The following is a 57,671-nucleotide window of genomic DNA, read 5'->3' as shown; positions in this document are numbered from 1 at the left end:
TCGGATCCGCTTGCGTGAAGGGCCTTGAGCAGCCGCCCGTGGAGTTCGTCTGCATCGATCGACCGCGACTCATAGGCCGCGAGTATCGCTGCGACACGCTTCAGGACGGATAGCGAAGTCACGCGAGGAGAATACGTCCGACGCTCTGCACCCCGCCACAAGATTCGAACGTCCGCACATCGGCAGATCAGTGCATTCCAGATGTCGCACATCAGCTGGCGGATACGTGTCGCGCATCAGCCGACAGAGCACACTCGAGAAGCGTGAAGAGCGACGGGGGCTCTGACCACCGTTGCGCTCAACACTTCGGACAGCGCGGGGTCGACCTCCAACCGCCGCCGAGATCAGTCCGGGTCCTGGTCGGTGAGGTTGGCGAGCATCGCCTGGAGAAGAGCGGCGGCCTCGGCCGGGTCGACGCCCCGGGTCAGGTCCGCGGCGACGGCCTCGAAGACCGGCGGAAGCTTGGGGATCAGCGAACGTCCGGCTCTGGTGAGCTCGACCACGACGGCACGACGGTCGGCCGGGTCGGGTACGCGCCGGACGAGCTTCTTGGCTTCCAGCCGGTCGACGAGCCGGGTGATGCCGGCGGTGTCCGTGCCGAGCAGGTCAGCTAGCGCGCGCGGACTCGACTGCCCGGTGAAGACGTGGACGAGGAGGCCGGCCTGCTGCGACGTCAGGCCGAAGGCGGCGAAGCGCTGGTCCAGGGCGGTCCGTAGTTCGCGGGCGAGCCGGACGATGAGGCCCGTTGCCTGGACTCCGGGGCTGGGCATGACGCTCGCTCCTATAGTGATTGTCGTGACAGTTACTGTCGCGGCTGTTATCGTACGGCAGTCGGCGGCGACCGTCGCACACGCACTCGTTCACGCGGAGGACCAGTGACCACGCCTGCCCTGCACAAGGAACTTCGGGAGTTCTTCGAGCGGTTCGACATCGGCGGCGCCGACCTCTTTCACGAACAGTTCCTCAGCCTCGATCCGGCCAGGGCCACCGTCGTGACCCGCGACCAGCTGAGGGCCGTCCTTCCCAAGCGGGCCGAGATGTTCGGCTCCGTCGGCGCGTCCGGCAACCGGCTTCGTGATCTCGACATCCGTACGCTCGACGACCAGCACGTCCTCGTGGAGACGCACTGGGACGTGGAGTTCGGCGACCCGAACGCCGAGCCACTCACTCTGCACGCCACCTACCTGCTCCGCCGCGCCGGCGACGGGTGGAGCGTCGTCGTCTACCTGAACCACCAGGACATCGCCGGCATCCTCGCCAACCGCAGCCAACCAGCCGACGCCTGAGGCCGCCACGATTCTTCCGCGGAAGAATCGTTCGGCTCAGCCGGATTCTTCCGCGGAAGAATCCGGGCGGGTCAGCTCGAGGTGCCGAGGCCGCGTTCGATGGCCTCGATCAGCCGGGGCCGCAGCTCGGTCGCGCCGATCACCGCGTCGACCGAGCCGACCTCGACGGCCCGCTGGATGCTGTGCACCCGGTCGAACCCGGCCGCGACCTCGCCCAGCTTCTCGGCCCGGACGGCGGTGCGTACCTCCGCCAGTTCCGTCGCCAGCGCGGCGCGTTCGGCGCCGACCGCCGCGGACACCCGCGCGGCCAGGCCCGACACCCGGGAGTCGGCCGCCGTACGAGCGTCGACCTCCGCCGCGAACACCACCGCGGCGGCGGGCGCACCACCGAGCACCGACGCGAACGAGCCCTCCACCGCCAGCACGGTGAGGTTCGGGTTCAGCGCCTTGGAGAACACCACGAACGCCCCGCCGTGGTAGCGCGAGATCACCGCGAACACGATCGGACCGTCGAAGTTGACGACCGCCCGGCCGATCTCCGCGCCGTACTCCAACTGCAGGTTGCGCATCGAGTCCGGTGACCCGTCGAAGCCGGACAGGTTCGCCAGCACCACCAGCGGACGGTTCCCGCTGGCCGCGTTGATCGCCCTGGCCACCTTCTTCGACGACCGCGGGAACAGCGTGCCCGAGGTGTAGGTGTCCGGTCCGTCGGTGGGCGGGAATCCCCTGCGGGGCACGGACTTCGACTCGATCCCGAGCAGACAGACGGGGTACCCGCCGAGCCGGGCGTCCTGCACCACGGCGGTGTCGGCGTCGGCCATCCCGGCCCAGCGTTCGAGCACCGGGTGGTCCAGGTCGGCCACCGCGCGCATCACCGTACGAATGTCGAACGGCTTCTTGCGGCCGGGGTTGGTTTCCGAGGAGAAGATGTCGCCGACCGTACGGAAGTCGCTGCCCGGCGCGTCGTGCGGATACGTCGTGACGTCCCGGTCCACCGGGTCGGACGTGTGCGACCGCCTCGGCCCGGACTCGCCCGGGACGACGTAGGTGTGGTCGTAGTGCGACATCAGCACGTCGCGGGCGCTCTTCAGGTCCGGCGCCCAGTACTGCGCCTGGCCGTTCGGGCCCATCACCCGGTCGTAGCCGCCGATGCCGTAGTTGTCCTCCGCGGACACCCCGCCGGAGAAGTCCAGCGACTGCTTGCCGGTGAGCACCATCGCGCTGTCCGGCGTCATCACCAGGATGCCCTTGGTGTGCATCAGCATCGTCGCCTCGGCGTTCCAGTACGGCTGGGCACCGACGTTGATGCCGGCCACGACGACGTTGATCTCACCGCCCGCCTGGGTGAACTCGACGATCCGCTTCAGCGCCGCCGCGATCCAGTCCATGTTCTCGGTGCCGGAGTCCATCGAGATGCGCGCACCGGCCGACAGCGCGTACCACTCGATCGGCACCCCCATCCGCTCGGCCAGGTCGAGCGCGGCGATGATCCGCATGCACTCGGCCTCGGCCAGGGCACCGAGCGCCTTGGTCGGGTCGCCGCTGAGCACCACCCGGGTGACGCCCTCGGGGCAGCGCGCCGTCGGCGTGCTGATCACCCCGACGATGATCGCCGCCTTGTTCAGGCCGCGCGGCCGGTCGACCGGCATGAGGACGCCTGCGTCGTCCAGGTCGTACTCCACCCCCGAGCCGCCGGGGCCGGCCACCATGTCGGTCAGCTCGTACGGGTAGACGGTGTTGCGGCGGCGGGAACGCAGGACCTTCTGGGCGTAGTCGTCGAGCGGTTCGAGCCGCTCGGTGGTCCGCTCCTCCACGGAGGTGACCACCCCGGAGCCCGGCTGGTAGAAGAACCGTGCCGTCACCGGCGCGACTGTGCCGTCCGGGCGCTCGACCCGTCCCTGCGCCAGCACCTCCTCGATGCCCGCGCCGACCGTGAGCGGCGCGATGTTGCGCTGCAGCGCGGTCAGCTCCTCGACCTGCACGTCGACGACCGGCCAGATGTGCACCCAGACGTGGTTCATGTCCAGGCGGGCGCCGGCCGTACCCCGTGCGCTGCGGTCCCGGCGGATCGCCTCCAGGCAGTTCGAGATCGCCCGCTCCACGTGCGGCAGCGACGTCACCTGGCCGTTCTCGTCGCGTACGACGGCGAACTGGCGCACCTGGGCCATCGCGACCAGCCGCTGGTCGGCGTCGTTGTTCCGCGCCACGCAGTGGTAGAGCAGCACGCCCTCGGGCGCTTCCAGGCGGTTTATCCGGAAGTCACGCAGCCGCCAGAGGTTCAGCCGCCGGCCCACCATGGGGTGCACACCGCGCACGTTGTCGTCCTCGACGACGGAGGCGCCGGCCGGACGGTACGTGAAGTACTCCACCGCCTTCTCGCCACCACGGGCGACAGCGAGGGTGATCCGGCGTACGCCACGACCCAGCGGCAGCGCGGCGACCAGCTCGCGCAACGCGTCCGCCGCCTCCTGCTGCACCTCCGGGGTCTCCGGCCCGAACAGGTAGAGGTCGACCACCGCCTCGTGCCCGGCGGGCCGGGCGACGACCTGGGCGGTGAGGGCCCGGACCAGAGCGCCATCGGGGTCGGCGAGTTCGGCGACCGTGCCGACCGTGCTGACCAGGTGGGTGGGCCGGTCGTCCAGCGAGTAGTCGGCCGACGCGAACGGTCGCCCCTCCACGGCCAGCTCGCTCAGCCCGTGCAGCTCGTACTCGCGGTAGTGCCGGCGGATCAGCACCTCGAGCATCGGCTCCCACTCGGCCCAGCCGCGCTCCAGCCGCTGGACGAGGAACCCGACGATCTGCTCGGGGATGGCCGCCAGCGCCTCGATCCGCTGCTGCCGGTCGGGCGCGTCCGGGTCGGCCGCGAGCGAGTCGACCTCGGCGCCCACCCCGGCCACCACCTCGGCCCGCTCCTCGTCCACCAGCGGCTGGTCGAACCAGCGGAACCGCACGCTCCGGGCCAGGTCGCCGACGACCGGGAAACGCAGCTGGGTGGCGAGCACGAGGCGTTCCAGTACGTCGTGCACGCGGGCGTCCAGCGGGGCCGCCGGAAGCGGCTCGGTGCTCCACGCCTGCAGCAGTGCCGTGACCAGCAGCACGTCCAGCCTCGACCGCTGCTGGGCGAGGAAGACGCGGAACACCGCCTCGTCCAGCTCGGGGCTGCGCTCCAGGTCGGTCACGCCGTAGTGCCCGAGCACCCGGGCCAGCCGGGCGCGGAACTCCTCCGGCAGGCCGCCGCGCTCGGGGTCGAGACTCTGGAGGTACGTGTGGAAGTGCTCGCGGGGGCTGTGCACCCGGTGCTCGGTGCTGACCTCCTCGCCCACCGGCCGGTTGCGGCTCAGCTCGGCGAAGTCGGCGAACACCTGCAGCAGCTCGATCTCCGCCGACATCGGCGCCTGCCCGGCCGCCGCGAGCTCTGCCCTGGCGGTCAGGTAGCCGGCCAGCATCTGGCCCTCGTCCCGGGCGTCCACGTCGTAGCCGAGCAGCATGCTGCGCAGGTCGGCCAAGCCGCGTTCGGCGCGTTCCCCGGCGGACTTTCGTACGGTCTCCTCGGGCAGGTCCAGGTCGACGGCCGGCACCGCGGCGCCCGGCAGGCCCGCCGGTGCACCCTCCGCCCCCGCCGACGCGCCGTCGGCGACCGGCTCCAGCCGGATCAGCGGGGCACTGGTCTCGACCTGGCTTCCGGCGGAGACCAGGAGCTCCCGCACGGTGGCCCGGAACGGCGCGTACAGCACCGTCTCCATCTTCATGCTCTCCAGCACCAGCACCGGTGCGCCCGCCTCCACCTCGGCGCCCGGCGCCACCGGCGTCGCGACGACCAGGGCCGGCGCCGGTGAGCGCAGCACCCCGCCCTCGCCCCGGCTGACCCGGTGGGTGACGCCGTTCACCTCGACCAGGTGCACCGGGCCGTGGGTGGCGATGACCAGCCGGAACGTCCGCCCGTCCACGGTCAGCCGGGCGCCGTAGGTGCCGGACCGCTCCAGCTCGCCGTAGACGACGTGCTGCTCGTCGCCGTTGCCGACGCCGACCCGGAACCGGTGCGGGCCGATCTGCGCGACGGTGACGCGGTAGGCGACGCCGCGCAGCTCCAGGTCGATCGCCCGGCCGACCTCGTGCTGCACCTGCGGACGGCCGCCGTGCGCGGTCTCCAGCAGCCGCCGGAGCTCGACCTGCTTGGCCTCCTCGTACCCCTCGATCGCCGCCGCGACCAACCCGACGCCGGAGTGGCGGTGCGAGACCAGCCGGCCCTGCCCGCGTACGCGGTCGATCCAGGCGGTGTCCGCGCTGCCGTCGATCACCTCCGGCTGGTCCAGCAGCGCGAGGATGAAGCCCTTGTTGCTGACGCCGCCCTCGATGACCACCGTGGTGGCGCCCACCGCCCGGCGCAGCCGCGCCAGCGCCTCCTCGCGAGTCCGTCCGTAGGCGATGATCTTGGCGATCATCGAGTCGAACTCGGCCGGGATGGTGTCGCCGGCGCTGAAACCGGTGTCCACGCGTACGCCGGGACCGGCCGGCAGGTCGAGCAGCGCGATCCGGCCCGGCGACGGCGCGAAGTCACGGTCGGGGTCCTCGGCGTTCAGCCGCGCCTCGATCGCGTGCCCCGTCTCGGCCGGCCGCTCGCCCTCGAGCCTGCCGCCGGCGGCGATCCGGATCTGGGCCTTCACCAGGTCCAGGTCGGTGGTCAGCTCGGTGACCGGGTGCTCCACCTGCAGCCGGGTGTTGACCTCCAGGAACGACAGCAGCTCGTCCTGCGGGCGGTAGAGGAACTCGACCGTCCCGGCGCCGCGGTAGCCGACCGCCAGCGCGAGCCGCTCCGCCGCGCCCTTGATCTGGTCGGCCCGCTCCGCGGACAGCACCGGCGAGGCGGACTCCTCGATCACCTTCTGGTTGCGGCGCTGCACCGAACAGTCGCGCACCCCGAGCGCCCAGGCGGTGCCCTGACCGTCGGCGATCACCTGCACCTCGACGTGCCGCGCGCCGGTCACCAACTGCTCGAGGTAGACCACACCACTGCCGAACGAGCGCTCGGCCTCGTCGCGGGTCCGGTCGTACGCCTGCTTGAGGTCCTCGCCGGACATGATCACCCGGATGCCCCGGCCACCACCGCCGGCGGCCGCCTTGAGCATCAGCGGGTAGCCGATCCGGTCCGCCGCCTCGAGGGCGGCGTCCAGCGTCTCGACCGGGCCGCCGCTCCACCGGGAGACCGGAACGCCGACCTCCTCGGCCACCAGCTTGGAGGCGATCTTGTCGCCGAGCCGGCGCATCGCCTCCGGCGTCGGCCCGATGAAGGTGACGCCGAGGCGTTCGCAGAGCTCGGCGAACGCCGGGTGCTCCGCGACGAAGCCCCAGCCCACCCACGCGGCGTCGGCCCCGGTGTCACGGAGGGCGCGTTCGAGGACCGCGTGGTCGACGTAGGGCCGTGCGGACGCCGGACCCAGCGAGTAGGCGAGGTCTGCCTGGCGTACGAACGTCGCGGTCCGCTCGACGTCGGTGTAGAGCGCCACCGTCTCGATCGGCTCGCCACCCTCGGCGTTGAGCTCGCGTACGGCGTTGATCAGCCGCATCGCGGCCTCGCCGCGGTTCACGATTGCGATCCGCCTGAACACCGACCGGCCTCCCACACTCCGCCTGCGCTTCACGGCGCCGAACCCCGACAGGCCCCCGCCATCACGGCACAGGGTTTCAGACCCGGCGAGTTACCGTCGAGTCAACCTGACCCGCGCGGCATTGTCACCGCAACGTCGGCTGGCCGCCACGCACCGTGTCCGCGAAGGAAGGCCCTCCGCCGGCCGGGGCGGCGCGCCCACGGATGCAGACCCTACGGTCCACGGTCGGCGGGCGCCTCGGTGCCCACCGCGGCCGCTTCCGGGCCGGTGGACGGACCAGGCGGACGGACAATGCGGACGGACAATGCGGACGGGTCAGAACGAGTGCCGGACGGCCAGCGTGGCGGCCACCCGCTCCTCGTCGTACTCCTCACCCAGCCAGTCGAACAACCCCCGCAGCACCGAGGGATCCTCGACGTAGTCGTCGAAGTGCACGTGGTAGCCGCGCTCGCCTCGCGTGTCCACCGCCTCCCGCAGCCGCCCCTCGAGAAGGGCGAGGTCGGCCAGGGCGTTCGGCGCGTGGTTGTTCCACCTGCTGCGCGCGACGTCGACGAGGTTGCGGGTGTTCAGGATGAACCGCGCGCCGGGGAAGAGCGTCTCGACGAACCCGAGGTACTCCTCCGGAGGGGACTGCCACCAGCGGATCTCCTTGAATCCGGCGACGCGGGTCCCGGGCCCGGGGCGAAGCAGCGTCTCGGTCACCAACTGCCGCATCCGGGCGACGGCGAGCGCGGGCGGATACTCGTCGATCCCGTACCACGGGTGACGCGACGTCAGCGGCTCGTCACCGGCCCACTGCACGCGCGCGTCCAGAGCGGCCGAGTGGTACTCGAACAGCCGGTGCAGGACCCCGCCGTTCTCCCCGCGGATGCAGTACCCCGCTGTGCCGTCCAGCAGCGACATCAACAGAGTCGACCCGGATCGGCCGTACGTCACGACGAACAGGTACCGCAGCTCGGTCCCGCCGTCCGGGTCGGGCAGGGGCGGTACGGCACCGGCCGCACCGCTCCGAAGCGCGTCGAGGTGCAGGGTCAGCCGGTCGAGCTCGGCCTGCAGCAGTTCGGTCCGGCGGAGCAACAGGTCCCGGTGCCGGACGAGCCGGCCCAGACCGGGGACCGCGGCGGTCGCGGCCGTACGCAGAAAGCTGCTGCCCATCTCTCCCGTCTCTCCCGCCTGGGCCTCGTAGAACCCGGTTGCCGACCCGGATCCTCCCCATCCAGCGGGTTCCCACCCCGGCTCCTCCCGGTCGGGCCGCTGGACCTACGGGTGCGGGGGCGGCACCATAGGCCACTCGGCGCGAGCCGTGACCCAGACCACAGCCGCCCGGACACCCGTGTCCACTTCACGCCCAGGACCTGACGTGAAACACATCCTGATCCGCTCGGGCAAGAGCCCGCACCGTGTCGCCACCGCGGCCGAGTTCCTGCACCAGGACCTGATCGGCACCAACACCGGCAATCTGCTGTTCAGCGATTCGGTGCACAAGATGCTCGCGGTGCCGGACACCACGGTGACGTCCAACGGCATCCGTACCGACATCTCCCCCGAGCGGGCCGCCGAGATCAACGAGCGCTACGACGTCTTCGTCGTCCCCCTCGCCAACGCCTTCCGCCTCACCTTCCACGCCTCGCTGGACCGGCTGACCAGGCTGATCGAGCAGCTCACCATCCCGGTGGTCGTGGTCGGCGTCGGGGCGCAGGTCGGCGAGGACTACGACACCGGCTCGCTCGGCTCGATGAACGATTCCGTACGCCGGTTCGCCTCGGCTGTCCTGGACCGCTCCGCCTCGATCGGGGTACGCGGCGAGCTGACCGCGCGTTACCTGAAGTCGCTGGGTTTCGCGGACGTGGAGATCATCGGCTGCCCGTCGATGTTCCTCTACGGCGACACGTTCCCCGAGATCCGGGCCACCGAGGTCGGCCCGGATTCGCGGGTCGCGATCAACCTCTCCCCCGACGCCATCCCGGTGGGCGACGTGGAGGGCATCGTCCGGCACGCCTGGGAGCGCTATCCCCAGCTGACCTACTACGCGCAGAACACGGTCGACGGCGAGCTGCTGCTGTGGGGCGACACGACGCCGGAGTCGGGCATCTCCGACGACTTTCCCCGGCACCTCACCCACCGTCTGCTACGCGAGAACAAGATGCGCCTGCCGCTGGACCCGGCGACCTGGATCCGGGAGCTCCGCGAGTACGACTTCGCGTTCGGGACCCGGATCCACGGCAACGTCGCCGCGCTGCTGGCCGGCACGCCCGCGGTCGTCCTCACCCACGACTCGCGGACTCTGGAGCTGTGCCGGTACTTCGACCTTCCGTACCGCCCGCTGGCGGGGCTGCCCGCCGAGACCGACCCACGCGAGCTGTACGAGCAGGCCGACTTCTCCGCGATGATCAAGGGACACGCCGAACGCTTCGACCGGGTCGCCGCGTTCCTCGACCGCAACGGCCTGCGCAACACCTACACCCACGGCGACCGGGGCACCGCCTTCGACACCGAGCTCGCCGCCCTCGACCTGCCCGCGTCCCTCTCGGTCTGGGACGGAGGCGACGACGGCAACCTGCGCTACCGCGTCAGCCGGCTGCGGGAGCTGACCACGGCCACCGACACCAGAGCCCGGGACAACGACAGGAAGCTGCGCGGCCGCCTGACCGCCGCCGAACGCCGGGAGGCCGAGGCCGAGAAGCAGCTCGCCGCGGTCCGCGCGGAACTCGCGGCGGCCCGAAAGCAGCTGACCGCCCTGGAGCGCCGGACGAAGGGGATCGAGAAGCGGCTGATGGTCCGCCTCGGCCCGGCAGTGCGGCGGCGGATCCGCCGGATCAGCCGACGCGACTCCTGACCGGGCGTCACCTCAGCTGGTGGCCACGAACCGGGTCGTCCGCTTCCCTCATGCCGGTATCAGTGTGCCCCGTTGCGGCGCAGGAACTCCTCGACGAGGTCGGCGCCGGCCGCCGCCCTGCCACCGGAGCCGAAGCCGGCACCGAGCGCCCGGGCACGGTCACGCGCGGAGGAGTCGGTCAGCATGCGGTCGACGGCCGTGCGGAGCTCACCGGCCGGGACGGGCCGGTGGGACAGGTGCTGCCGCAGCACCACGGCGGCACCGCGCTCGGCGATGGTCCGGCCGATGATGAGCTGTTCGACCTGCTGCGGGACGACGACCAGCGGCACGCCGTACGCCAGGGCCTCCAGTGCGCTGTTCATCCCGCCGTGGGTGACGAAGACGGCTGCCCTGCGCAGAATCTCCAACTGGGGAACGGTTCCACGGACCAGCGTGTTGGCGGGCGGCGAGCCGAGTTCGGTGGGGTCGGTGGAGTGGCCGACCGCCAGGACGACCCGCGCGGGCAGGTCGGCGAGCGCCTTGAAGCACGTACGGAAGAACTCACCGGTGCCGGCGTGCAGCGTGCCCAGCGAGACCAGGACCACGGGGTCGGGACCGTCCAGGTGTGCGGCGAGTTCGGCGTCCACCTCCGCGCCACGCAAGCCGCTGTTGACAGTGCCGCCGGCGCTGACGGTGGGGCCGAGGAAGTGGCAGCGCTCGTCCGGGCGGGCGTTGTCCGGCTGGATCTCGCGCGGGATCGCGAACAACGTCAGGTCGCCGAACATCGGCAGCATCGGCGTACTCGGGACGACGTCGGTGCCGAACCGCCGCAGCACCCGGCGCCGTACGCGGACCGTCTGAGGGAAGTCGAGCAGCGTCAGCCGCAGGGTGTGGGCCCACTCCCGGGCGGTGAGGCCCTTGAAGTCCGCCGGGCCGAGCACCATGGTCGTCATGAAGGAGATCGTCGGCAGGCCGAGGCCGGCGGCGGTCACCCGCCCCCACAGGGCGTTGGAGTCGTAGGCCACCGCGTCCGGGCGTTCCCGCGCGAACTCCTCCCGCAGGAACGGCACCAGCGTCAGCGTCGCCTCCAGCACCCTTCCGACCACCCGGACCGAACTGCCCGACTGGGTGGCGGCCGCGATGTCGCGCGAGCTGATCGCACCGTCCGGATAGGCCCGGAACTTCGCACCGGCCCGCTCCACCGCGTCGGCGAACTCGGCGGTGGAGTAGTACGTGACGTCGACACCCCGGTCGACGAGTTCTCGCACCAACGGCAGGGTGGGGTTGACGTGCCCGGAGGCAGGCATCCCCGTCATCGCGACGTGACTCATCGGTCTCCGCTCCTCAGCCCCCTGGCGATGTCCTGTGTAACGCTAGCGCTTCCGGCCGTGGCTCAGGTGTGCTCGGAAGGGTTGTCCCAGTAGTACGCCTCCGGGTCGTAGACGGCGGGCGTCGGATGGGACCACGTGTTGGCCAGGCCACCGAAGGCGAGTTCGTCCTGGCTGGGCACGTTGCGCAGGTCCTGGTGCACGACGAGCGGCGTCGGGAAGTTGGCCACCGAACACTGGAAGAACGGGCCTTCCTCCACGTGGATCCTGATCATGTCCCACACGGTTTTCGTACGCTGCAGGGCTTCCGGCTCCGCCAGCGCCTTGGCCAGCCCCTGCCACAGCCGGTCGACCGGCCCGCCCTTGTCCGGTGCGATGCGGGGAGGCGTGCGCTTCCACGGGCTGACGTCGGCCTCGGCGTTTTCGGCCGGCGTACCCCGCACCTTCCACCACTGGGCCTGCAACGGCGCCCACACGCTGGGCTCGGTCGAGCAGAACCAGTAGTACAGAACGAGGTGGTCGTGCAGGGTGGTGAGTCCCCAGCCGCCCTGCGACATCAGCTCGCCGCGCTCCCACTGTTCCCCGAACACCGTCGGCGGCCGGGGGTCGAGCTTGACCGCGACCCCGATCTTCTCCCAGTCGCGCTTGAGCATCTGGTTGTACGTGACGCTTTCCTCGGTGCTGTCGGCGGAGTAGCTGATGACGATGGACAACTTCTCGCCGTTGGGCAGGTTGCGCTGCCCGTCACCGTCGGAGTCGACCACGCCGAGCTTGTCCAGCATCTGCTTGGCCTTCTGCGGGTCGTAGGCCGCGTAACTGTCCTTCCAGGCCTTGTACATCTTCGGCCCGTCGGGCGCGGTGTGGTATTCGATCGCCCCCGGACTGTGCGTCCCGGTGGTGATCTCCCCGGTGTTGAAGTACAGCGTCTTGCGTACGTCCGCGCGGTTGTGCGCCAGCGAGAGGGCCTGGCGAAACTCCGGTGTGCGGATCAGCTTCCGCATCGCCTCGTTCTGGTAGTCGTGGTTGAAGAAGAACGCCGGTGTGCCGCCGGTTCCGGTGTTCCACAACAGAACGCGGGTCTTGCTCTTCGCCGCGGACCGCTTCAGCCCGCTCACGTCGGCGAGGCCGAGCGGCACCGACGCACCCCACGTGCCGGCGTAGTCCGCCTGGCCGTTCTGCACCTGGAGCTTGCCGACCTGCGGGTCCTGGAACAACGGCATGCTGAGGACGTCGATGTACGGAAGCTGGTTGCCCTCGGTGTCGACACACCAGTAGTAGGGGTTGCGTTCCCAGGTGACACGTATGCCTTCCCGGTAGGAACGCAGCTTCCACCCGGTCAGGGTCGGGCAGTCGGGGTTCTGCGCGTAGTTCATCTTCTCGGCATGCTGGTTCGCCCAGTCCTCGCCCACCTTGGAGTTGTAGGTGGCGTGGAACTGCTTGAGATAGTGCTTGGGCTGGAACCACACGTCCCACTGGACGTACCGCGCCAACTGGAAGATGACGACGGGACTCGGCGCGTCGAAGTCCATGACGAGGGTGTACGCGTCCGGCGCCGACAGCTTCATCGGGTTTCCCTTGCTGGAACGCCCACTGTCCGGCGACTCGGCCGGGTAGTCGCCGTTCGAAACGAGGTCCTTCCACCAGTAGATCGCGTCCGCGGACGTCAGCGGCGCACCGTCGGACCAGCGCACACCCTTGCGCAGGTGCAGCGTCCACTGGGACGCGTCGTCGTTGGACTCCCAGGACTCCACCAGGCCGGGGCCGAGGTCCTGGGAGTCGTTGAGCCAGCGCAGCGGTGCGTGCCCGTACAGCAGGGTGGTCGGGGAGAACGTCGTGGACGCCGAGGCCGGCATGCGCAGCGTTCCGCCGTACTTTCCGGTCTGCAGCCAGCGGTGCGGAACGACGTAGGGACGTCCGGGAACGCGCTTTCCGACCGGTGGCAGCTCGCCGGCCTTCACCCGCTTGGCGAGTGCCGGCGCCTCGCGCAACTGCTTCGGCGCCGCCAGCGGCTTCGCCGGGGAGCCCTTGCGGTTGGCGGCCGTGGACTTCGGCGCGGGCTTTCCCCCGGCGTTCGTCGAGGACTTGGAGCAGGCGGCGATCGTCGTGGTCACCGCGGCGACTGCCGTGCCGACCAGGAACCGGCGCCTGCCGAGGTTTCCGCTGCGCTCATCGAATGTGTCCACGGTCGACCCTTCGCGAGGTAGGAAACGCAACGTAGTTGTGCGAGTCGCGAACAGTCAACGACATCGGCGATGCCGCACATCCGCTGGCACCATCCGGCCACGCCCTTCCTCTTCGAAAGCCCGTCGCGCGACGTGGACCGTAGGATCGCCTTCGGAGATGAGGTGATCGCGCGTGTCCGACCGGCCGAACAACCAGCCGAACATCGTGCTGATCGTGGGAGAGGACATCGGCCGGATCGCCGGCTGCTACGGCGACGACTACGTGCGTACGCCGAACCTCGACCGGCTGGCCGCGCGCGGATGCCGGTACGACGAGGCGTACTCCACCTATCCGGTCTGCGCCCCGTCCCGGTCGACGATGGTGACCGGGCAGTACCCGATGAAGCTCGGCACCCACCAGATGCGGTCCACGCTGCTGCACCCGCCGCGGTTGTTCACCCACGAGTTGCGCGACGCGGGCTACCACGTGAGCTGGCCGACCAAGCTGGACTTCAACTTCGAGCCGACGAGCGGCTGGCGCGACGACGACGAACCGTGGGTCGACCGGCTGCGCACGAATGCCATGCCGGACCGGCCGTGGTTCGCCTACGTCAACCTCGCGATCACGCACGAGTCGTCCATGTGGCCGGACGTGGGCGAGTACGCTCACCGCGAGGGCCTGGAGCACTGGGATCCGAACAGGCCCCGCCCGCCGCGCGTCACCGACCCGGACGGAGTGCCGGTGCCGTCGTACCTCCCGGACACCCCCGTCGTACGCGGTGACATCGCCCGGCACGCCGACAACATCGCCGAACTCGACCGGCAGGTCGGGCAGATCCTCGACGCACTCGACGTTTCCGGGCAGGCCGGCAACACCGTCGTGGTGTTCCTCGCCGACCACGGGCGTGGCCTGCCGCGGGAGAAACGCTGGCCCTACACCGCGGGCATCCACATGCCGCTGCTGGTCAGCTGGCCCGGCGTCATCGAGCCCGGCAGTGTCAGCGACCGGCTGGTGTCCTGGGTCGATCTCGCGCCGACGTTCTGCTCGATCGCGGGCGCGGCGATCCCTGCCCACTATGACGGCTCGGCGTTCCTCGGCGCCGCCGAAGCCCCGCCGCGCGAGCACGTGTTCGCCGCTCGCGACCGGATGGACGAGTCGTTCGACCTGGTTCGGGTCGTCCGCGATCGGCGGTTCCACTACGTGCGCAACTTCTTCCCGCAGATCCCGTACTGTCAACGCAACGTTTACATGGAGAACATGCCGACGATGCAGGAGCTTCGGCGGCTCAACGCGGCCGGGGAGTTGCACGGATCGGCAGCGATCTTCATGTCTGCGGCCAAGCCCGCCGAGGAGTTGTACGACGTACGCACCGATCCCGAGTGCGTGCACAACCTGGCGGATGATCCGGACCACGCCGACGTACGCGCCCGGATGGCCGCTGAGCTGGAACGCTTCCTCGCCAGCATCGACGACCTGGGCGCATATCCCGAGCGCGACCTGGTGGCGAAGGGTCTGGTCGCGGACCGGATCGAGGAGTTCCGCGCCCGGCTCGCCCCGCTGCCGCCGGAGTACCAGCGCGGCTACCCGATGGCCGTCCTCGACCCCGCCGACCTGCCACCCTTCTGAGATATTCCGGCGCGTCGTCCGAGTGGCCACTCGCCGCTCTCGGATCGATCGCAATGCGGGGTGGTCGGCTACGGTGCTGCCATGTCAGAGGAGCCACCTGTCGACCTGGACGCACTTCGTGAGCGGTTCCCGTGGGTGGGCATGGCCGGCTTCGAAGGTGATTTCTCCGCGCGATACAGGGAGATCATGGCCGAGTCACGCCGCGACCGCGGGATCGTCGAGGCCATCGACGCAGCGCGACGCAGACCGTGAACGCATCTCTTCCGCGGCTGCGCCAGCGGGCTTCTCGTCCCGGGAGTCGTCAGTCGAGGGTTCGCCGCAGCAGGTCGAAGAACGCGTCGCCGCGGACGATCTCGAAGCGGTCGTCGAGGGAGTTCGCGAGGCTCACGATCTGCGTTGGCGTCCAGTTCCAGGCCTGGATGGCCGCTGCCACGAAGCGGGGCTTGTCACCGTCCCAGTCGGCCACGTGGTCGTAGAGCCCCTGGTGATAGTCGGCGACGTCGGCGAACCGCGCGAAGTCGCCGACCACCGGAATCCCGCCGGGCGTGGTGATCTGGTTGCCGTGTTCCCAGCCCAGGATGAGACCGAGCGCCGGGGTGTATTCGTGGTAGGACGCACCCACTCGCTCGTCGGGCGGAGCCGGTGGACCGTCGACGAGGTTGAACAGGGATATGACGTTCAGCCCGGTGGCGCGCATGTACCGGCCGGTCATCTTCGTGAAGTAGTCCAGCTTGTCCGCCGGCCACAGCGACGGGTAGGTGTAGCCCGCGCCGGACGGGCCGGCGATCAGCAGGTCGTTGCCGGTCGCCGTGCGCTGGTAGTACGCGTAGATCGCCGGGCCGACGTCGGCCAGCAGCGGGTCGATCGTCCAGTTCGTGGGAACGGTTCCACGGTCGCCGTTGTCCCAGATGTCGCGCATCCGGTGCTGGCAGTACTGGATGTTGTCGCCCTCGCCGACGGTGAACGACACGTAGATCTTCTTCCTCAGCCGCGGGGTGTTGCGCCGCGGCGGGGTGGGGCGGATCGTCGCGCGGGCACCGGAGAACACCGTGCCGTTCTGGTAGAAGTCGGCGGCGAGCACCTCGATGCCGTGCTCGGAGGCGATCCCGACCCCGCCGTGCTCGCCGGCCACCGCGCCGTTGAACCAGCCGAGGTACGGCGTGGTCGGCTCCACCTTGCCGAAGATCTCGCCCAGCAGATCACCGGTGGCGCCATCGGGTGGCAGCCAGGCCACCATCGCCTTCGTACCGACGATGTAGTCGCGCAGGTTCGGGAACACCTCGACGCGCGTCGGCGCCTGGTCGGTGGCTGTGACGAGGTACTGGTTCCACATGTCGACCTTGGCGGTCAGCGTGGTCGTGCCGGCGGGCGGCGCGAAGCGGTAGATCCAGTACGAGCCACCGTCGCAGAAGCGGTGCCCGTCGGCGACCGCGGACCCGTCCGCGTCGAAGATGTATGGCGTCTCCGCGTCCGTCGCGGTGTCGAAGTCGGCGATCTGCTTGCCGTCGGCGAGGATCGTCACGTGCTGGACCGACGGCCCCCAGCCGTCGTTGCCGAACGCGTCCTGGAAGCGCAGGTAGACGCCCTCACCGCCGAGCACCGGTGAGAGGTCGAGTTCGTAGACCTTGCGGTTGGAGTTGTCGCGCACGGGGTTCGTCTCGCGGGCGAGTTCGGTCCACTTCACGCCCGGCACCGCGGCCGTCCGGGTCGGGGGTACGCCGGTGAGCAGCCGGTGGGTGCACTGAGGCCACAGGTGCTCCAGCTGCCAGCGGTAGGTCGCCAGCGGGTCGTCGGTGAACCGGCCGCGCAGGTCCTCCACGATCGTCAGGTCGTACTTCTCCACCTGTTCGGGGCTCGCGATGACGGCGTTCTTCAGCCCGGCCAGGGTGGTGGCGACGTTGACGGAGTCCGGGGCGTCGCGGTCGTAGACGACGGCGCCGCTTATCTCCGAGCGATAGGCCGCGACCAGGCTCATCGGGTCGTCGTGTTTCGTCGTCGGCAGGCCGAGGGTTGCGAGCCAGGCCGCGTCGCTGCTGTCGTCGACGAGGAAGTACACCCGGGGTCGTACGCGATTGACGATGCCCTGCAGCGTGTTGAGGAGCGCCTGGTCGTCGCCGGACAGCTTCCGGACGTCGGCGACGTCGAGGTGCTCCGGCTGCGGGAACGTCGGCAGCACCTGACCGGCGGGCCAGGCGAGACCGGGGTTCTTCGCCGCATCCGCGGCTGTCAGCGCGATCGGCGCTGTCAGCGCGGCCGACGCGGACTGGGCGCTGATCGGCGCGGCGCCGGCGGTGGCCGTACCCACCCACGGGGTGAAGGCGGCGGCACCGGCGAGGCCACCGGACAGCGTGAGGAAGCGACGACGAGACACCATGGATTTGCGATCCCCTCGGTTTGATGGGGCCGGTCACCGGCGACTCGGCCCCGTCGCAACCTAAAGATCATGAAGAGTGGTGTCGAGCGCGGTGACCTGACCTGGACGGCCGTTCCGCGCCTGCGTCGGCATGTCCGATCCCGTGCCCGCTCCGATAGATTCCGGGTCGTGACTGATCCTCGCCCGTGGTGGAGGTCGCCGCTGCTGTGGACGTTCGTGCTGGCGGTCGTGTTGCTGCTGGCGATCAGCGGCTGGCTGCTCACCGATGCGACGGCCACTCGTGCCGACGCGCTGCGCACCGGTGGGGTGGCGGCCGGCTCGGTCATCGCGCTCTACGCGCTGTGGCTGAACGACCGGCGCCGGCAGGTGGAGGAGCACCGGCAGGAGACCGAACGTGAACGCTTCGAACTCGCGCTCCTGCAGGACGAACGCGACCGGGAACGGGTGAGTGACGAGCGCTTCGCGAAGGCGGTCGAGCTTCTCGGTGGTGAGGCCGACCAGGTGCGGGTGGGTGCGCTGCACGTACTCGCGGGTCTCGCCCGAAGCCGCCCCGAATACACCCAGACGGTGCTGGACGTCCTGTGCGCCTACCTGCGGCGCCCCTGGCACGGCGTCGGCGTTGACCCTGAGCCGGAGACGGTCGGTGAGGACGGGCGGCAGAAGCGACATGAACGGCAGGTACGGCTGACCGCTCAGCGACTCGTCATCGACCTGCTGCCGGCGACCGGCGCTCCCGGCCCGTCCTTCGACCTCGACCTGACCGGTGCGTGGCTGGAGGCCTTCGCACCCGCCGGACGGAGGTTCGGCAAGCTCGCCTTGCACTCCGCGACGCTGGCCGGGGACGCGGATTTCAGCGGGTGCGAGTTTGCGGGGTTCGCGTCGTTCTCCCTGCTGGTGTGTGGGGTCGAGGATCCGGCTGGGCGGTTCCTGTGCAGGCAGGCGGTTTTCGCCGAGGGGGCGTCGTTCGCCGGTGCGAGGTTCGGTTCTGTGGCCGACTTCCAGGGCGCGGCGGCGACCGGGCCGGTGAGCTTCGAGGGCGCGGAGTTCACCGGGGATGCCGACCTGTGCGGCATGTCCTTCGAGGGGCCGCTCGACCTGCGCCGGGCACGGTTCGGCCGGCACGTCGACCTTCGCTTCGAAGTCACGCCGCGCAGCGTGTCGCTGTACAACACCGTTGTGGACGAGAGGTACGAGGTCAGGCTTCCCGAGGACTGGAAGTTCGTCCCGCTTGCCGACGGCCGCACCCGGATCGACATCGGCGCTCAAGGCTGACCGGAGGCTGCTTGCGGCCGGTCGACCATTACCTCAAGGCCTGGGCCTCGGAGTAGCGGTCGTTCCTCGGCTCCTCCAGACCGGGGGTCAGGGGAGGTTCGGGCCGGATCGGCTCCTGCGGACGCGTTCTGTCGTGTGCCGCAAGCTCGCCTTCCACGCGGCGAATCACCTCATGACGTCGGCCGGAGAAGTCGGCGACGGCGATCTCCAGGAGAAGCCTGTTGCGTTCTACGTCGGACACGAACCGGATCCCCGACAGGGCCTGTCGGTTGGCGACCTTCATGAGGAGGGCGTTCGGTCCCGCGGAGTGGGTGTATTCGAGTTTGTCGAACGCCCATTCACGCTTCTTCTGGCCCTCGAACACCACCCGTCGATCCGTCACGACCACGCGCCCCGAGCCCGTCTCCGCGAGGTACTTGCTGCCCTGCTTCCGGCGCTCCTCGAGCATGGCGACGGTGGTGGTCAGCAGCACGCGTTCTCCGCTGCGCAGCTTGTCCACCGCATGGTTGGAGGGCGACCCGTTCTCGTACTTCGCAGTCTCGAGGAGGCTGCTCAGCTGCCTTCTGCGCTGCACCCAGGCGTTCTCCTCGGCCACGTAGGAGTGACGCGCGGCTTCGTAGTCCGAAAGCGCTCTGCGGTAGGCCTCGCGGGTGGCCTCTTCCACTCTCCGCTGGGCACGTTGAGCCGCCGCCTGCCGACGCTTCTCGCGCCACGCTGCCCACCTGGCCCGGCGCGACCAGAGCAGCACGATCCCGAGGAGCACCAGTGCCATCAGCACCAGTAGTGCCAGGATCCCGCCCAGCGTGAGCGGGGCTTCGATGCTGACCGGCACTGGTGTGGTCGTGGAGTTTCCTGCGGCATCGACCGCGAACAGCGTCAGCTTGTACTCACCGGCTTCACTGCTCCGGTTGACCTTCGCGACACCCGCGGCGTCCGGCCTGAGGTTCAGGCGTAGCCGGCTCCCGCCGAGAGTTCCGCTGAGCTCGACGTGGGCGTTCCGCTCTGTCGCCACCTTCAGTGCGAGCACGCCCTTCTTGGCCGACTCCGGGTCGACCTTGTAGCTCAGGCGTGGAGGCGTGGTGTCGATGACGAAGGGGCCGGTTGCCGCCGATGCCTTCCGTCCCTGCCAGTCGGTGAGCTGCGCGGTCGCACGCGCGTACCTGCCGTCCTCCAGTTTCATCGACACTGCGGCCCGACCGTCCGGCCCGATCTTGAACCGAGCAGGATCTGCACCCGGAACGACCACCGTCCCCTGGCTTCTCGGCGAACCAGCGACCTCGAAGACTGCCGGCACGACCTTGTCGACGGTGGTACGACGGATCTCCACGGCGGGAGCAGGCACGGAGACGACGAGCCTCTGCTTCGCCGTCGAGACGTTCCCTACCGCGTCGCGAGCCGCAACCTGAACGGCATAGGTCCCGTTGGGAAGCCACAGATCAGCCTGAACCTGTCCCTCGGCAACACCTTGCGCCCGCTGGGAGCTTCCGGCGACCGTGACGGTCCACTTCGCACCGACCTCCGTCGCGAAGGCGATCCGGGAGAAGAGCTTTTCGGGCCGGGCCGCGGTCACGGTGACCGGACCGAGTTCCGGCTTGTCCGCGTCCACCGTGATGCTTGCCGGGCTCGACGCCTCGCTCGTGTTTCCGCTCGAGTCGGTCGCCTCCGCCGTGTAGGTGTGCTCACCGGTCGGCGCCGTGAAGGTGATCTTCGAGGGGCGACCGGTTCCCGTTCCCCTCGCGACGACGCTGCCGTCCTCGCCTTTGACGACGATGCTCGAGCCTCGTTCGGCGGAGACCGCGATCGAGACCTTCCCGCCCTTACCGGAAACAGGTTCCGCCAGGTCGGGTGCTACAGGCGGGTCGTCGTCGACCTCCGGAACCGGATCGAACTCCGGGACCTCCACATCCGGAGCCTCCTTGGGGCACTCGCTGGTGTAGCCGAGGTCGCCGCAGACATAGGACCCGCTGTCGGACGGGCACGAGTGCCATCGGTGGCAGCCGTCCCGGTGAGCCGATGCCGTCCCGTCCGTCAGGACCACGAAGCTGACGACCATCAGGAGGCTCACCAACAGCTGAGACCCGAGTTTCCCGACCGATTTCATTCCGCCCCCAATGCCTCCCGCGGCCCCCCGCGAGATGCGGCTACACGATGGTGAGTCCGATCCGACCGAGCCCTGGGTGTTGCCGCCACCGCACTTGCGAGGAGTCGGATGGTGCTTCGAATCACGCGGCTGTCCCGCGTCCGGGATCAGGCACCTGGGCAATGCTTGGTTCCGCCCTCGCCCGGTGGCATCGCCGTCCCCTGGATTTGCCGGGAGCGAACCTAGGGTCGCCTCGTAAAACGTCCGTCAAACCACCACAGCGTCCACCGGCGGGAATTCGTCAGCTCGGGAAGGGGGCGGACCTCGAGGTCGCCGGGTGCGCAGACTCCCGCGCGACCAGCGAGGGCGGGATCACGATCACGGGGCAGCGCGCGTTGCGGACGCAGTACGCACTGGCCGAACCGAGCAGGGACTCAGGCGACGCGCCCGCTCCGTGGCTGCCGATGACCAGGGCGGCGGCGTGGGCGGACAGCGCACCCAGCGTGGGACCGGGCTGCCCGTACACCACCATGGAACGCACTGGCGTCTCCGACGGCACCGCCTGATCGAGGGCGGCGTCGAGCACCTCCTTGTGCGCACCGCCGGAGGAGGCGACTTCTTCCCGCGGTGCCGGAACCGTGCGGTACGCCGGCCGCGGGGCGAGCAGGCTGACCGACGTCGCGAGGACGCCACGGTTCGCTTCCCCGGCGTACCGAAGTCCCCACGTCAGCGCGTACCGCGAGCCCGCCGACCCGTCGACGCCGACGACGATCGGTCCCCGCGACGGCACCGGCCGCCGCAACAGCGCCGCGTGGAGGTCGTGCGCGGTCAGCATTCCCACGACCTGTTCCCCGTCGATCACCACGACCGCGTCGCCGACACTTCCGCGCAACGTCTCCGCGGCCTCTCCGACGGTCAGGTCCTTCGACACGGTCGGCGCCGGCATCCGGGCCACGTCGGCCACCAGGACCGCCCGGCCGCGACGCGACCAGTCGTGCATCCTCCAGAGGAGATCGGCCTCATGAACGACGCCGACACATCGCCCCTGCTCCATCACCGGTAGGTGGGCGAACCCGGCACCGAGCATCATCCGCCACGCGGTCTCCACGTCCGTCGCGGAGTCCACTCCCAGCACCTCGGTGCTCATCACCTCCCGTACGGGCCGTTCACCAAGGCTGTCAATCCAGCCTTGCGGCCCGTCGGCGGCCACGTCGGCCTGCTCCGGCACCAGAACATCGGGTACGACCGCGACCGGGCACGATGCCAGGCGAAGACAGCGACTTGTCGTCGAGGAGTCGAGTACGTCGGTCTCGGGCAACCGCCCGAGCACCAGCAGCGCCGCGTCGAGCGACCGGGCGAGGAGCGCGTCGACGTCGGCTTCGCACTCGACGTGGATCGGCTCGACCGCCGCCTCCAGTCGGTTCGCCTCCGCGACGGCCCACTGCAGCGCATGTCTGCTCGACGACGAACGGTCGAGGCCGACGAGGATGTGTCCGCTGATCACGCGTCACCGCCCTGCGCGAGTCCGAGTGGAACATGAGCTCACTCCAAGGTCACCCGACTCCGGTCCGGTCGATCCAGGGTCCAGCGGTGATGTCCGCACGGGACCTTCGACACCGCCGGTTCGGGGGGCAGTCCCGCGGGCAGGAAATTGTCGCCGGTTAACCCCTGACCCCGATTCCTGCATGTGCACAACCGAACAACTGTCGCCGCGGGGCAGTACGTCTGCCAGCCGAAGGTGCGGCAGTCAGCGAGAGGAACAAGATGAGTAGCCGCTTAGGTACAGCCCTCCGACGAAACCGCGGCATCCGTGGCGCCCTCACCGTCGCGGCGACGATCGCGGTCTCGGCGGCGGTGCTGGCGCCCGCGCCACAGGCGAAGGCCACGGCGGTCACGACCGCCAGGACCGCCACGGCGGTCACGACAGCCACGATCAACGGCACGATGCGCAAGGACTTCACCGCCCGGATCGCACCGACGAAGTACGCCCCCGGCGTCACCCTTCTCAAGGAAGGAACGGTGATCAGACTCCGGTGCCAGGTCTGGGGAGACTCCGTTCACGGCAACTACCTGTGGTACAAGGTGGCCGACGCCAGATGGGTCACCGCGTACTACGTGCACCTCAACGGGGCGCCGCCCTTCTGCGGTAACGGCACCCTCTACAAAGGTCACGTCACGATATCGAGCCTGGCCGTACGCAACGGTCCCAACACCCAGGACCCGAGGGTCGCGTGGGCCAGCGGGAACCTCACCAACCTGGTCTGCAAGGTCGTCAGCCAGAACGTCGACGGTAACTCGATCTGGTACGAGCGCACCGGTGGCAACGCCACCAACGGTGGCCGCTGGGTCGCCGCCCGGTTCGTGTCCAACGTCGGATCGGCACCGCCGTACTGCTGAAAAGTCACAGGCAGAACCTCGTTGAACGGATGTACGCCACAAGGCCGGCGCGCTGCTCCGGGCGGCTTCCGGGTCGAGCGGTGAGGTCTGCGGGACCTTCGCCATCTCGGTTCGTCGCGGTCTCGCGGGCAGGAAATCGTCGCCGGTCAAGGCCGGTACCCCCGCCTTCTGTCTTCGCAGTCCACGACTACCGCGGCGGGCAGGACGCCTACCTGGCCGGACCACCGCCCTTCTGTCCCCCATCCGCGGAGGACACGACCTACAAGGGCAGGACCCTCGCCGCGCTCAACGTCCGGCGGGGACCGACGACGGCAGCCGTCATCGTCGGCGGCCTCCAGGAGAACCAGGTCGTCACGTTGCTGTGCAAGCAGGTCGGACAGAACGTCGACGGCAACTCGCTCTGGTACAAACTCGGCTTCCGGCAGTGGGTCACGGCGCGGTACGTCGCCAACGTCGGCCCGGCGCCGAGGTACTGCCCCCCGCCCATCATCGTTCCGCCCCCTGGCAAGCCCTACCTCCGTGCGGCCTTCACCGAACGCGGCGCACCTTCGCTGAACGCGACCCTCGGCAGGACCCTCCCGGCGAACACCGTGCTCACGCTCAGGTGCAAGGTGTACGGAGGCTCCGTGAACGGCAATTCGCTGTGGTACAAGGAATCCAACGACGAATGGGTCACCGCGTACTACGTCAACCTCAACGGAGCGGCGTCACCGTCGTTCTGCGGCAACGGCAGCCTGTACAAAGGCCAGGTCACGACCTCGAGCCTGGTCGTGCGCAGCGGCCCGGACACCGCGGACCCACAGGTCGGGTCGGTCAGCGGGAACCTCAACAACCTGGTCTGCAAGGTCAACGGCGATTCGGTCGACGGCAACCCGCTCTGGTACGAACTCACGGGCGGTAGCAACAGCGGCGGCCGATGGGTCGCCGCCCGGTACGTGACGAACGTCGGGTCGGCACCGCCGGCCTGCTGACGGCTGCACGGCAAGAACGGTGGTGGCGGGCCTCGGCCCGCCACCACCGTTCTGCATGTGCGCCACCCATCGGGCGCGAGGACTACAGCAGGATCCCCGTCACGGCTTGGGCTCGGGGCAGGTGACGAGCGGGTTGTACTGCGCGAGCTCGCCGACAGGGTTGGGAAGCCAGACCCAGGCGTGCCGGTCGTAGTGCACCGGCTGCCCCGGCTCGTGCCCCGGCATCGGCCCGTCGAACAGCTCACCGAACAGCGTCGGACGGTCCTCGTCGGTACGGAGATCACCATCCGCGTCGGCCTTGAAGTACTCGATCGCAGCCAGGCGCAGTGGGCCGTCGTGGTCGCGGGCATACACCAGAATCTCGGGCCGGGTCGGGTCGACGTTCGGGTTTGCCGCAAGGCCGGGGTTGACATAGTGGTAGCCCATGCCACCGAGCGTCGGGTCGGCCACGCAGACGTCGGTGGGCACGTAGCCGGCCCTGACCGCGGTGTCGACGTTCCGGTAGCGAGCGGTCGCCTCGCGGATCACCTCCCGCTGTGCGGCCGTCATGGACCCGGGCCGGTCACGGTGGGAGGTGTGCGCCGCGACCTGCGCCTCCGGTCGAGCGCCGTCGTGCGTGGCGGCCGACGCGAGCGCGACGGGCCCGCCGGTGGTGAGCGCGACGGCGGCGGCCATCGCCGCCCACTGGATGGTGCGACGTCCAGGCATGTTCGGTTCCTTTCAGGTCGTACGCGAAGGCGAGCTCGCCCGCGGACTGCGAAGGAACGGTCCCCGGGCCGTGGCGGCACAACCGGGTCACAGGAACGGTTTGACGAGGCCGTGGACCAGCGCCGGCCGCCGGTCGCGGACTCCGATGTTGGGATCCCTCATTCGCGGAGTCGTACAACCAACACCGCCACTCGCACGTCTATCCAGCCAAAGTGCGGCAGTCATCGAGAAAGAGAGGCACATGATGAGGAGTCGCATCCGTGCCGCGGCCATCAGGCTGCGGATGGGTAGGCGCGGCGTCCGTGGCATCGTCACCGTCGCCGCGACGGCACTCGTTTCGACCGTCCTGCTGGCCGCGGCGCCAGGAGCTCAGGCCGCGACGACGTACCAGGGCAGGGTCACCGCGACCGTCAACGTCCGTAGCGCACCGACGACGTTCGCGTCCGACGTCGGCACGCTCCGGGCCGGGGCGACGGTGACGCTCCAGTGCAAGGTCTTCGGGCCTTCGGTGGGTGGCAACTCCGTCTGGTACAAGCTCGGCACCGGCCGGTGGGTCACCGCACGCTATGTCGCCAACGTAGGGACCGCGCCGCGGTTCTGCGGTAACGGCAACGAGTACGACGGACGGGCCGCGGTGGCCCTGAACGTGCGCAGCGGTCCGAACACGGCGAACGCTGTCGTGTCGTCGGTTCCGGCCGGCGGATACCTCGCGCTGGTCTGCAAGGTCGACAGCCAGTCGGTCGACGGAAACCCCCGCTGGTACCAGCTCACCGGTGACGGCGGTGGCCAGTGGGTCGCCGCGCGGTACGTCACCAACGTCGGTACGGCCCCGCCGTACTGCTGACGACACTGCTGAGGAAACCTCGAGGCACGGTGGTGGCGGGCACGTCCCCGCCACCACCTGCGTCATGCCGGCCGGGCTGTCGGCTTTCCGCCGGGCCCGAGCCGGCTTCGCGGACGCGGACCTCACATTCGGCCGTCCTGTGTCGTCGTACCGGCGAGGAACGCCGACAGCCACACCGAGCGGAGGAGCCGACCGCGATGTCCACGCAACGCGAGCAGGACGAGGCCAGGATCAGGCAGCGCATGGGCCAGGTCGTCGAGGCGATCGGGGTCAAGGATCTCGAAGCCCTGCGGGGGATCTACGCCACCGACGTGGTGTCGTTCGACGTGGAGCCACCACTGCAGCACGTGGGGATCGACGCGAAGCTGGCCAACTGGGCACGGGTTTTCACGGTCTTCGAGAAGGTGGCGTACGAGGTCCGCGATCTGAAGGTCACCGTGGGCGAGGACGTCGCGTTCGGGCACTGCTTCGGCCGCCTCAGTGGCACGTTGGGCAACGGCACGACGACCAGTGGCATGTGGGTCCGGGGCACGTTCTGCTTCGAGAAGTCCGGCGGCGAGTGGCTGGTCACCCACGACCAGGCCTCGGTGCCGTTCGACGTCACGACCGGCAGGGGTGTGACCGACCTCGAGCCGTGACGATCAGTCTCCGGCCGGACCGGCGGTACCGGCCGTACGCCGGGCGAGGATCTGCTCCCGGGGTACGACACCGCATCGGCCGGCCCACGCCGCGTAGGCCGAACCGAGCCGGTCGACCAGGCCGGGATGCCGGCCGGCGACGTCGTTCAGCTCGGTCCGGTCGACGTCCAGGTCGTACAGCTCCCAGTCCTGGCCGAACTTCCGGACCAGCTTCCAGCGGCCCTGCCGCACCGCGGCGTTGCCCTCGTGCTCCCAGTACAACGTGTGCTCGGGCTCGGCCACGGAGTCCCGCCTGCCGTCGCCGTGCCAGGTGCGGAGCATGCTGACGCCCTCGGGCGGAAGCACGTCACGGCCGTCGCGGCCGGAGGCACGGCCGGAGGGATGGTCGACCCCGGTCACGTCCAGGACGGTGGCCATGACGTCGGGTAGCTGGTGCGGGTCGTGCCGCACCGTGCCCGGCGCGAGCCGCCCGGCCGGCCAGTGCACGATGAACGGGGTGGCGATCCCGCCCTCGTGCACCCAGTGCTTGTACTCCCGGAACGGCGTGTTCGACAGGTTGGCCCACGCTGTGCCGTAGCTGGCGTAGGTGTCCTCCGCCCCGGGCACGACCGCGGGGGTGTTGCCGCGGAACACCCGCCCGCCGGCGCGGGTGTGCGCGGGCAGATGGATCGGCCGGTTCTCCAGCTCGTCGGTCCAGCCAGGCTCGAGGTTCTCCGCGCAGCCGCCGTTGTCGGACAGGAACATCAGCACCGTGTCGTCCAGGTGCCCGGTGGCCTCCAGCGCGGCGACGATGCGGCCGACCGCCGCGTCCATGCGGTGCACCTGTGCCGCGTACACCTCCATCCGGCGTTGCTCCCAGTTCTGGTTTGCCGTGTCGTTCCAGGGCTTCACGTCCGGGTCACGGTCGCTCAGGTTCCAGCCCGCTTCCAGTACGCCGAGGTCGACCAGCCGGTCCGCACGCCGTTCGCGCAGCACGTCCCAGCCCTCGGCGTACCGGCCGCGCATCGCCTCGATGTCCTCCTCGAGCGCGTGCAGCGGCCAGTGCGGTGCGGTGAAGGCGGTGTAGAGGAAGAACGGCCGGCCGGCATCGTCACCGGTGCTGTGGGACGTCACGAAGTCGGCTGCCGCGGCACCGATCGCGTCCGTGTAGAAGAACCCGGGTTCGAGTTCGTGGTCCTCGACCGGCGTCTCGTCCCGGGTCAGGGTGCCGGGATTCCAGTAGTTGCCGGCGCCGGTCAGGGTGCCGAAGAACCGGTCGAAGCCGCGCCTGGTAGGCCACGCGTCGTGCGGCCGGTCCACCTGCCCGCACAGGTGCCACTTGCCGCTCATGTACGTGGCGTACCCGCCGGCTCCCAGCACCTCCGCCAGAGTGACGCACCGGTCGTTGAGGGTTCCGGGGTAGCCGTACGGGCGCTGGTCCTCGGTGAGGATCCCGATGCCCGTCTGGTGCGGATGCAGGCCGGTCAGCAGGGATGCTCGGGACGGTGAGCAGCGCGCCGTGTTGTAGAACTGTGACAGCCGGACGCCTCCCGCCGCCAGCCGATCGAGGTTCGGCGTCGGGATCTCCCCGCCGTAGCAGCCGATGTCGGAGTAGCCCATGTCGTCGACGAGGATCACGATCACGTTGGGTCGTCCGGTCATGGTGAACTCGGTCTCCTGTCCTCTGGCGTGCCGTCAAGCCGCGGTTGACACAGTTCGGCCGCCACCTGCGGGAACACGTCCTCGATCTCCTCGGCCAGCACGCGCCGCAGCCTCAGCCGTTCGGGTTCGTACGCCGGGTCGGCCGCGACGTTGCGCTGTTCGTGCGGATCGGTGGTGTGGTCGTACAGTTCGTCGACGTCGTGGGAGCGGTGGATGTAACGAGACGTCCCGGTGCGGACCGAGACGTTGAGCGCGTCGGTCGTGGCGTTCCAGTCGGCCGGGTCGGTGTACTCACCGCGCGCGTCGGAGTTCATGCCGTAGAGCACGGTCTCCGCGGTGACGTACGCCCGGGTGGGCGCCGCCGCCCGCCGGCCGAGCATGCCGGCGAAGGAGATCCCGTCGTCGTCCTCGTCCCGGGCGACGTCGGCCAGCTCGGTCAGAGTGGCCGCGAGGTCGACCACGGACACCAGGTTGCCGGTCGAGGTCGCGGCGCCCACGTCCGGATGGCGGATGATCAGCGGGACCCGCAGGGCCTCCTCGTAGTGCAGGAGATGTCCTTTCTCCATCAGGCGATGCGCACCGAGAAGGTCGCCGTGGTCGGAGGTGTAGACGACGATCGTCCGCTCCAGTTGGCCGGTACGCCGAAGGTGCTCGACGATGGCGCCGACCTGTGCGTCCACCAGGGCGCCGAGGCCGAGGTAGTGCGCGACGAGCTCGACCCAGCCTGCCTCGTCGAGATCGGCGTACCTGCGGGCGAATCCGGACTGCGCGACCTCGCGTGGCCTGGTGTCCGGCCCGGTCGCGAAGCTGGGCGGTAGTTCGACCCGCCCGCGGTCGATGATCGTGTCGTACGGCGCCGGCACGATCATCGGGAAGTGCGGCGCGTTGAAGGAGCACACCGCAAACCACGGCCGGTCGTCCGGGGCATCCCCGAGCGCGCCGAGGAACTGCCCGGTCTGCCAGGTCTCCAGGAAGTGCTCCACCGGGATCTCGGCGGTGCCGCGATGTGGTGCCGTCCGCAGGGTTCCCACGTCGGCGGGTGTGAGGTTCTCGATGTTGCCCTCGACGAGCTCGAACCCCTGCGCGGTGGCGTACTCGCGGTAGGGCTCGATGTAGCGGCCCCGGTCCCGGCCGTCGAGAACGGCGGGGATGGCCACCTGGTCGGCGAACCCCATCCGCGCCGGCGTCGTCCCCGGTACGTGCCACTTGCCGCAGTACATCGTGTGGTAGCCGGCGTCCTGAAAGGCGCGCCCCAGTCCGGCGTCGCGCAAGTCGGGGTTGACGGCCCGCCAGTTGCCGAGTACGTGGTGGTGCCGGGGCATGCGTCCGGTCCACAGGCTGGCCCGCGACGGGCAGCACAGTGGGAACGGCGTGTAGCAACCCTCGAAGATCGTCGACTGCTCGGCGAGCGCGTCCAGGTGAGGCGTGTGGGCGGCGGGGTTGCCCGCATGTCCGAACGAGTCCCAGCGCTGCTCGTCGCTCATCACGACCAGCACGTTGGGCCGGTCCCTCTTCGCCGTCATCGGAGAACATCCAGCAGGGCCTGCCACGCCTGCTTCTCGTAGAACCGGTGTCCGCCGTCACCGATCACCAGCCGGCACTGTTGGCCGGCTCCCGACGCGGCGTAGATCGTCCGCAGGTCGTCGTACGCCCTGCGCACACCAGTCAACGGGAAGATCGCATCGTCGCGGCCGGCGACCACGACGAGCGGCTTGGGCGCGAACAGCCCGAGGACGTCGGCCGCCTCGGCCCACCGGAGCAGACCGGGAAGGTAGTTGTCCGCGCAGTGGTAGATGCTCATGATCGAGTCCGCATAGGTGCAGAACGCGCACGACGGCATCGCGAACCGCACCCGATCGAGCACCGCGGCGGCGTAGATGGTCGCGGTGCCGCCGCCGGAGTTGCCCATCACCCCCAGCCGGGACAGGTCGACGTCACCACGTGCGGCGAGGTAGTCGATGCCGCGGTCCACGTCGAACACCCGCTCGCCCACCAGCGTCCGCCCCAGCATCAGCGCCTGCATCGCGGCGTCGTGACACCCGTGCGGGGAGACGGCCGACTGGGTCTGCTCGCGTCGCAGACCGAAGCTGCGCTGCTCGATGCACAAGGCGGCGAACCCGTGCCGCAGGGCGCCCAGCGCGAAGTCGCGGTCTCCCTCGACCTCGAACGGCGCGCTCTCGTCGTCGCGCTCGCGGGCGATCGAGACGTGCATCCCGGTGCTGTGCCCCTGCAGGCAGATCACCGTCGGGTGGGGTGCAGGACGGTCGTACGGCACACAGAAGTACGCCACCACATCGGCGTGCGGCTCCGCGGCGAAGACCACCTTCTCCACCGTGCCCAGCTCGAGTTCGCTACGCCACAGCGTCCGCGCCCGCAGGGGAAACGCCGAAGGCTCCGGCATCCCGAGCAGCTCACGCAGCTTGGGCCGGAGCTGTTCCTGCCAGGCCGCCACGTCACCGCCGCTGAACCGCAGGGCCGGGGTCGTGTGCTGCACCAGGTACCGGTGGTTGTCCGACGGAGACAAACTCAGCTCGCCTGACTCCTCGTCCACCCGCGCTCGGCCTTCCACGGCGTGCCTCCCAGTCCTCGACCCCTCGTCCGACGATGGTCGGGGCCGGGCTGGACGCACAAGGGCAACTCCTGGCCGTCTTGTGCCACCTCGGCAATCGGAGCCGTGCCCGTGGGAGGCCCGCAGCCGTGTCCGTACGAGCTTCTGATCGCCGGCGTCTGGGCGAACGGTCGACGAGTGGTCACGCGGGGCTGGGGATCCCCAGGACGGGCAGGCACTCGGCGACGCCGGCGAGGGTGATGTCGTCGCGCCGTCCCTTCGCCCACTGCTCGCGGGTGATCCGCCAGCGGAGGAGTTCGGCGGCCTCGCCGCGGCGGGTGGCCCGGTCGATCCCGTTGCGCTCGTAGCCGAGTGCCTGGGAGACGCGGTTCGAGGCCTGGTTGTCGAAGAACGCGTCGCTGCCCGCTTCCCGCGCCCCGATTCCGTCGAAGGCCAGGTGGAGTATCGCGTGGCGCATCTCCTTGCCCAGGCCACGGCCGCGCAGGTCCGGGTCGAGCCAGGAGAAAGTGGTGACCGTTCCGAAGGTGGCGAAGTCGGACCCGATCAGGTCCTGCATGCCGACCGCCTGGCCGTCGACGACCACGACGAAGTACAGCCGCCAGAAGTTGTCGTCGACCCGTCCGCGGCCGGCCCACACTCGGCGGAGCCAGGCCCAGGTCCGATCCGGTTCGTCCTCGTACAACGACATCGGGTCGTCGAAGGGCCAGGGCGGCTCCGTGGCCACTCCCTTGCGGACCGTCGGGACGAGCCGTTCCAGCAGCGCGTCCGTCGCCCCCAGCAACGAGAGCCGGGGCGTGTGCACCTGCACGTTCAACGGGGGATACGAGGACACGGCGGTGTCGGGCGGCGGCATGGGCGCCACCCTAGAAGTTGCCGCCCGGGTCCGCACCCGAGTATCCGCGCGGCCGGCACCACGAAGCCGGCGACCCGGCGACCCGGGAGCCCTACGGTCGATGAGAGTCGGCGATGCGGCCGGCCAGGAACTCCCGTTCGGTCTCGTTCCTGGTCAGCTCCAGCGCCTCCCGGTGGGCGGCCGCGGCCTCCTCGTCACGGCCCAGCCGCTGAAGGAGATCCGCCCGGATCGCCGGGAGGTACTGATAACCCGCCAGCCGGCCGTCCTTCTCCAGTTCCTCGACCTCCGCCAACGCCCGCGCGAGTCCGCTGACCATCGCGAGCGGCACGGTGCGGTTCAGCGCCACCACCGGGGACGGCCACACCGACAGCAGGGCGTCGTACAGCGTGAGGATCTGCTGCCAGTCCGTCCGGTCATAGGTCGGCGCCTCGGCGTAGAGCGAGGCGATCGCGGCCTGCAGCACATAGCGGCCCGGCCGCCCACCGCGTAGGCCGTCCACGATCAGGTCGTGCGCCTCGGCCATCGCCGTGCGGTCCCACCGTGAGCGGTCCTGGTCCTCCAACCGCAGCAGCCGGCCCTGGTCGTCGACCCTGGTGGCCCGCCTGGCATCGGTCACCAGCAGCAGGGCCAGCAGCCCCCACACCTCCCGCTCGTCGGGCATCAGGTTGCGCAGCATCCGGGTCAGCCGCAGCGACTGGTCCACGAGGTCCGTACGCACCAGCGAGTCGCCCGACGGCGCGGTGTGGCCGGCGGTGAAGAGCAGGTGGATCACCCCGAGCACCGCGCGCAGTCGGTCCGGCAACTCGGCCGCCTCGGGCACCCGGAAGGGGATGCGGGCGGCCGAGATCTTCTTCTTCGCCCGGGTCAGCCGGGCGGCCATCGTCGGCTCCGACACCAGGAACGCCCGGGCGATGTCGCCGGTCGGTACCCCGCACACCAGCCGCAGGGTGAGCGCCAGTTGAGCGTCCTGCGCCAGAGCCGGGTGGCAGCACATGAAGATCAGCCGCAACCGTTCGTCGGGTACGACGTCCTCCGGATGGTCCGCGGTGGACTCCCCTTGTTCACCCATCGCCGCCTCGTCCACCGAGTCCTCCGACTCCTCGGGCTCCACCAGCAACGGCAGCTTGGATCGGAACACCCGCTCGCGGCGTACCGCGTCCATCGCGCGCCGCTTGGCCGTGGTGGTGAGCCAGGCCACCGGGTTGTCCGGGATACCGTCGCGCGCCCAGGTCTCCAGCGCCGCGGCGTACGCCTCCTGCACGCACTCCTCGGCGAGGTCCAGGTCGCGGGCGACCCGCACCGTCGCGGCGAGCACCAGGGCCCAACCGCGACGGTGCGCGTCGACGACCGCGGCCTCGACGTCTGCCGGGTCGGTCATGCGGGCTCGGCTCATGCCCCGGTCTGGGCCTTGACGAACATGCCTTCGACCGGGCGTACCTCGACTCCGCCGCCCTGCTGGGTGGCGGGGTTGCTCCGGGCGATCTTCAGGGCCGCGTCCAGGTCGGGCGCCTCGACGATGCAGAAGCCGGCGATGACCTCCTTGGCGTCGATGAACGGCCCGTCGGTCACGGTGTCGCCGCGGACCGACGTGGCGGTGTCCCGCGTCTGCAGCGCGGCAGCAACGAGCATCGCCCCGGAGCTGATCAGCTCCTCCGCGTGCCGGTCGTGCGCCGCGAGTTCCTCGGCGGTGCCTTCCGGGCCGTGGGCCGAGTCGTTGGCGTAGATCAGGATGGCGTACTGAGCCATGGGAGGTCTCCGTTCGGCTGGTCGGTTTTGTCCGTACGCCCCTACGTCGTACGGCCGGCCCGGAATCGACAGCGTTCCCCAGACTAAATTGCCGCCGCGCTGCCCGACGCGGCCGGAGGCCTCAGCGGAGGTAGGCCGCCAGCAGGGGATGGTGTAGCCGGGCCTGTACGCCCTGCCACCCCGCCGCGACCTCGGGGCTGCTCGCCAGCTCGTCCGGATCCGGGTGGAAGCCGAAGTCCAGGTAGACCTTGAGCGCCCACGTACGCCCCGACGACGTTCCCAGCACGGCGCTGGGATGGCTGCGTGCGAGCCGTTGCATCGCCCGTGTCAACATCGGCTTGCTCAGGCCGCGGCGCTGGTGGGCGGGGTGCACCACGACCCAGTGGATGCGCCCGCGTTCCCCGGGGTTGTGGCGATCTTGGTCCCACCAGGCGGTGATGCTTCCCACCGGCTCACCCTCGAGCGTTTCCACGAAGAACATCCGCTCGGACAGCACCGTGGGGTCGGTGCCGAACTCCCGTACGAACAGGTCCGGCCGCACGTCGATGTACGGCTCGGCCGCGACGTGCAGGTCCGTCCAGGTCCGTTCGTCGCCCACCTCGTACGTACGGAACCGGTAGCCCGCCGGCAGCTCGTGCTGGGGGACATCGGCGAAGTCGTCCCGGACCATCCGCACGCTCACGTTGTCTGTCTCGCTCATGCCCGGCATCCTGGTCCACGGGTCGCGTGGCCGTCCCGGCAGCCGCCCTGATTCGGTCGGCCGACGACGGCTGCGGCCGTTGACAGCGACCGCGGCGCGACTGCACGGTGTGCGAGCCGACTGTGACCGAGGAGGTCCCCCGCGACATGTACCGCCCCCTGGGAACCGGAAAGCTGACGAGCGGCGAGGCGCTCGAACTCGCGGTGGTCGAGGCCCCGGACCCGGACTGGGCGGATCGGCTGAGGTCGTTCCTTCGGCACAAGGGTCCGCCCTACGACGGCCACATCGACCGCGCGCTCGACCAGCCACTGGACGGCCTGCGGACCTACTTCTACGTCGGCTGTGTCGACGGCGAACCGGTCACGCATGTCATGGTCTCGGGTGCCCGTGGTTTCGGTGTCCTGGGCCACGTCTACACGGTTCCGGAGTGGCGCCGTCGCGGCGCGTACGGGCAGCTCATGGCCGTGCAGATGGACGACGTCCGGGCGCTGGGGTTCACGCACCTCACCCTGTCGACCGGCTTCGGCTCCAAGCCGTACGAGATCTACGGCTCCTTCGGGTTCCGGTCCGCGGTTCCGGAGTCGGGACAGATGTTCTGGTTCACGAAGCCCAGAAGCGACCCCAGCCCGGCACCCGCGGGTGACGCGTCGATCCGGCCGACCAGGTGGGACGACTGGGGTGCGGTCTGCTTCACCCTCGCGCACGAACTCCTCGCCGGAGAGCTGACGCCGAGGTCGCCGGCGCTGGGCATCGACGAACACGCGAGCGCCGAGGGCAGCTTCCTCGAACTGCTGGGTCAACTGCAGCTTGCGGGAGCGCAATCGCAGGTTGCGGAGGGCCCTGACGGCGGGATCGCCGGGTGGTGCCACGTGGTTCCCAGCCCACTCACGCTCGGCGGTGCGTGGCTCCTCGACCTCCACGTGCTTCCGGGGTTCGAGCACCTCCTCGGCGATCTCCTCGACAGGATCGACTGGCCGCAGCGGCCGGTCGTGTTTGTAGCCACGGCCGACATCGGCGCGTACGAACGGCCGCTGGCCGCTTCCGGGTTCACGAACGCGGCCGTCCTGCCGACCGGCACCCACGGCGAGCCGGCTCGCGAGCTCACACTCTGGTGGCGTACCGCGACTACTCGGTGAGCTCCGGAGCGTAGAAGGCCGGGAGCGGCTCCGGTCCGGTGTACTTCCGGCAGTTGCACGGAACGGACTCGATCCCGGCCCACCGTCCGCCGTCCCATCGGGCCACCTCGTTGAGTGCGTGACACCGTCCTCTCTCCTCGTGGAAAGAGGACGCGTGCCCGCACCCACACAAGGGTTTGACCTCCGCCAGCGCGCTCTGCCGCGGTCGGCCCAGGCCGGGCAGGAAACGGCCGATCAGGATTCCCGCCAGGAGAATGACGGCTCCGACGATCAGCTCCATGACAACGTCTCCTTCAGTCGTGTGAGTTCGTACGCGAGTCGGCGGCGACGTCGCGTACGGCCTCGGCGATCGCCGGGAAGTCCTTGCGCAGGATGGCGCCGTGGTTGCTGGCGACCTTCGCGCCGAGCCGGATGTTCGGGTTGCGCTCGAACACCCCGTCGAGGCCGGCGCGGATGCGTTCCTGCTCGTCGCCCCTGCTTCCGAACGACGTACCGGAAGCAATCACGTATCGGGTCGGGACAGTGAGGTTGTCGAGTACGGCCGCAAGCTCCCGCTCCCGGGAGAGCCTGCCGAGCTCGATGTTGCTGTCGGCCTGCTGGTCCGCGGACATCCGCGGGGTGAGGCCGGTCGGGCGCAGCAGCGGCGTGAACCAGCCCATCCGACGGAACAGCTTCCGGATCCGCTGCTCCATCGCGTCGTCCAGCCAGTCGTACGGAAACGCGCCGTCGACCAGAACCGCGCCCAGCGTGCGGTCGGGATTACGTGCGGCCCAGTGCGCCGCGACGACCGCGCCGTAGGACCAGCCCACCACGAGCGCCCGGTCCACGCCCCTGGCCGCGAGAACGGCGTCGACGTCGCGGACGGCGGCCTCGAAGGAGTAGTCCGTCGAACGCCCCGACTTCCTGCCGCGGGCCCGCTCGTCGTAGGTGATGTGCCGCCAGTCCGTTCCGAGGTCGGCGATGACCCGCCGCCAGTAGCCCTGGGTGGCGAACTGGCCGTTGAGGTAGACCACGGGAATACCGGGACCGCCGGAGTCGGTGACCGCCAGGGCCGTGTCGTCGACCGCCACCATGCCGGTCCACTGCGACCTGATCGAGGACGTGCTCTTTGTTGTCATGCGGCCACCATCCGCGCTAGCCCTGACGCAGACCTGACACCGCCCTGACACCGCCCCGCCGACGCCGAGGTTCGTCGTTTCCGGTTTGTGGAAGACAGGGCCTTATGAGAGCTGACGAGTTCGATCGACGGTTCGACGAGGGAGAGGATGTCTCGTCCTCCCTCGACATCGCTGCGGCACGGCGACCCGGCCTGGAGGAGCGCCAGGGGCGTGCGCCCGGGCCACCTTCACCCGCCGCGACCGAACAGAGTTCGTCAGCCGAGGGACCGGACGTGTGACACGAGGTCGCTCAACTTGGCCCAACGCGCGACGTCGACGGCGACGCCGGTGTCGCGATCAGGGTCGAACAGGCTCTCGACGTGGGCGCTTCCCTGCATGAACACGCCTTGGTAGATCCCGACGGGCTGGTAGAAGGGTGCCGCCGCCGCGGCGTCCTTTCCGAACTGATCGGTGTACCTGCCCTTCTTCTTCAGGTACGCGACCTGGGCGTCGAGGATCTTCTTGTTCGACCGCAGCAGCCACAGCGCCTGCCCCTTTGGCAGCACGGCCTTGCCCTCTTTGAGATCCTTCACCAGGTCGTAGTCCTGATTGAAGACTTCGACGACGATGCTGTCGGCACCGGGCTCGGTCAGGGTCCCGGAGATGATCTCGTCGACCGCCACCACATATCCGCCGTAGGCGATCACATCGGTCGCGACTTCCCCGCGGAACTTTCGGGTCGGCTGAAGTCCGGTGATGTGACCCAAGAGGATCACGTCGGAGTTCCTGGCCGCGGCTTCGACATCCGGAAACCGATAGTAGTTGTCGGCGGACTCGACGTCGCGTGCGAACCACCGCTCATTCGAGGCGTAATAGCGGTCCTCGGCAGCAGGCCACGTGGCAACGAGGGCAGCTCCACCCGCGACGATCAGGACGCCGACGACCGCCGGTAACGCGATCGCCCTCCGGCCAATCCTGATCATGGATCGAAATGTAGCCAGGGCGGTACGACCTGGCGACACTCTTATCCATCTCGACTGCTGGTCGTGGCGGCGTCGACGATCGTCCTGCGCAGGCGGCTGAGCGCTTCCGCGCGCGCACCGGTCAGCGAGGGCTCGGCCGTGAGGTGCGCGGCCCTGACTGCGACGGGCCGGGGCAGCTCGCCGGCCGCGGCGACGATGGTCTCGAGTACGACCGGATGCGTTCCCCACGAGCCACCGACGATGACGGTTTCGGGATCGGCCAGGGCAGCGACGGCTGCGAGGGTTCCGCCGAGGGCCTGCCCGAGCGTCCGGCGTACTGCGGAACCGTCGTCGGCATCGTCGGCGATGGCGGCCATCAGCCGGTCGACGTCGATGGCGGTCGACCCGGGCTGGCGTACATCGAGTTGTTCGAAGACGTCGATCAGCTGGGTGGCGCGGCCGTCTCTCCCGGTGGTGACGACATGGGAGATCTCGCCCGCCATGCCGGTGTGGCCCTTCCTCACCTGCCCGTCGCTGACGATCGCGCAGCCGAGTCCCTCGCCGAGGAAGACGTAGGCGAAGTCCCGCAGCAGCGGATCGCCGTGGCGGCGATGGTGGTCGAGCTCGGCCCGCGCCGCCCAGTTCACGTCGTTGTCGACGACGACCGGCCCACTGACGTACGGCGCGAGAATCTCGGCCGGATCGAGCGCACCGATCAGGAACGGCTCGTCCGCGACGTGGACCAGGCGGCCCGTGGAACGATCGACCGGGCCCGCCGCGCTGACGACCGCGATCCGGACCGGCCCCTCGACGCGAGCCCGGGCCCGCTCCGCCGCCGCGACCACCGCTGTGGCAACGGTCTCCGGTCCGGCCGGCCTGTCGACCATCTCCTCGGCCCGCACCTGGGTCTCGCCGTAGGCGTCGACGCCCTCGACCACGATCCCTTCGGGCGCGATGCTGATCGCCAGGGCCGCGCCGATGTCGGCGGCGAGTGCGTAGTACGACCCGACCCGGCCGCGGCCACGTCCGCCAGCGCTCCGCTCACCGGTGTCCACCACCAGCCCCAGCTCCACAAGCCGGCGCACACTCTCCCCTGCGGTCGGCTTCGACAGGCCGGTCTCGGCGGCCAGCTCGGCACGCGTCATCCGGCGCCGCCGCATCAGGGCCGACAGCACGTGCTCGTCGGTCAGCCCACGCAGCAACTCGGGCGACGGCTTGGCGGGATCCACACGGTCATTCTAGACAGGGATCTTGCCTGGAAAGCTCCGCGCGCCTACAGTTCCGTTCAAGTAAGGAGCCGTGACTAGAAGGAGTGACCATGTCGGCGAACCCTGTCACCCTGCCCGCGCTTCCCCACTGGGACCAGACGCCGGACGACCTTCCGGGCGCGATCCGCACTGTCAAGGCGGCCTTGCGTGCGCGCATCGCCGCGTCCGGCCGTACCGTCGAGGAGATCTTCGCGGTCGTCGAGGACCACATCCGGGCCGAGGTCGAGCAGATCGCCGCCGAGCGCCGGAACGGCGAGCCGATCTGGCCCGTCGTCGACTACGCCGACATCGCCGCCGGAACGGTCTCGCCCGAGCAGGTGGCTCAGCTACGCCGGCGCGGATGCCTGGTCGTACGCGGCCACTTCGAGCGCGAGCAGGCGCTGACGTGGGACCGCGAGATCGTCGAGTACGTCGACGGCAACAACTTCTTCGCCGACTACCGCGGCCCCGGGGACGACTTCTTCGGCAGCGTCGGATCCAAGCCCGAGATCTACCCGATCTACTGGTCCCCGGCCCAGATGCAGGCCCGCCAGAGCGCCCGGATGGCGCGCGTCCAGTCGTTCCTCAACCACCAGTGGACGCACACCTCCGACGGCGTTCAGTGGTTCGACCCCGACCGCGACTCGCTCTACCCCGACCGGATCCGGCGCCGGCCGCCGGGCACCGACTCCGGCGGGCTCGGCGCCCACCTCGACCCGGGCACGCTCGACCTGTGGATGACGCGGGCCAACCAGCAGGCGTTCGCGCCCCTGTTCGACGGGAATGTCGAGCAGTACGACCCGTGGCAGGCCGCGAACCGGACCGTCGGCAAGCAGTACCCCGGCAGCACGATGTGCTCGGCGTTCCGCACCTTCCAGGGCTGGACCGCCCTGTCCGACATGGAGCACGACCAGGGCGTCCTGCACACCGTGCCGATCGCCGGCGCGATGGCGTACCTCATGTTGCGGCCGCTGCTGCCCGACGTACCCGAGGACGACATGTGCGGCGTCACTGTCAACCAGGTCTTTCCTGTCAGCGAGAAATGGCACCCGCTGCTGATGGACGCACTCACCGGCATTCCGGACGTGCGGGCCGGGGACTCCGTGTGGTGGCACTGCGACATGATCCACAGCGTCGCGCCGGTCACGGACCAGAAGGGCTGGGGCAACGTCATCTACATCCCCGCCGCGCCATGGTGTCCCCGCAACGAGGAGTACGCGGTGCAGGTGCGCGAGGCGTTCCTCAGCGGCTCGAGCCCGAGCGACTTCCCCGACGAGCACTACGAACGCACCTGGGCCAACCGCTTCTCACCGGACGACCTCAACCACACAGGTCGCCGCGGCCTCGGCCTCGACTAGGGGGCTACTCATCGGCACCCACTCTGCCGATCGATCGCCGCAGCAGAGTACGCACGCTTCCACGGGTAGACCCAGAAGGTCCCGGCTTTCCGCGTCAACGGGATCTTGTCGGGCCGGAAAGCTGTTCCGGTGGTGGAGAGGCGTGAATCCACTTCGATCGAGATGAGCTGGTCGTTCGAAGCCTGCATGGATCCCTTGGCTCGCCCGAAGGCCGCTGAGTTGCCGAGGAGAACCGTGCCACGCTTGGCGCTTGCGGTTTCGGGTCGTACGCCGGACCACAGGAGCCTGCTCGTGTCGCTGTCTCCGAGATACACGCGCACGGACTCGAGGCTGTCGTCGGAGCAGGTCCCGGCGTGCACCTCGAGTCCGTCCGGGCCCCTCGCAACGCCGATCTGAGGTGGCATGGGATCCGCCATGAAGCACGAGGACAGGCCCAGGAGAAGACAGGCCGCCACCGTCAGCCGCAGCACAGGCACGTGCCTCACGGAGCGGAGCCTACTGTCGGCGTGTCAGAAGCGGAATCGTACGATGCGGACGGACCGTTTCATGCCCGGCAGCAGGTTCAGGAGGCGGTACATCCGGCGTACGCTCGCGGGCGCCTTGGCCATCAGCACCGGCGAGTCGTTCATCGGCGCCTCGTCGACGTACTCCAGCCGCGGGTGCCAGTCGGCCAACGCGGCCGGGTCGTCGAAACCGCTGTGGAAGCGGGTGCCGTACCTGCGCAGGGTGGGGTCCCACTTCGACGTTCGCCATCCCATGACCGACACCAGGTCGAGCTGGATCTGACCCATGGGGAAGGCGTCGACCACGCTGGTCACCAACCGCCGGACCTCGGCCTCGGTGAGGTACGGCACGAGCCCCTCGGCGATCATCAGCACCGGCCGGCCGCGGGGAATGCGGTCCAGCCAGGCCAGGTCGGTGACGCTGGAGCCGATCAGGTTGTAGTGCTCGCGCGGCGGCAGGAATCGCTGCCGTAGTTCGATGGTGGACGGGTAGTCCAGGTCGTACCACTCGACGGTGGCGGGCGGATCGATCCGGTACACCCGCGCATCCAGGCCGCAGCCCAGGTGCAGGACCACGGCATCGGGGTGGTCGGCGAGGAAGCTTCGGGCCCAGTCGTCGTGGGCCTTCGCGCGTACGACGGCGGCCAAGCCCATCTGGCTGGTGCCGAATCTGCGCTTGTCGTAGTCGGGGTCGAGCCCCCGCATCGCCTGCTCGGCGTACTTGTCGCCGAGGATCGGGTCCGGCAGTCGGTTGTCCAGTGCCTTGGCCCGCAGGATGGGGCTGAGGGTCTTCTGCACGCCGACGAGTTCGGTGTCGTTCACGCCAGTGACGCTACTCTTACTTCACGAATTTCGTGAAGTCCGTGACACGATCAGTCTGTCGATGGTCGAGACCAAGGGAAGGAGGTGCGGCGATGAGTGCGGACGAGGCCGACGTCGTCGTCTTCCGGGAACGGTTCGCGCAGATCATGGTCGAATCCGGCATGCCCCGGATGGCCGCGCGGGTGTACGCCGCGCTGATGGTCGCCGACTCCGGCAGGCTGTCGGCCGCCGAGCTCACCGAACGCCTGGGTGTCGGCGCATCCGCGATCTCGGGGGCGGTCAAGTACCTCGTGCAGGTGCGGCTGGTCGAACGCGGCCGCGAGCCCGGCAGCCGGCACGACTTCTGCCGGATCCACGAGCACACCTGGAGCCACTTCATCAGTCAGTCCGACCCCGTACTGGTCCAGGTGCAGGCCGGCGCCGACGAGGGCATCGCGGTCCTGGGTCCGGACTCCCCCGCAGGGCGGCGGATGGACGAGACCAGCCGGTTCTTCGCGTTCCTCCGCGAGGAGATGAAGCAGTCGATGGTCAAGTGGCGGCGACTCCAGGCGGCCGAACGCGAGACCGGGTCTCCGACCGGTTCCCGACAGTAGGAAGGGCTGAATGCCCGTCGTACTGGAAGATGGACAGGTCACGCAGATCGGATCCCGTCATGAGCGTGCGGCCAAGGTCCGGCCGGGTACCGGGCGCAAAAACCAGCGAAAGGACCGCGGAGTGAGTTCACCAGCGCCGACCATGGACGAGACCCCCTTTCTGAACGGTCAGCAGGTCGCGTCATGGCATCGCGACGGCTTCCTCGTGCTCGACCGCCTCATCGGACCGGAGACGACGGCCGCACTGCGCGGTGCGTACGACGACCTCCTGACCCGTCAGGACACCAACCCTTCGGACCGCATGCTCGGCGGCATCACCCGCCAAGTCATGCTGCCGGCGCGGGCACACCCGCTCTTCGACCGCAACCCGGCCGTCGACAACGCACTCGTGCTGGCCCGGCAACTGTTCGGAACGGATCAGCTGGTACGAACCTTCGACATGCTGATCTACAAGCCGCCCGGGCATCCGCACGTCACACCGTGGCATCAGGACTTCGCCTACGGCGCCATGCCGTTCGCCGACGCGGGTAGTCAGATGCACGATCGGTCGATCCAGTTCTGGGTGCCCCTGGACGATGTGGACACCCAGACCGGCTGTATGCAGTTCGTTCCGGGGCGCCACGACGGACCGCACCTCGAGCACTACGTGGCATCGGGCAGCCCTGAAGACGAGGGACGGTTGCTCGCCCTCACCGACCCCACTACTCAGCTCGATCTCTCGCGCGTCGTCGTGGCCGAGATCCCGGCCGGCGGCTGCACCATGCATGCGCCCGGGACCCCGCACTTCACCGGTGCGAACCACTCGGCCGACCGGCCGCGGCGAAGCTACATCTTCAACATCGGGGTCCGCTCCGCGGAGTAGACCGTGCCAAGACCACTACTTCGGTCCGGCCATGGCGGCCGCGACCAGCCGGTTGATCTGTTCGCGCGTACGCCGGTAGTGGTTCGGGTCGTAGCTGTACGCGTCGAACCTGAGCGGCCCGCCGTTGCCGTCGGTGTCGATGAGGCGCATCACCGCATCCTTGCCCGCGACGTCGCGCAGCGCCTGCATCGCCCGGTGGTCCCGCATGGCCGCCGCGAACACCTTGAACCTGATCGAGTCCAGCGGCTGACCGTTCGGACCCGGATAGACGATGAAGGGGTCGCCGGCCGGGAAACCTCCACCGGCACAGGTGTCCTGGAAGGGATCGACGTGCGCGCGTGAACCGACCGTGTTGTAGAAGTTGAAACCCCAGTGCAGGAAGCCCGCCACGTCGAACGCGAACAGCTGGTGCCCGAGGACGCGGTTACGCAGCGAGGGCAGGCCGATGAAGCGGTTGGCGACGTCGCGTTGCTGGGAGACGCAGTAATACACCCACAGGTCGTCGATCTTCGCGTCCAGGAAGGGCCCGATCGCGTTGGTGGCCACCACAGGAATCGGCACCACGCCGTTCTGGTAGAAGGCGAAGTCGCTGAGGGCGTCCACGATGGTGCAGCCGGCGAGCAGGTCGGCGATCACCGCGCGCGCAGCCTCGTAGGTGGCAAGCGCCTTCTCCCCGTGCGGCTCGTCGGACACGTGGTAGATAACCTCGCCGGACCACTGCGCGGCCAGGAACTCCCGCAGCTCCGGCACGAGCTGCGAGAGCAACTCGCGGTATGCCGGGTCCGTGGCGGCCACATGCCAGCCGAACCTGTGCACGGTCGTGCCGTCTTCCTCGACGTAGATCGCCGGAGTCGCCTCGGCTCCCCACTGGGTGAAGAAGTGCGCGATCTCGACCTGTGCCAACCGGTGCTTGCGGCACAGCTCCAGCCAGCGGCCGAGCTTGTCGAAGCCGAACGAGTACCGTCCGTCGGAGTAGCTGATGTCGACAAGCTGCACAGGCGTTCTGGTGGTGCCGCGCGCGGTGTCCAGCGGCGGGGTCCACACCGGGGTGAGCACCGACGTCGCACCCATCTCGGCCGCCCGGCCGAGAAAGTTGTCGATGGCGTTCCAGTGCTCTTCGCCGAAGACCGGCACGTCGTAGTAGTGCGCCAGTCCGTCGCAGTGGAACCAGTGAGTGTTGACGATGTCCAGCGGCGGAAGCTCGTACGGGAAGACCTCGAACTCGACCGCGTCCTCGAAGAGCGGATCGCCGTCGGCGGTGCGCGCCGAGATCGTCAGGTCGTGAACTCCGGCATCCGCCGCGTCGTCCACCCGCACGTCGATCCACACTGCTCGCCAGTAACCGAACAACGGCATGACCTCGCCGTCCACCACCGGTCGGAGCAGATCCGGATACAGGCCTGGTGCCTCCCGGTCGTACCGATCGTCGTGGAGTCCCGGATAGGCCATGGTGGTGCAGGGGACGAGTTCGACCGTGTGCAGGGTCGCGAACCGGCTCGCGTCTCCTGACAGTTCGAAGACGATCGGCCGAAGGTCCGGAGAACGTCCGTCGAGCGGCGGCCTGAACGCGACCTGCACGGACCCGGTCTCACCGAGGAAGAGGCTCTGCGAGATGGACCGGTCGAGTGGACGCGGATCGCCGTCGGTGTAGACCTTCTCCAGCGAGTCGGTGGTGACGAAGGACCACTCGGTCGATGTCCTGCCCATGATGGTTGTCGCTCCCTCGCCGGCGGACAGCGCGCGGACGATGATCGCGCTGGCGTGTCACATCGTAGGTCAGCAGCTACGAGGCTCGCGCCGGTGCTCAGCCAAGGCCCTGGGTGGTAAGGAACCGCGCGAGTGCCGTCGACGGGTTGTCGGGTGACCACGCAAGGGCGAGGTCCCAGGTGGGAAGGTCGTCGGCAAGCGGTCGGAAGGCGATGAGTGCGGGATCGATCGGCGGGCCCGGGCTGATCATGATCGAGATGCCGAGGCCCGCTGCGACGAGCGCGACGAGAGTCGCGGCGTCCTTGGGATGTTGTACGACATCGGGCATGAAGCCTGCTCGCAGGCAGGCCTCGACGATCACGTCGTACCCGCTGGAGCCCGCTTCCGCGGCGTAGAGCAAGAACGCCTCACCGCGAAGATCGGCGAGCGCGATCCTGTCCTGGTCGGCGAGAGGATGGCCGGCCGGCAACACCGCGAGCATGTCGTCGTGGGAGAGGACGCTCGTCCGTAGGCCGTCGAGGACGCCCGGATGCTTCCGGGCGGACGGTTGCTGCGGCCGAAGCAGTCCGACATCGAGCGTTCCAGCGCGTAGCGCCGCGATCTGTCGAAGCGTGGTCATGGCTTGTACGTCAAGTCGTATGCCGGGGCTCTGGGATCGAAACGGTCCGGCGATCCGGGGCAGGGCATCGTAGGTGGCGGACTGGACGTATCCCAGCCGCAGGGTGCCGACCTCACCGCGCGCCGCCCGCTGGGCGTCGCGCTTCGCCTTGTCGGCCCGTTGCAGGATCTCGCGAGCCTCGGCGAGGAACACCTCACCGGCAGACGTCAACGCCAACCGTCGCCGTGCCCGACTGAACAGCTCGACCCCAAGATCGCGTTCGAGCGCGGCGATCTGGCGGCTGAGGGTGGGCTGGGCAACGTGCAGGCGTCGCGCCGCCTGGCCGACATGCATGCCATCGGCCACGGCGACGAACGAGCGAAGCTGGTGAAGTTCCACGACGCGACGAATGATGCCGTACAGGTATCAAGATTGTCCACTACTTTGCATTGGACGCATGAGCCGGCTGCGCATAGCGTCACCACGCATGGAACAACGCTTTCTCGGCCGTAGCGGCCTGCGAGTGTCCGAACTGTGCCTCGGCACCATGACGTTCGGAAACGAGACCGACGAGAAGACGGCGCACCGGATGCTCGACACCTTCGCCGAAGCCGGCGGGACATTCGTCGACACCGCCAACGGCTATGCCGACGGGAGGTCGGAGGAGATTCTCGGCCGCTGGATGGCGCGGCAGTCGCGAGACGACCTGGTGATCGCGACGAAGGTCTACCACCGCGTGGGATCCGGACCCAACGACCGCGGGGGCGGGCGTAAGCACATCATTGCGGCGGTCGAGGCGAGCCTTCGTCGCCTGCGTACCGACTACATCGACCTCTACCAGACACACGTCCTCGACGAGAACACGCCACTGGAAGAGACCCTCTCCACGTTGGACATGCTCGTGAGGAGCGGCAAGGTGCGTTTCGTCGGGGCCAGCAGCTACCCGGGCTGGCAACTGCAGAAGGCGATCGATCTCGCCGGCCAGCGCGGCTGGGAGGCATACGTCTGCCTGCAGCCGCTCTACAACCTGCTCGATCGTGACGCGGAGTGGGAGCTGATACCCCTCTGCCTGTCCGAGGGCCTGGGTCTGATCGCCTGGAGTCCCTTACGCATGGGCTTTCTCTCGGGCCGCTACCGAAGGGGGATGCAGGCACCGCCGCACGCCACCCGCATCGAGCGGCTGAACGACAGCGGCGACCCGATCTGGAACCACTACGGCACCGAGCACACCTGGCGGGTGCTCGACGTCGTGGAAGAGATCGCGCGGGAGACAGAAAGGTCGATCGCCCAGGTCTCGCTGCGGTGGGTGTCACAGCGGCCCGGAGTGACCGCACCCATCGTCGGTGCACGCACGTTGGAACAGTTGGAGGACAACCTCGCGGCTGCCGGCTGGTCACTCACCGACGAGCAGATGGGACGGCTGAACGCCGTCAGCGAGCACCGGCTTCCCCACCCGTACGACGTCCTCGCCTGGGCCCGCACCCGTCCATGAGCAAAGCGCGCTGTCTCAGCCGCAGTTGTTCCTGCTGGTGACCACCACGTCGTCCGTGGACTCCGTGAGCGCGTACTTCGTGCCCTGGATGATCAGCGGGATCTGGATCTCGTCCGGCGTCGATCCGCGACCGTCGCCGTTCTCGTCGAAGACCTGCTCGTAGTGCAGGTGGGCGACATCGGTGTTGACCGAGCCGACCTCGCCGATCTTCTGGCCCTGTGCGACCTTCTGGCCCTCGCTGACAGCGAAGGTGGGCATGTGGATGTAGACCGAGTACCAGCCGCCGCCGTGGTCCAGTTCGATCAGCCCGGAGTTGGGTGAGATGTGGTCGACGACACCCGGCGCGGACGCGAGGACGTCCTGTCCGCGCGTGGTCCCGTCCTGGTAGAACCAGTCGATCTTGCCCTGCTCGGGGTTGTGACCCGCGTAGGTCGTGGCGCGCCAGCGCTGCCCGCACCTGAACGGCAGCTGGAAGTTCGGCCTGCCGTCGGCCAGCCGGACGGGCGCGGCCGCCGGCTTCGGTTGCGGTTTCGGCTTGGGCTGGGGCTTGGGTTGGGGCTTGGGTTGGGGCCTGGAGACCGCTTTCGGCTTCGGCCTGGGTTTCGGTGTGGGGGTTGCGGTCCTGGTCGGCTTCGATGTGGGCCTGGCCGTACGAGTAGGTGTGGGCGTGGGAGTCGGGGGCAGCGTGCTCGCCATCGCCATCTCCGTCACGGTCGGCAGCGGGGCGCGCACCCCACCCCGATTCGGGCGGTGGGTGACGACTCGCTGGCTCGGGGTCGGCTCGTACAGCACCTTCGCCTGCGGCTCGACGGAGGCGAACACGTGCGAGTAAGTGAAGGCGCCGCCGGCCGCGAGCGCGACGCTTGCCCCGGCGGTCGCGGCAAACAGCACTTTCCGCTTACCTCTGTGGGCGGGAGCCGGTCTCCGCCGGGTCATCGAACGAGCTCGGTGCGTAAACCCCCGTAGAACAAGCTCGTACGCAGAACGTCGTTGTGATCTTTCACGCCGTCACCTCATGGGTTGGGGTTGCGCGGAATGTGGGGACACGCCCCCGCGACGGTCGTGCGAATGGCATCTTTACCGAAAATGTCAGATCTTGGCCGGTAAGGTTCCGGACTCGGCCACCACATCGCTTCCCCGCGACCGATCGATTGCTCTGCGTCAAGCAGCCATTGACAGGTCCGATCTCACCCGCCGGAGAGGTCTGCCGCCGGCGCACTCGCTCTGCGTGCCGGTGCCCACGCGTGATCCAACCCCTATGGGTGTTTTCTTGATCATGTGGAAGGGTGAGCACACGTTGATTCGACCCGAGCCGTTCGGGGAGCGGTCCGGAGTGACATAGGCCGTTGGAGGTCGCACTCATGGCTGCCGTGTACGCGCAGAACATCAGCCGCGCGCCCCGACCACACAGGCTCGCCGAGGTCGTCGAAGCCGTGCTCCACAAGGGCATCGTCATCGAAGCGAACCTGCGGGTGGCGGTCGTCGGCGCCGAACTCCTCGCACTCGAGACGCGTGCGGTGATCGCGAGCATCGACACCTACATCCGGTTCGCCGAGGTGGTCAGCCGGCTGGACTGGGGGCGTCAAGAAGACGTTGCCGGCATGCCGGTCGGCGCGATGCGCGGCGCCACGCCGCTGGCCGCCGCCGACCGGACCGTACTCGTCTCGAAGGACGGCGATGCCGGTGACGCGGACGCCGGGGAGGAACGGAAGCCCGTCGACCGGCCGCTCGACGGGCGGTACGAACTTCGCGGGCTGCTCGGCCACGGCGGGATGGCCGAAGTGTGGGACGCCGCGGACAACCTCCTCGGCAGGTCGGTGGCCGTCAAGATTCTGCGCAGCCACCTCGCCGTACAGCCGGAGTTCCTCGCACGTTTTCGTCGCGAGGCGCGGTTGGCGGCCGCCCTCAGCCACCCGTCCATCGTCGCCGTCCACGACACCGGTACGACCCACCACGGAGGGGTCGACGTTCCGTTCATCGTCATGGAGCAGATCGAGGGCACGACCCTCAAGGAGGTGGCCGCCGAAAGCGGCCCGCTTCGGCCCGGGCGCAGCCTGGAGATCCTCATCGACGTCCTGGACGCGCTCCAGGCCAGCCACCGGCACGGCATAGTCCATCGAGACGTCAAGCCGGGCAACATCATGGTCACCACGTCGGGCGCCATCAAGGTGATGGACTTCGGTATCGCCTGCTCTCCCACCGAGCAGACCGGCCGCCTGACCGACCCGGCCGCGATAGTCGGCACCGCCCAGTATCTGTCTCCCGAACAGGCTGCCGGACGTCCGATCGACAACCGCAGTGACATCTACGCGGTCGGCTGTGTGCTGTACGAACTGCTCACCGGAGTTCCTCCGTTCACGGGCCCCACTCCGTACGAAGTCGCCTGCCGCCACATGCACGAGGAACCGCTCGCTCCGTCGGTTCTCCTTCCGGGCCTCCCGCCGGAGTACGACGCGATCGTGCTGCGCGCCCTGCAGAAGGATCCCGACCGCCGCTACCAGTCCGCGGCCAGCATGCGCCGCGCGATTTCACGTGCCCTGACGTCGAGCATCGGCGGCCGGGCAGAGCACGTCCCCGGCTGACTACCCAGCCGGTGCGATCCGCGGGTCACGCCACGTCGAAGGCCTCGGCGAACGTGAACGTGCCCCGGACCGTGGGCTCGTACGCGGTCAACGTGCGTACCTGAAAGGCCTCCCCCCAGGCGGGATCCGGTGGCGCGATCCCGAAGTCCGTGCCGGTGCTGAAGCCGTATCGGCCGTAGTAGACCGGGTTGCCGACCAGGGCGACGAATGGTTCGCCGACAGCATCCGCCGCACCCAGCAGAGCGTGCATGAGGGCAAGCCCGACGCCGCGACGTTGGTGGTCGGGGTGCACGCTGATCGGGCCGAGGCCAAGAGCAGGCACTGCGCCGACGTACCCCCGGGTGCACACCGCGTGCCCGAGGACCTCCTCCTGTGCGCCGATCGCCACCAGGGACAGCGGCGGCAGCCAGGCGGGGCTGGCGCGTAGCCCGTCGAGAATTCTCACCTCGACAGGAGCCGGCGTGTCCGGCTTGGCGAACGCGGCTCCCGTGACAGCCCCTACGGCAGGCACGTCGGCCGCCGTCTCGCGTCGGATCAACATGAACACACCTTGGAGCGCCGGACAGCGAGGCCGCAACCCGAATAGCGAGCACCCGCGGAGCTTCGGGGGATCAGCCCTTCAGCCCACTGTTGGCGACGCCCTCGATCACGTAACGCTGCACCACGACGTAGAGAATCAGCACCGGGACGGCGGCCACGGTCGCTCCGGCCATCACCACCGGATAGTCGGTGGTGTAGGCCCCCTGGAGGGTGGCGAGGCCGGGTGCCAGCGTCATCTTGTTGGGACTGAAGAGCACGAACACCGGCCAGATGAAGTCGTTCCACGCACCGAGGAAACTCAGCACCGCAAGCGTCACCAGCCCGGGCTTCGAGAGCGGCAGCACGATCCGGGTGAAGATCGTCCACGAGTTCGCGCCGTCGATCAGGGCGCTCTCCTCCAGTTCGCGAGGGATCGACAGGAAGAACTGGCGGAGGAAGAAGACGCCGAACGCGCCGGCCGCACCCGGCACCACCAGTGCCCAGTAGCTGTCCAGCCAGCCGAGCGTGCTCATCGTGAGGTAGTTCGGCATGAAGAAGATGAAGCCGGGAACGAAGAGCGTGGCGATGAGTACGCCGAACAGCAGGTTACGGCCGGCGAACTGCATCCGGGCCAGCGCGTAGGCCGCCGCCGACGCCACCGCCAGGGTGAGCAGCATGTGCAGCACCGACACCATCAGCGAGTTGAACAACCACGTGTAGACAGGGTTCGCGGCGTCGTCGAAGATCACCCTGTACGCCCGCAGGGTCCACTCGCTGGGCAGCACCCGGATCGGGATCGAACGGGCGTCGGACTCGGTCTTGAACGTCGTGAGCACCATCCACAGCAACGGCAGCACGAAGATCAGCGAGATCACTGTCATCGCGACGTACGTCAGCGGCCCTACCCTGCTTCGGGAGTAGCCCCGCTGGTGAGCTCGCCGGCCGAGTTCGGTGGACGCGGAGCCGGATGGGCCGCTGGTGATCAACTTGGTCATCGTCATGACGGCTTCCGCTCCCGCATGATCAGGAAGTTGGCGATGGAGATGAACGTCAGGGCCAGCGCCAGCACGTAGCTCATCGCCGCGGCGGTGCCCATCCGGAAGCCGCGCAGGCCCTCGTTGGTCATCGCCATGATCGCCGTCGTGGTGCTGTCGCCCGGGCCGCCTCTGGTCAGGATGTACGGCTGTCCGAACAGGTTCGCGCTGGCCAGGATGGTCGTCGTCACCACGAACAGGAAGATGTTGCGCAGGCCCGGCACGGTCACGTGCCGGAACCTCGCCCACCGGCCGGCGCCGTCAAGCTCCGCCGCCTCGTACAGCTCTCCGGGCAGACCCTGCAACCCGGCAAGGAAGATCACCGCGTTGAAGCCGATCGTCCACCAGATCGTCGTGACCACGATCGTGATCCAGGCCTGCGGCTGAGTGGTCAGCCAGGCGACCTTCGGCAGCCCGACCCCGCTCAGGATGCCGTTGATCAGCCCGACCTCGGGGTCGAAGAGGTAGCCGAAGAGCAGGCCGACCACCGCGACCCCGAGTACGAACGGCGTGAACACGACCGCACGAAAGAACGTGCGGCCGGCGAACTTCTGGTTGAGCAGCAGCGACAACCCCAGCGGGATCGTCACCAGGAACGGCACGCTGATCAGCACGAACAGGAAGGTGTTCTTCATGCCGTTCCAGAACGGATGGAAGATCACCGAGCTGGAGTCGAGCAGGTCGAGGTAGTTCTGCAAACCCACCCATGGCTTGCCCGGCAGCATGAAGTCCCAGTTGTGCAGGCTCATCCAGACGCCGAAGACCGCGGGTCCCACCACGAAGGCCAACAGCAGCACGACGTACGGTGCGACGAACAGGTATGGCGTCAGCGGGCGGTGGTGCCGCAACCCGGTCCGGCTCATGGTCGCGGCTCCCGATCGCCTCGTCTGCTCATCCGCTGTACTTCTTCTTGTTCGCGGTCAGGATCTGGTCGCCCTTCTGGGCCGCGTCCTGCAGGGCCTGCGCGACCGGCTTCTTCCCGGTCACCGCGAGGCTGACGGCCTTGCTCCACTCGGGATCGGTGTCACCGGCGCCCGGCACGTTGGGCGGGAAGTGGGCCCAGTCGATCATCTTCTCGAACTGCTTCACATCGGTGTACTTGGAGAACTCCGGCGACTCGCGGACGGACTTGCGCGCCGGCACCATGCCAGCCTCGGCCCACCCGACGGAGTTCTGGCTCATCCAGTTGACGAAGACACGCGCCGCGGCCGCCTTGTTCTTGTCCTGGTTGGCCTGGCGCGGCAACGTGAAGCAGTGCGAGCCCGCCCACGTCTGCTGCGCCGAACCGAACACCGGGATCGGCGCACAGCCCCAGTCCAGGCCCTTTGCCTCCTTGCACGGGGTGACCATCCACGGACCGACGATCATGAAGGCGGCCTTGTTGTTGCTGAAGGAGACCCAGTCGCCGTCGGCGGCGGCGTTCTTCGGCGAGTAGCCGTCGTCGATCAGGCTCTTGAAGTAGCTGATCGAGTCGATCGCGGGCTGATCGCCGAAGCCGGTCTTGGTGCCGTCGTCGTTGATCATGTAGCCGCCGTTCTGGAAGATCATCGACTGCGCCACCAGGCCGCCGATGCTCAGGGCGCTCACCCAGTAGCCCTTGACGTTCTTGGACCTGCACTTGTCCAGCACCGCCATGAACTCGTCCTTGGTGGTCGGCGGTTTGGCCGGGTCGGCGCCAACCTGGGTCAGCACCTTCTTGTTGTAGTAGAGGCCTGCCGGGTGGATGTCCAGCGGGATGGCGTACTGCTGGTCCTTGTAGAAGGTCGCCTTCCAGACCAGCTCGGCGTAGTCGCCAGCGGTGAGCCCGAGACCCTTCACCACGTCGTCGAGCGGCTGGACCACGCGGCGGGCGGCGTTGGTGGCGATGTCGGCGGTGTGCATCAGGCAGATGTCCGGGGCGCGACCACTCTGCACCGCGGCCGGCAGCTTCTGGAAGAGGTCCGCCCAGGCGATCGACGTGGTGGTGATCTTGATCTTCGGGTGAGCGGCCATGAACTTCGCGGCCAGCTTCTTCATCACGGGGCCGTCGCCGCCGGTGAGGCCGTTCCAGTACTGCAAGGTCACGGCAGGCCCGTTGTAGCCCTCGGCACCGCCCTTGCCCTGCGCGGGTTCCTGACCCGGACCGTGACTGCCACCACAGCCGGACAAGGTGAGTCCGGCGCCGACAGAGGCGGCGGCGCCGAGCAGGGTCCGGCGACTGAACCGCACCGGATCAGCAGTGGTCATCGTTGTCCTTTCGAAGGGTCAGCGGCTGCGAGTCGAATGCCGGGGCACGACGCCGGCGGCAGGGTGACGTTCACCTGGTTGCTGGCGAGGACGCGGACGGCGTCCCGGGGACGCTCGCACCGAGTTCGCGAACCAGGGCGGCGACATGGTCGCGGAAGAAATCGACTGGTCCTACGGAGAAGGCTGGATCGATCGTGGAGGGCACAGTCACCGGCGACTCCTGAATCGGAATTCAACGATGTAACCGCGGTGCCGGAAGTTTGCTACAGGCCAAATGCGCTGTCAATGACTCGGCGACGGCAATATTGGCCAGCTTCGTACGCCCGTTTCCGGCACGTCGCTGCCGCGGATTTGTTGTCCACAACGCCCCAAGCGCATTACCCGGCGCTCGACGACCATCGCCGAAGTAGTTGGTCCCGCGACGTGGACAGGTGAGTACGCATGGCGTCAGCCGCGCCATCGCCGTCCCCGGCGCGCAGCAGGTCGTAGACGGCTTGATGGTCTTCCTGCGCTCTTGCCAGAGCACCGGGGTTGGTGTTCGTCATCCTCCGGCTCGTGCGCAGCGGCAGCTCGATCGAGGAAAGGATCGATCGCGCGATCAGGTTGTCCCCGTTGCGGTTGATGACGGCGTGAAACTCGACATCGTGCAGCAGATACTGCTCGGAGTCGGCGACCTCCTCGGCCATGTGCAGTAGTAGTTCACCCAACCGACGGAGGTCCTCCTCACCGATCCGGGAGGCAGCCGACCTGGTGAGAGCGGGTTCGAGGAGCTCCCTGACATCCATCAGGTGCTCGAACACCTCAGGTGTGGGGTGGGTCTCCAACGTGGCGGACAGTACGAGGGGGTCCAGCAGATTCCACGCGTCCGTCGGTTGCACCACCGCGCCACGCCCCTGCCGGATGCTGATCATGCCGCGGCTCTCGACGAACTTGAGCGCCTCCCTCAACACCGTGCGGCTGACCCCGAACTCCTCCTGCAGTTTCGGCTCCGGAGGTAGCCGCTCACCTGCCGCCACATCTCCTCGGGCAAGCGAACGCACGAGTTCTTCGGCAACGACATCACCGAAACGTTGCGGCCGAGCCACCGGTCTTCTGCCGGAATTCGATCCCACGGGAATCACTCTCGGCGGCATCGTCCCACCTCCCCTTGTGAGCTCTCGACACCCAACTCTGCTTACCTTACGATCATCTGATCATCGAATCATCATCTGTTTTGGAGGAGCAGCAGTGGCTCATACCCACCCGCAATCCAGCAGTGTCCGGACCGGTGCCGGCTCGATGACTCGCCGAGGCTTTCTGACCGCCGCCGGTGGGGCGGCCATCGGCGCGGGGGTGGGATTGACCGGCTGTGGCCGTTCCGAGGCGCAGACTCCGAAATCGTCGGGCCCGGTCGACCTGCAGGTCTGGACGAATGATCCGAACTACCCGGCCTACTTCACCTACTGGGCCAAGCAGTTGAACCAACGGCCGGACAAGCGCTTCGACTACCGGATCAGTTCGCTGATCCAGTCCACCGACCAGGTGGTCACCAAGCTTCTGACCTCGTACATGTCCGGAACGCGACTGCCAGACATGCCCGGCTTCGAGATCAGTCAGTTCTCCCGCCTCCAACGCGACGACATCGGCGGCCAGTTCGCAGTCGATCTGCGCAAGGAGATCCCCCATCTGGACAGGGATTTCTACAAGGCCCGCATCGTTCCCTACAGCTCCGGTGACGCGGTCTACGGGCTGGACTCCGACATGTGCATGGGGGTGTATTACTACCGCGAGGACCTCTGGAAGAAGTACGGCCTGAGCACCGACTTCGAGACCTGGGACGACCTGCTCGCCATCGGAGCGAAAGCACACCGGGATCACGACGTCGCGGTGGCTGCCGTCAGCTCGAACGACATCACCTGGATGACGATGCTGATGCTGCAGCAGGGCGGGCAGTGCTTCGGAGCCGACGGCAGTCTGCAGGTCGACAACCCGCACACCGTCGACGCGCTGAAGCTGCTGCGGCGCGGGGTGCAGTCCGGCGCGTTCATGGACCTGTCCAACTTCTACGGCGCGGCCGGCGTGGCGGCCATGAACGCCGGGCAGGTCATCGGCTACATCATGCCGGACTGGTTCCAGCCCTTCGTACTGCAACTCAACGCACCCAAGCTGAGCGGCAGATGGCGGATCCGCCCGTTCCCCCGTTTCACAACCGGCCATGCGACGGCGGTGTGGGGCGGAACCGGCTTCGGCGTGACCAAGAACCAGCCGGGAACCACCGCCGCGCTCGACCTGCTGAAACAGGCCTACTGCACCCGGGAAGGACAGGTGCAGCGCTTCCTCAAGGCGTCCTATCTGCCGACCATGAAGAACGCCTGGCAGGACGCACGCCTGCGTAAGTACGAGTCCAAGTACCTCGGTGGGCAACGACCGTTCGACGTCTACGGGCAAATCGTCGAGGACACCCCCACGATGGTGACCAGTCCGTACTGGGACGTGATGAACGCGCGTATGACGATCGCGCTGTCGGAGACCATGCGGGGAATCCAGTCCCCGGAGCGGGCCGTCCGCGACGCGGCCGACTCGATCCGTTCCCAGATGGCCCGGTGAGGAGCCGACATGACGTCTGACAACTCGGTGCGTGTCGCCCGCTCACGCCGCCCCGCGGCATCGGCTCCGGCTCAGGAACCATCGCGACGTCGACCCTCTCGCCAGTACCCGCGGTGGACTCCGTACGCCTTCCTGTCGCCGTTCTTCGTCCTCTACGCCGTCTTTCTGCTCATCCCGACAGTCGTCGCCCTGTGGATCAGCCTGCACAGCTGGACCGGGATCGGGCCGATGCGCTGGGTCGGCCTGCAGAACTACGTGCGGCTCTTCTCCGACCAGAGCTTCCAGACGGCGGCGGTGAACACCTTCTGGTACGTGGCGGCGAGCATCTTCGTCATCGTGCCCCTGGCGCTGCTGATCGCCACCGGCCTGGCTGCGAAGCGACTCAGGCTGCGTGACCTGTTCCGGGTCACGTTCTTCCTTCCGTTCGTGCTGTCGCCCGTCGTGGTCGCCCTCGTCTTCACGATTCTCTTCGACTCCCAGGCCGGGCTGGTCAACTCGACGCTCAACATCCTCTTCGGCATCGGTCCGGTGGACTGGTTGGGTGACGCCGTGTGGGCCAAGGTCACCGTCATCATCCTGCTGATCTGGCGCTACACCGGCTACCTGGTGATCTACTTTCTGGCGGGGCTGCAGTCGATCCCGCCCGAGCTCTACGAGGCCGCCGACATCGACGGCGGTGGTGTCGTACAGAAGTTCCGCAACGTGACGTTGCCGATGCTCGCGCCGGTGACCGCGTTCGTCGGCATCACGTCGTTCATCGGAGCCGCACAGATCTTCGAGGAACCCTTCATCCTGACCAAGGGCGGTCCTGGGGAATCGACCCTCAGCATCGCCTACTTCATCTACCGTGCCGCGTTCACCCGCGAGCAACTCGGCTATGCCGCCGCGGCGAGCTTCCTGTTGTTCGTCGTCCTCTTCATCGCGACCCGGATCAGCCGGCACTTCTTCGGAATCGGACGAGAGGATCGGGCATGAGCGTCACCGACGTCTCCACTCACACCACGCCCCGCGCCGATCGGCCACACCCGAATTCGCCGGGCAGCGCGGGAGGGCGAGGGCGTGCGGCGCGGCGGGCCCTGTTGTATCTCGGCCTGGCCATCGTCTTGCTGGGCTCGGTCCTGCCGATGGTCTGGGCGGTCTCCGGCTCGTTCAAGAGCATCGACGAGATCTTCGCGATCCCGCCACACCTGATCCCGAAGCATGCGACGTTCGCCAACTACGTCACGGTGTTCACCGACATCTCGCTGCCGAAGTGGCTCTGGACAAGCCTGTGGACCGCGTTGGTGAGTACGACGATCTCGGTGATCTTCTCCACGATGGGCGGCTACGCCTTCGCGAAGTTCCGCTTCCGTGGCAGCCAGATCCTGTTCGACATCATGTTCTCCTCGATGATGATCCCCGTCACGGTGCTGGTGATCCCGCTGTTCGTCCAGATCGCCGGGATGGGCCTCGGCAACAGCTACGTCGCGTTGATCCTGCCGTGGCTCGCGCCCGCCTTCGGGATCTTCATGATGCGCCAGTTCATCGTCCAGGCGGTGCCGACCCAGATGATCGAGGCCGCCCGTATCGACGGCGCCGGCGAGCTCTCGATCTTCTTCCGGATCGTCCTGCCCGTTCTCCGCCCCGCCCTCGGCGCACTCGCGGTCTGGCTCTTCCTCACCAGCTACAACAACTTCATGTGGCCGCTGATCGTCATCGCCGACGCCAACAAGTACACCCTGCCGCTGGGGCTGAACTCGCTCACCAGCGCCTACACGGCGGACTACGGGGTGATCCTGGCCGGATCGGTCATCGCCGCCATCCCCACCGTCGCGCTGTTCATCGCACTCCGCAAGCAGCTGATCAGCGGCCTGACCCTCGGCGCCGTCAAGGGATGAGGAGAAAGCGTGATCACCACCATCGAGACCATCCGTCCGGCGATCCAGCCGAACCTGCTCTTCGTACTTCTCCATGACGGTGACGGCAACGTCGGTCTCGGCGAGGCGTTCTTCGGGTCACGGACCGTCGAGGCCTACATCCACGAGTCGGCAGCGGAGGTTCTCCTGACGGAGCCCGACTGCGCGCCCGAGCGCATCGCGAAGGCCCTGACTCCGTACACCGGATTCCAGGGCGCCGGAGCCGAGGTACGCGGAAACGGCGCGATCGACCTGGCCCTGTGGGATCTCCTGGGCAAACGAGCCGGCCTGCCCTTGGTGGCGTTGTTCGGCGGACCCGTCCGCGCCTGGTTGCCGATCTACAACACCTGTGCCGGACCCGGATACGTGAGCACCAGCACCCGCCAGAACTCCGACAACTGGGGCGTACGCCGAGACGGTGCCGATCGGTCGCTCGAAGACCTCGACGGCTTCCTGACCCGACCGGCCGAACTGGCCCGCGAACTGTACGGCGAAGGCATCCGCGGCATGAAGGTGTGGCCGTTCGACCGTGCGGCCGAGGCCACGGGCGGAACCCACATCTCGCCCGGCGACCTCGCCGACGGCATCAGGGTCATCGACGCGATCCGGAGCGAAGTCGGTAACGAGATGAACCTGATGGTCGAACTCCACGGACTGTGGAGCCGTCCGGCCGCCGCCACCATCATCCACGCCCTCACGCCGTATCAGCCCTTTTGGGTCGAGGACCCGATCCGGCCCGACGCCGCCGACGCACTGGCCGCCCTCGCAGCGGAAGCCGACGTACCCATCGCCACCGGCGAGACCGTCGTAGGACGACGGGGCTTCCTGCCGCTGC

48 protein-coding genes (1 of these 48 cut by a window edge) are annotated in these 57,671 nt (G+C 68.7%); 19 read left to right on the top strand and 29 right to left on the bottom strand.

The window, feature by feature from the left end; translation table 11 throughout:
- Nucleotides 1-344: 344 nt before the first annotated feature.
- On the bottom strand, nt 345-770 hold the full coding sequence (locus FHR37_RS28050; RefSeq protein WP_092889562.1) for a MarR family winged helix-turn-helix transcriptional regulator: 426 nt from the start codon (nt 768-770) through the stop codon (nt 345-347).
- 105 nt (nt 771-875) lie between these two features.
- Between FHR37_RS28050 and FHR37_RS28045 the strand changes: the two genes are divergently transcribed.
- A complete protein-coding gene (locus tag FHR37_RS28045) occupies nt 876-1,286 on the top strand; it encodes a Cif family virulence factor (RefSeq protein WP_092889566.1) in 411 nt (136 codons plus the stop codon).
- A 71-nt stretch (nt 1,287-1,357) separates the two neighbouring features.
- Here FHR37_RS28045 and FHR37_RS28040 read toward each other — a convergent pair whose 3' ends face one another.
- Nucleotides 1,358-6,892 carry an ATP-binding protein gene (locus FHR37_RS28040; protein ID WP_092889746.1) on the bottom strand — a complete coding sequence of 1,845 codons (5,535 nt, stop codon included), beginning with the start codon at nt 6,890-6,892 and terminating at the stop codon, nt 1,358-1,360.
- Between the two features lie 315 nt (nt 6,893-7,207).
- Nucleotides 7,208-8,047, bottom strand: a complete 840-nt coding sequence (locus tag FHR37_RS28035; protein WP_092889569.1) for a sulfotransferase — start codon at nt 8,045-8,047, stop codon at nt 7,208-7,210.
- A 205-nt stretch (nt 8,048-8,252) separates the two neighbouring features.
- Here FHR37_RS28035 and FHR37_RS28030 point away from each other — a divergent pair, with 205 nt between their 5' ends.
- Entirely contained in the window at nt 8,253-9,728 is a 1,476-nt protein-coding gene (locus FHR37_RS28030; protein WP_092889572.1) for a polysaccharide pyruvyl transferase family protein, read from the top strand.
- Between the two features lie 59 nt (nt 9,729-9,787).
- On the opposite strand, the gene FHR37_RS28025 is transcribed toward FHR37_RS28030, so the two are convergent.
- On the bottom strand, nt 9,788-11,038 hold the full coding sequence (locus FHR37_RS28025) for a macrolide family glycosyltransferase (RefSeq protein WP_202818391.1): 1,251 nt from the start codon (nt 11,036-11,038) through the stop codon (nt 9,788-9,790).
- A gap of 62 nt (nt 11,039-11,100) precedes the next feature.
- Nucleotides 11,101-13,218 carry an ABC transporter substrate-binding protein gene (locus tag FHR37_RS28020; RefSeq protein WP_092889575.1) on the bottom strand — a complete coding sequence of 706 codons (2,118 nt, stop codon included), beginning with the start codon at nt 13,216-13,218 and terminating at the stop codon, nt 11,101-11,103.
- Between the two features lie 172 nt (nt 13,219-13,390).
- Here FHR37_RS28020 and FHR37_RS28015 point away from each other — a divergent pair, with 172 nt between their 5' ends.
- Together FHR37_RS28015 and FHR37_RS28010 are read left to right on the top strand one after the other, a co-directional pair.
- Nucleotides 13,391-14,824, top strand: a complete 1,434-nt coding sequence (locus tag FHR37_RS28015; protein WP_092889578.1) for a sulfatase family protein — start codon at nt 13,391-13,393, stop codon at nt 14,822-14,824.
- A gap of 81 nt (nt 14,825-14,905) precedes the next feature.
- Nucleotides 14,906-15,076, top strand: a complete 171-nt coding sequence (locus FHR37_RS28010) for a hypothetical protein (RefSeq protein ID WP_175542815.1) — start codon at nt 14,906-14,908, stop codon at nt 15,074-15,076.
- Nucleotides 15,077-15,125: 49 nt separating this feature from the next.
- On the opposite strand, the gene FHR37_RS28005 is transcribed toward FHR37_RS28010, so the two are convergent.
- Nucleotides 15,126-17,198: a GxGYxYP domain-containing protein gene (locus tag FHR37_RS28005; protein WP_092889585.1), complete on the bottom strand. Its 2,073-nt coding sequence runs from the start codon at nt 17,196-17,198 to the stop codon at nt 15,126-15,128.
- 168 nt (nt 17,199-17,366) lie between these two features.
- On the opposite strand from FHR37_RS28005, the gene FHR37_RS28000 reads away from it, so the two are divergent.
- Nucleotides 17,367-18,470 (top strand): pentapeptide repeat-containing protein, encoded by a 1,104-nt coding sequence (locus FHR37_RS28000; protein WP_202818392.1) that lies wholly within the window; start codon nt 17,367-17,369, stop codon nt 18,468-18,470.
- Between the two features lie 28 nt (nt 18,471-18,498).
- Here FHR37_RS28000 and FHR37_RS27995 read toward each other — a convergent pair whose 3' ends face one another.
- Entirely contained in the window at nt 18,499-20,523 is a 2,025-nt protein-coding gene (locus FHR37_RS27995) for an Ig-like domain-containing protein (protein ID WP_139239210.1), read from the bottom strand.
- Between the two features lie 328 nt (nt 20,524-20,851).
- Nucleotides 20,852-22,054 carry a universal stress protein gene (locus tag FHR37_RS33360; protein ID WP_092889594.1) on the bottom strand — a complete coding sequence of 401 codons (1,203 nt, stop codon included), beginning with the start codon at nt 22,052-22,054 and terminating at the stop codon, nt 20,852-20,854.
- A 260-nt stretch (nt 22,055-22,314) separates the two neighbouring features.
- Here FHR37_RS33360 and FHR37_RS27985 point away from each other — a divergent pair, with 260 nt between their 5' ends.
- Nucleotides 22,315-22,947, top strand: a complete 633-nt coding sequence (locus FHR37_RS27985; protein ID WP_139239211.1) for a hypothetical protein — start codon at nt 22,315-22,317, stop codon at nt 22,945-22,947.
- A gap of 80 nt (nt 22,948-23,027) precedes the next feature.
- Complete coding sequence (locus tag FHR37_RS27980; RefSeq protein WP_175542816.1) at nt 23,028-23,918, top strand: SH3 domain-containing protein; 891 nt, start codon at nt 23,028-23,030, stop codon at nt 23,916-23,918.
- A gap of 99 nt (nt 23,919-24,017) precedes the next feature.
- Here FHR37_RS27980 and FHR37_RS27975 read toward each other — a convergent pair whose 3' ends face one another.
- Nucleotides 24,018-24,626, bottom strand: a complete 609-nt coding sequence (locus FHR37_RS27975) for a hypothetical protein (RefSeq protein WP_175542817.1) — start codon at nt 24,624-24,626, stop codon at nt 24,018-24,020.
- A 241-nt stretch (nt 24,627-24,867) separates the two neighbouring features.
- Here FHR37_RS27975 and FHR37_RS27970 point away from each other — a divergent pair, with 241 nt between their 5' ends.
- Nucleotides 24,868-25,470 carry an SH3 domain-containing protein gene (locus FHR37_RS27970; protein WP_175542818.1) on the top strand — a complete coding sequence of 201 codons (603 nt, stop codon included), beginning with the start codon at nt 24,868-24,870 and terminating at the stop codon, nt 25,468-25,470.
- Nucleotides 25,471-25,667: 197 nt separating this feature from the next.
- On the top strand, nt 25,668-26,108 hold the full coding sequence (locus FHR37_RS27965) for a YybH family protein (RefSeq protein ID WP_092889609.1): 441 nt from the start codon (nt 25,668-25,670) through the stop codon (nt 26,106-26,108).
- A 3-nt stretch (nt 26,109-26,111) separates the two neighbouring features.
- On the opposite strand, the gene FHR37_RS27960 is transcribed toward FHR37_RS27965, so the two are convergent.
- The 7 genes from FHR37_RS27960 to FHR37_RS27930 form a co-directional block, all read right to left on the bottom strand.
- Nucleotides 26,112-27,749, bottom strand: coding sequence for an arylsulfatase (locus tag FHR37_RS27960; RefSeq protein WP_092889612.1), 1,638 nt, complete (start codon nt 27,747-27,749; stop codon nt 26,112-26,114).
- Nucleotides 27,746-29,272: a sulfatase-like hydrolase/transferase gene (locus FHR37_RS27955; protein WP_092889615.1), complete on the bottom strand. Its 1,527-nt coding sequence runs from the start codon at nt 29,270-29,272 to the stop codon at nt 27,746-27,748. The genes FHR37_RS27960 and FHR37_RS27955 overlap by 4 nt, the downstream gene beginning before the upstream one ends.
- On the bottom strand, nt 29,269-30,243 hold the full coding sequence (locus FHR37_RS27950) for an alpha/beta hydrolase family protein (RefSeq protein WP_139239215.1): 975 nt from the start codon (nt 30,241-30,243) through the stop codon (nt 29,269-29,271). The genes FHR37_RS27955 and FHR37_RS27950 overlap by 4 nt, the downstream gene beginning before the upstream one ends.
- A gap of 256 nt (nt 30,244-30,499) precedes the next feature.
- On the bottom strand, nt 30,500-31,171 hold the full coding sequence (locus FHR37_RS27945) for a GNAT family N-acetyltransferase (RefSeq protein WP_092889621.1): 672 nt from the start codon (nt 31,169-31,171) through the stop codon (nt 30,500-30,502).
- Nucleotides 31,172-31,262: 91 nt separating this feature from the next.
- Nucleotides 31,263-32,549, bottom strand: coding sequence for an RNA polymerase sigma factor (locus FHR37_RS27940; RefSeq protein ID WP_092889624.1), 1,287 nt, complete (start codon nt 32,547-32,549; stop codon nt 31,263-31,265).
- Between the two features lie 11 nt (nt 32,550-32,560).
- Nucleotides 32,561-32,917, bottom strand: a complete 357-nt coding sequence (locus FHR37_RS27935; protein ID WP_092889627.1) for a YciI family protein — start codon at nt 32,915-32,917, stop codon at nt 32,561-32,563.
- A gap of 121 nt (nt 32,918-33,038) precedes the next feature.
- On the bottom strand, nt 33,039-33,617 hold the full coding sequence (locus tag FHR37_RS27930; protein WP_175542819.1) for a GNAT family N-acetyltransferase: 579 nt from the start codon (nt 33,615-33,617) through the stop codon (nt 33,039-33,041).
- Nucleotides 33,618-33,763: 146 nt separating this feature from the next.
- On the opposite strand from FHR37_RS27930, the gene FHR37_RS27925 reads away from it, so the two are divergent.
- On the top strand, nt 33,764-34,753 hold the full coding sequence (locus FHR37_RS27925; RefSeq protein WP_139239216.1) for a GNAT family N-acetyltransferase: 990 nt from the start codon (nt 33,764-33,766) through the stop codon (nt 34,751-34,753).
- Here FHR37_RS27925 and FHR37_RS27920 read toward each other — a convergent pair.
- The 4 genes from FHR37_RS27920 to FHR37_RS27905 all read right to left on the bottom strand — a co-directional run bounded on the left by FHR37_RS27920 (nt 34,743) and on the right by FHR37_RS27905 (nt 38,041).
- Nucleotides 34,743-35,033 carry a hypothetical protein gene (locus tag FHR37_RS27920; protein ID WP_092889635.1) on the bottom strand — a complete coding sequence of 97 codons (291 nt, stop codon included), beginning with the start codon at nt 35,031-35,033 and terminating at the stop codon, nt 34,743-34,745. The genes FHR37_RS27925 and FHR37_RS27920 overlap by 11 nt on opposite strands.
- 13 nt (nt 35,034-35,046) lie before the next feature.
- Nucleotides 35,047-35,871 carry an alpha/beta fold hydrolase gene (locus FHR37_RS27915; protein ID WP_092889638.1) on the bottom strand — a complete coding sequence of 275 codons (825 nt, stop codon included), beginning with the start codon at nt 35,869-35,871 and terminating at the stop codon, nt 35,047-35,049.
- Between the two features lie 254 nt (nt 35,872-36,125).
- On the bottom strand, nt 36,126-36,833 hold the full coding sequence (locus tag FHR37_RS27910; RefSeq protein WP_092889641.1) for a hypothetical protein: 708 nt from the start codon (nt 36,831-36,833) through the stop codon (nt 36,126-36,128).
- 41 nt (nt 36,834-36,874) lie between these two features.
- Nucleotides 36,875-38,041: an ROK family transcriptional regulator gene (locus FHR37_RS27905; RefSeq protein ID WP_092889644.1), complete on the bottom strand. Its 1,167-nt coding sequence runs from the start codon at nt 38,039-38,041 to the stop codon at nt 36,875-36,877.
- Between the two features lie 89 nt (nt 38,042-38,130).
- Between FHR37_RS27905 and FHR37_RS27900 the strand changes: the two genes are divergently transcribed.
- On the top strand, nt 38,131-39,417 hold the full coding sequence (locus FHR37_RS27900; protein WP_092889752.1) for a DUF1479 domain-containing protein: 1,287 nt from the start codon (nt 38,131-38,133) through the stop codon (nt 39,415-39,417).
- A 509-nt stretch (nt 39,418-39,926) separates the two neighbouring features.
- On the opposite strand, the gene FHR37_RS27895 is transcribed toward FHR37_RS27900, so the two are convergent.
- Entirely contained in the window at nt 39,927-40,742 is an 816-nt protein-coding gene (locus FHR37_RS27895) for a class I SAM-dependent methyltransferase (RefSeq protein WP_092889650.1), read from the bottom strand.
- A gap of 92 nt (nt 40,743-40,834) precedes the next feature.
- Between FHR37_RS27895 and FHR37_RS27890 the strand changes: the two genes are divergently transcribed.
- On the top strand, nt 40,835-41,335 hold the full coding sequence (locus FHR37_RS27890) for a GbsR/MarR family transcriptional regulator (protein WP_092889653.1): 501 nt from the start codon (nt 40,835-40,837) through the stop codon (nt 41,333-41,335).
- Nucleotides 41,336-41,345: 10 nt separating this feature from the next.
- Nucleotides 41,346-42,197: a phytanoyl-CoA dioxygenase family protein gene (locus FHR37_RS27885; protein WP_092889656.1), complete on the top strand. Its 852-nt coding sequence runs from the start codon at nt 41,346-41,348 to the stop codon at nt 42,195-42,197.
- A gap of 15 nt (nt 42,198-42,212) precedes the next feature.
- On the opposite strand, the gene FHR37_RS27880 is transcribed toward FHR37_RS27885, so the two are convergent.
- Nucleotides 42,213-43,904, bottom strand: coding sequence for a DUF4091 domain-containing protein (locus FHR37_RS27880; protein ID WP_092889659.1), 1,692 nt, complete (start codon nt 43,902-43,904; stop codon nt 42,213-42,215).
- Nucleotides 43,905-44,001: 97 nt separating this feature from the next.
- Nucleotides 44,002-44,901, bottom strand: a complete 900-nt coding sequence (locus FHR37_RS27875) for a LysR substrate-binding domain-containing protein (RefSeq protein WP_092889662.1) — start codon at nt 44,899-44,901, stop codon at nt 44,002-44,004.
- A gap of 88 nt (nt 44,902-44,989) precedes the next feature.
- Here FHR37_RS27875 and FHR37_RS27870 point away from each other — a divergent pair, with 88 nt between their 5' ends.
- Nucleotides 44,990-45,994: an aldo/keto reductase gene (locus FHR37_RS27870; RefSeq protein ID WP_092889665.1), complete on the top strand. Its 1,005-nt coding sequence runs from the start codon at nt 44,990-44,992 to the stop codon at nt 45,992-45,994.
- A gap of 15 nt (nt 45,995-46,009) precedes the next feature.
- Here the strand turns inward: FHR37_RS27870 and FHR37_RS27865 are convergent, their stop codons facing one another.
- Complete coding sequence (locus FHR37_RS27865; RefSeq protein ID WP_092889668.1) at nt 46,010-46,885, bottom strand: M23 family metallopeptidase; 876 nt, start codon at nt 46,883-46,885, stop codon at nt 46,010-46,012.
- A gap of 470 nt (nt 46,886-47,355) precedes the next feature.
- Between FHR37_RS27865 and gvpJ the strand changes: the two genes are divergently transcribed.
- Nucleotides 47,356-48,576 (top strand): gas vesicle protein GvpJ, encoded by a 1,221-nt coding sequence (gene gvpJ, locus FHR37_RS27860; RefSeq protein ID WP_092889671.1) that lies wholly within the window; start codon nt 47,356-47,358, stop codon nt 48,574-48,576.
- Between the two features lie 25 nt (nt 48,577-48,601).
- Here the strand turns inward: gvpJ and FHR37_RS27855 are convergent, their stop codons facing one another.
- The 5 genes from FHR37_RS27855 to FHR37_RS27835 all read right to left on the bottom strand — a co-directional run bounded on the left by FHR37_RS27855 (nt 48,602) and on the right by FHR37_RS27835 (nt 53,488).
- On the bottom strand, nt 48,602-49,117 hold the full coding sequence (locus FHR37_RS27855; protein WP_092889674.1) for a GNAT family N-acetyltransferase: 516 nt from the start codon (nt 49,115-49,117) through the stop codon (nt 48,602-48,604).
- Between the two features lie 70 nt (nt 49,118-49,187).
- Nucleotides 49,188-50,096, bottom strand: coding sequence for a carbohydrate ABC transporter permease (locus FHR37_RS27850; protein WP_092889677.1), 909 nt, complete (start codon nt 50,094-50,096; stop codon nt 49,188-49,190).
- Entirely contained in the window at nt 50,093-50,992 is a 900-nt protein-coding gene (locus tag FHR37_RS27845) for a carbohydrate ABC transporter permease (protein WP_175542820.1), read from the bottom strand. The genes FHR37_RS27850 and FHR37_RS27845 overlap by 4 nt, the downstream gene beginning before the upstream one ends.
- 28 nt (nt 50,993-51,020) lie before the next feature.
- Nucleotides 51,021-52,355: an ABC transporter substrate-binding protein gene (locus FHR37_RS27840; RefSeq protein ID WP_092889680.1), complete on the bottom strand. Its 1,335-nt coding sequence runs from the start codon at nt 52,353-52,355 to the stop codon at nt 51,021-51,023.
- Nucleotides 52,356-52,732: 377 nt separating this feature from the next.
- Nucleotides 52,733-53,488, bottom strand: a complete 756-nt coding sequence (locus FHR37_RS27835; protein ID WP_092889683.1) for a FadR/GntR family transcriptional regulator — start codon at nt 53,486-53,488, stop codon at nt 52,733-52,735.
- Nucleotides 53,489-53,504: 16 nt separating this feature from the next.
- Between FHR37_RS27835 and FHR37_RS27830 the strand changes: the two genes are divergently transcribed.
- The 4 genes in view from FHR37_RS27830 to FHR37_RS27815 are tightly spaced (at most 9 nt apart) and all read left to right on the top strand, a layout consistent with a single transcriptional unit that may run on beyond the window.
- Complete coding sequence (locus FHR37_RS27830; RefSeq protein WP_139239217.1) at nt 53,505-54,941, top strand: ABC transporter substrate-binding protein; 1,437 nt, start codon at nt 53,505-53,507, stop codon at nt 54,939-54,941.
- Nucleotides 54,942-54,950: 9 nt separating this feature from the next.
- The gene (locus FHR37_RS27825; RefSeq protein ID WP_092889689.1) at nt 54,951-55,916 is read left to right on the top strand and encodes a carbohydrate ABC transporter permease; all 966 of its coding nucleotides are present in this window, start codon (nt 54,951-54,953) and stop codon (nt 55,914-55,916) included.
- Nucleotides 55,913-56,818: a carbohydrate ABC transporter permease gene (locus FHR37_RS27820; RefSeq protein ID WP_092889691.1), complete on the top strand. Its 906-nt coding sequence runs from the start codon at nt 55,913-55,915 to the stop codon at nt 56,816-56,818. Before FHR37_RS27825 ends, FHR37_RS27820 begins: the two co-directional genes overlap by 4 nt.
- Nucleotides 56,819-56,827: 9 nt before the next feature.
- Nucleotides 56,828-57,671 carry the 5' portion of a mandelate racemase/muconate lactonizing enzyme family protein gene (locus FHR37_RS27815; RefSeq protein ID WP_202818394.1) on the top strand. 356 nt of this gene lie beyond the right edge of the window, so the window shows 844 of its 1,200 coding nt (coding positions 1-844); it begins with the start codon at nt 56,828-56,830; its stop codon lies off the right edge, out of view.

This window comes from Actinopolymorpha cephalotaxi (genome assembly GCF_013408535.1).
Lineage (GTDB): Bacteria > Actinomycetota > Actinomycetes > Propionibacteriales > Actinopolymorphaceae > Actinopolymorpha > Actinopolymorpha cephalotaxi.
The sequence above is the reverse complement of the archived record's forward strand: the minus strand, read 5'-3'. Positions and strand labels throughout refer to the sequence as shown.

Excerpts from the sequence above, each read along its gene's own strand:
- FHR37_RS28050 (WP_092889562.1), bottom strand. The coding sequence starts at position 770 with ATGCCCAGCCCCGGAGTCCAGGCAACGGGCCTCATCGTCCGGCTCGCC.
- FHR37_RS28035 (WP_092889569.1), bottom strand. The coding sequence starts at position 8,047 with ATGGGCAGCAGCTTTCTGCGTACGGCCGCGACCGCCGCGGTCCCCGGT.
- FHR37_RS28025 (WP_202818391.1), bottom strand. The coding sequence starts at position 11,038 with ATGAGTCACGTCGCGATGACGGGGATGCCTGCCTCCGGGCACGTCAAC.
- FHR37_RS28010 (WP_175542815.1), top strand. The coding sequence starts at position 14,906 with ATGTCAGAGGAGCCACCTGTCGACCTGGACGCACTTCGTGAGCGGTTC.
- FHR37_RS28005 (WP_092889585.1), bottom strand. The coding sequence starts at position 17,198 with ATGGTGTCTCGTCGTCGCTTCCTCACGCTGTCCGGTGGCCTCGCCGGT.
- FHR37_RS27995 (WP_139239210.1), bottom strand. The coding sequence starts at position 20,523 with ATGGTCGTCAGCTTCGTGGTCCTGACGGACGGGACGGCATCGGCTCAC.
- FHR37_RS27985 (WP_139239211.1), top strand. The coding sequence starts at position 22,315 with ATGAGTAGCCGCTTAGGTACAGCCCTCCGACGAAACCGCGGCATCCGT.
- FHR37_RS27975 (WP_175542817.1), bottom strand. The coding sequence starts at position 24,626 with ATGCCTGGACGTCGCACCATCCAGTGGGCGGCGATGGCCGCCGCCGTC.
- FHR37_RS27970 (WP_175542818.1), top strand. The coding sequence starts at position 24,868 with ATGATGAGGAGTCGCATCCGTGCCGCGGCCATCAGGCTGCGGATGGGT.
- FHR37_RS27965 (WP_092889609.1), top strand. The coding sequence starts at position 25,668 with ATGTCCACGCAACGCGAGCAGGACGAGGCCAGGATCAGGCAGCGCATG.
- FHR37_RS27960 (WP_092889612.1), bottom strand. The coding sequence starts at position 27,749 with ATGACCGGACGACCCAACGTGATCGTGATCCTCGTCGACGACATGGGC.
- FHR37_RS27955 (WP_092889615.1), bottom strand. The coding sequence starts at position 29,272 with ATGACGGCGAAGAGGGACCGGCCCAACGTGCTGGTCGTGATGAGCGAC.
- FHR37_RS27945 (WP_092889621.1), bottom strand. The coding sequence starts at position 31,171 with ATGCCGCCGCCCGACACCGCCGTGTCCTCGTATCCCCCGTTGAACGTG.
- FHR37_RS27940 (WP_092889624.1), bottom strand. The coding sequence starts at position 32,549 with ATGACCGACCCGGCAGACGTCGAGGCCGCGGTCGTCGACGCGCACCGT.
- FHR37_RS27935 (WP_092889627.1), bottom strand. The coding sequence starts at position 32,917 with ATGGCTCAGTACGCCATCCTGATCTACGCCAACGACTCGGCCCACGGC.
- FHR37_RS27930 (WP_175542819.1), bottom strand. The coding sequence starts at position 33,617 with ATGAGCGAGACAGACAACGTGAGCGTGCGGATGGTCCGGGACGACTTC.
- FHR37_RS27925 (WP_139239216.1), top strand. The coding sequence starts at position 33,764 with ATGTACCGCCCCCTGGGAACCGGAAAGCTGACGAGCGGCGAGGCGCTC.
- FHR37_RS27920 (WP_092889635.1), bottom strand. The coding sequence starts at position 35,033 with ATGGAGCTGATCGTCGGAGCCGTCATTCTCCTGGCGGGAATCCTGATC.
- FHR37_RS27915 (WP_092889638.1), bottom strand. The coding sequence starts at position 35,871 with ATGACAACAAAGAGCACGTCCTCGATCAGGTCGCAGTGGACCGGCATG.
- FHR37_RS27910 (WP_092889641.1), bottom strand. The coding sequence starts at position 36,833 with ATGATCAGGATTGGCCGGAGGGCGATCGCGTTACCGGCGGTCGTCGGC.
- FHR37_RS27900 (WP_092889752.1), top strand. The coding sequence starts at position 38,131 with ATGTCGGCGAACCCTGTCACCCTGCCCGCGCTTCCCCACTGGGACCAG.
- FHR37_RS27890 (WP_092889653.1), top strand. The coding sequence starts at position 40,835 with ATGAGTGCGGACGAGGCCGACGTCGTCGTCTTCCGGGAACGGTTCGCG.
- FHR37_RS27885 (WP_092889656.1), top strand. The coding sequence starts at position 41,346 with ATGCCCGTCGTACTGGAAGATGGACAGGTCACGCAGATCGGATCCCGT.
- FHR37_RS27880 (WP_092889659.1), bottom strand. The coding sequence starts at position 43,904 with ATGGGCAGGACATCGACCGAGTGGTCCTTCGTCACCACCGACTCGCTG.
- FHR37_RS27870 (WP_092889665.1), top strand. The coding sequence starts at position 44,990 with ATGGAACAACGCTTTCTCGGCCGTAGCGGCCTGCGAGTGTCCGAACTG.
- gvpJ (WP_092889671.1), top strand. The coding sequence starts at position 47,356 with ATGGCTGCCGTGTACGCGCAGAACATCAGCCGCGCGCCCCGACCACAC.
- FHR37_RS27855 (WP_092889674.1), bottom strand. The coding sequence starts at position 49,117 with ATGTTGATCCGACGCGAGACGGCGGCCGACGTGCCTGCCGTAGGGGCT.
- FHR37_RS27850 (WP_092889677.1), bottom strand. The coding sequence starts at position 50,096 with ATGACGATGACCAAGTTGATCACCAGCGGCCCATCCGGCTCCGCGTCC.
- FHR37_RS27845 (WP_175542820.1), bottom strand. The coding sequence starts at position 50,992 with ATGAGCCGGACCGGGTTGCGGCACCACCGCCCGCTGACGCCATACCTG.
- FHR37_RS27840 (WP_092889680.1), bottom strand. The coding sequence starts at position 52,355 with ATGACCACTGCTGATCCGGTGCGGTTCAGTCGCCGGACCCTGCTCGGC.
- FHR37_RS27835 (WP_092889683.1), bottom strand. The coding sequence starts at position 53,488 with ATGCCGCCGAGAGTGATTCCCGTGGGATCGAATTCCGGCAGAAGACCG.
- FHR37_RS27825 (WP_092889689.1), top strand. The coding sequence starts at position 54,951 with ATGACGTCTGACAACTCGGTGCGTGTCGCCCGCTCACGCCGCCCCGCG.
- FHR37_RS27820 (WP_092889691.1), top strand. The coding sequence starts at position 55,913 with ATGAGCGTCACCGACGTCTCCACTCACACCACGCCCCGCGCCGATCGG.